Genomic DNA, 56,896 nt, shown 5'->3' on the forward strand with positions numbered 1-56,896 from the left:
CCGGAACGGCCGCCGGCCCTTGGGCAGCCCGACGACCTCGACGATGCGCCGCGCCACCTCGCCGGGGTCGGCGTCCGGCGGTGACTGCGCGGCCTGGCGCCGCAGCAGCTCGTCGACGGCGCCGTCGTGCGCGTCGGCGTACTCCCGGGCCACGCCCTCGTCCTCGGGGTGCCCGGCGTGCGCGTAGTGGTTGGTCCCGGTCGTGAACGAGCCGGGCACGACGATGGTGGTGTCGATGCCGAAGGGCGAGAGCTCGGCGGCGTAGCTCACGGCCAGCGAGTCCTCCGCCGCCTTCGCCGCGAAGTACGGCCCGAGGTAGGGCGGGGTGCCGCCGCGGGCGCTGCTGGAGCCCACCCAGACGAGGAGCCCGTCCCGCTGCCTGCGCAGGTGCGGCAGGACGGCCCGGTTGAGCCGCTGGGTGGTGAGGACGTTGCTGTCGTACACCGCGGCGAGCTGCTCGGGGGTGAACGCCTCCGCCGGCCCGAGGACCATGTGCCCCGCGTTGTGCACGACGACGTCGATCCGCCCCGCCTCGTCGAGGACGCGCTGCACGGCGGCGTCGACCGACCCCTGGTCGCCGACGTCCAGCTCGACGGCGCGGGCGCTGGGCCCGTACGCGTCGAAGTCGGCCGCCGCCGCGGCGTTGCGGCCGGCGGTGGCGCGCATGCCGCCGTAGACCAGGTGCCCCGCGTCGGCCAGGGCGCGCGCGGTCATCGCGCCGAAGCCGCTCGAGGCGCCGGTGACGACGACGGTCCTCCCCGTCCCGGCGGCGGGCCTCATGCCAGGCCCCCGTTGACGTAGAGGACCTGGCCGTTCACCCACCGGGCCGGTCCCGCGAGGAAGGAGACGACTTCCGCGACGTCCTCGGGCCTGCCCAGGCGCTCGAGCGGGGACTGCTCGGCCATCCGCTCGATGACCTCCTCCGGCTTGCCGTCGAGGAAGAGCGGCGTGGCGGTGGGGCCGGGGGCGACCGCGTTCACCGTGACGTCGCGCCCGCGCAGCTCGAGCGCGAGGATCCTCGTGATCGCGTCGACCGCCCCCTTGCTCGCCGCGTAGGCGGAGTACGTCGGCAGCGACAGCCGCACGACGGACGAGGAGAAGTTCACGATCGCCCCGCCGGGCCGCACGCGCCGGGCGGCGAGCTGGCTGACGACGAAGGTGCCGCGGACGTTGGTGCGGTGCAGCGCGTCGAGCTCCTCCAGGTCCAGCTCGACCAGGGGTGCTAGCCGCATGACGCCGGCGGTGTGCACGACGACGTCCACGCCGCCGAACGCGCGCTCCGCGGCGTCCAGGACGCCGGCGACCTGGTCGGGCTCGGCGACGTCCGCGCGGGCGGCGAGCGCGCGCGCCCCGGCGGCGGTGAGCCGCCCGACGAGGTCCTCCGCCCGGTCCGCCGACCCCGAGTACGCGACGACGACGGCCGTCCCGTCCTGCGCGAGGCGCTCGCAGACGGCGCGCCCGATGCCGCCCGAGCCTCCCGTGACGACGGCCACCCTGTCGACTCCTGCCGGCATGCCGGTCCTCCCTCCCGGAGCGGACCCGCGCCGCCCGTGCGCCGATCCTCGGCGGGCGGGGGGGCGCGCCGGGCGCCCGTGGTTGCGGCAGCTGCGCCCGGCGTTGCGGCGTCAGCGGCCGCGGCCCCGGTACGCCGTCGGGCTGCAGCCGTAGGCCCGCCGGAAGGCCGCGGCGAACCGCGCCGGGCTGCGGTAGCCGCAGGCGCCCGCGACCTGCTGCACCGTCAGGCGGGTCCCGCGCAGGAGGCCCTCCGCGGCCTGCAGCCTCACCCGGGCCAGGTAGCGGTGCGGGGTGAGACCCGTGGCCGCGCTGAAGCCGCGCAGGAAGTGGTACTTGCTCAGGCTGACCACCGCCGCCAGGTCGGCGAGCGGCACGTCCTCGGCCAGGTGGTCGTGCATGTACGCGACGACCCGCTCGACGTCGCGGCCCGCGAGCGGCGTCGGGGCCGGCGGGCGGCTCGGTGCGCTGCGGTGCGCCAGGTGCGCCACCAGGGCCTGCGCCAGGGAGTCCGCGTAGAGCGCCGGCCCCCGCTCGTCGAGCGCCTGCTCGAGGGCACGCGCCCCCGCGGCGGCGAACGGGTCGTCGACCGACAGCGCGTCGGGGAAGCGGTTGCTGTCCGGGACGAGCGAGGGGTCGAGGTGCAGGTGCAGCGACCTCAGCGGGGACCGCCCGTCCGAGCGCCAGCGCAGCGTGCTGTCCCGGCCCGGTGCGCTGACGCCCATCGACCCCGGGCGGTAGTCCGCCTGGCGCCAGGTGCCGTCGTGCCGGCTCTCGATGCGGTAGCGCCCGGCCGTGACGAGGACCAGGAGCAGGTCCTCGGACCGTACGGTGAACGCCTCGCTCGCCGCCGGGTCCTCGTAGACGCGCGCCGCGACCGCCGTCCAGCCCAGGCCGTCGCTGGAGCGCAGCAGCCGGGAGGGCAGGCCGACCGCCGCCATCAGGGGAGGACCGTGCGGTCGGCGGCCGGCAGTCCCCAGCTGGCGAGCGTGCGCAGCCCCTGCACGGACGCGCTGCCGGGCTCGGCGGTGTAGACGAAGAGGGTCTGGTCGGGGTCCCCGGGCAGCGTCAGGGTCTCGTAGCCCAGGACGAGGTCGCCGACGACCGGGTGGCGGAAGCGCTTGCTGCCGGACGTGCGCTGGTAGACGCGGTGCTCCTGCCACCAGGTGCGGAACTCCGGGCTGCCCGCGGCGAGCTCGGCGACGAGGTCCCGCGCCGCGCGGTCCCCCGGGTCGCGGCCGGTGTCGAGGCGCAGGGTCTCGACGACGGCGCGCGCCTGCACGTCCCAGTCGGCGAACAGGGCGCGGGCCTCGTCGGACAGCAGGACCCAGCGCGCGTAGTTGCGCTGGCGCGCCGGCATGCGGTCCCAGTCGACGAGCAGGGCCCGCGCGACCCGGTTGGCGGCGAGCACGTCGGTGCGGCGCCCCAGGACCATCGCCGGCTGCCCCTCCAGCGCGTCGAGCAGCTGGTGCAGGCCCGGTCGCACGCGCTGGACCTCCGGGGCCCGCGTGGGCCTCGTCGTGGTCCCCTCGCCGAGGAGGTCCGCGAGGTGCGCGCGCCCTGCCGCGTCGAGGTCGAGGGCGCGGGCCACCGCGTCGACGACGCCGGTCGACGGCCGGACCGGCCGGCCCTGCTCGAGCCGCGTGTAGTAGTCCGTCGAGACGCCGGCGAGCAGCGCGACCTCCTCGCGGCGCAGCCCGGGGACGCGGCGCACCCGCCCGTCCGCCGGCAGCCCGGCCCGCGCAGGGTCGACGCCGGCGCGCGCCCGGCGCAGGAAGTCCGCGAGCTCTCGTCGGGTGCCGTCCACCCGCCCATGCTCACACGCCGGAGCCCCCGCCGGCACGGTCCAGGGTGGGTCCGGCGGTCCTGGGCGGCGCGGTCCCGGGCAGCGCGGTCCCAGTCACGACCGGGCCCGTCGTGGACCCCTCGGCGGCCCCGCGCGCTCCCACGCTGGAGGGGCGCCGCCGGACCGCGGCGGCGCCCCCACCGAGGCGAGGAGCCACCATGACCACCACCACCCGCACCTGGTTCGTCACCGGCACGTCGCGCGGACTGGGGCTGCAGCTCGTACGGCAGCTCCTCGAGCGCGGCGAGGCCGTCGCGGCGACGACCCGCTCGACCGGGCGCCTGCTCGCCGGGCTCGACGGGGTCGGCACGGAGCGGCTGCTGCCGCTGGAGGTCGACCTCGCTGACGAGGCCGCGGTGCGTACGGCCGTCGCCGCCGCCGTCGAGCGCTTCGGCGGCCTCGACGTCGTGGTCAACAACGCCGGGTACGGCCACCTCGCCGCGGTCGAGGAGGTCAGCGACCGGGAGGCGCGCGCCATGTTCGACGTGCAGGTCTTCGGCGTCTGGAACGTCCTGCGCGCCGCCCTGCCGGTCCTGCGCGAGGCCGGCCGCGGGCACGTCGTCAACGTCTCGTCGGTCCTCGGCCTGACCTCGTTCCCCGGCTGGGGCCTCTACTGCGCCGGCAAGTACGCCCTCGAGGGCCTCACCGGGTCGCTGGCCGCGGAGGTCGCGCACCTCGGGGTGCGCGTGACGCTCGTCGAGCCGGGCTACCTGCGCACGGACTTCCTGACCCCTGCCTCGCTGGCCCTGCCGCAGCGCACCCTGCCCGGCTACGAGGCCGTGCGCGAGATGACGGCCGCCCACCAGGGCATGCCGGGCACGCAGCTGGGTGACCCCGCCCGCGCCGCGGAGGCTGTCGTGGCCGTCGTCGACGCGGGCGACGCGCCGCTGCACCAGCTCCTCGGGTCGGACTCGCTGGCCCTGGTGGGCGCCCGCCTGGAAGCGCTTGCCGCGGACGTGGAGGCCGGCGCGGCGCTGGCGCGCACCACGGACATCGTCGACGGCTGAGCGAGGGGCGGCTCAGGCCGGCAGCGGGTGCTCGCGGTCCGGCCCGGGGCCGGCCCCGGGCGCCTCGCCGCCGTCCGGGAACGCCACCCCCGCGAGCCGCTCCGAGAGCGTCCAGACGCGCTGGGCCTCGTCGGGGCTGCGCAGCGGCCGGTACGGCTCCTGCTCCGCCGGCGGCCCGCTGATGTGCCGGAAGCGGCGGGGGCCGTAGAGGCGCCCTCCGGCATCCGGCGCCGTGGCGGCGAGCAGGGCGGGCAGCGCGGCCGTCTCGGGGGTCCCGGCGATGCCGAGCGCCGACAGCCGCCGGATCAGCCGGACGTCGCGCGTCTCCTCCGGGCGGCCGATGCCGGGCTGCGCCGCGAGCAGGTTGGTCGGGGCGATCCCCGGGTGCGAGAGGGCGCTCGCGACCCCCCAGCCGCCCGCGGCGCTGCGCCGGTCCAGCTCGAGGCCGAAGAGCCCTACGGCGACCTTCGACTGCGCGTACGCGGCGAACGGCTCGTAGGAACGCTCCCACTGCAGGTCGTCCCAGTGCATCGCCCCGCGGTCCGCGGCGACGCTCACCTGCCACACCACGCGTGCACGGGCGGCCCGCAGCAGCGGCATCAGGCGCCCCGTGAGCGCGACGTGGCCGACGTGGTTGGTCCCGAGCTGCAGCTCGTACCCGTCGGCGGTCGTGCGCCGCTCGGGCGGCGTCATGACGCCGGCGTTGTTGACGAGGAGGTCGACGGGGCGGCCCTCCCCGAGCAGGGCGTCGGCGAACGCGCGCACCGACGCGAGCGAGGCCAGGTCCAGGGCGTGCAGGGTGACCCGCGCCCCGGGCACCTGCGTCCGCAGGTGCGCGGCGGCCGCGTCGCCCTTGGCGGAGCTGCGGACCGGCAGGACGAGGTCGGCGCCGGCCGCGGCGAGGCGGCGGGCGATGACCAGGCCGATGCCGTCGCTGCCCCCGGTGAGCACCGCCCGGCGTCCCGACAGGTCGGGGAGGGCGGTGCCGGTCGTCGTACGGGCCATGGTCGGGCTCCTGTGCTGGGTGGGTGCGCCGTGCGGCGCCGTGCGGCCACTCTCGCCCGACCCGCGGACCGGAGGCAGGGCCTGCCGATCCCCCCTTCCGGAGCCCCGCGGCGCGGGGCGAGGGGGGGATCGTCGGGCCGTGGCTGCGCCCCTCGCGCTCCGGTAGGAACGGCGGTGCCGCCCCGGCAGGGACGGTCCGACCCGCACCCCGAGGAGCACGTGGTGATCGATCGAGCCGGCTTGGCGGAGTTCCTCCGGCGGCGCCGCGAGGCGCTGCAGCCCGAGGACGTCGGGCTGCCGCGCGGCCCGCGCCGCCGCACGGCGGGGCTGCGGCGCGAGGAGGTCGCCGCGCTCTGCCACATGTCGACCGACTACTACTCGCGCCTGGAGCGCGAGCGGGGTCCCCAGCCGTCGGAGCAGATGGTCGCGTCGATCGCGCAGGGCCTGCACCTGACCCTCGACGAGCGCGACCACCTGCACCGCCTGGCCGGGCACCAGCCGCCGCCCCGCGGGGCGAGCAGCGAGCACATCAGCCCCGGCCTGCTGCGGATCTTCGACCGCCTCGCGGACACGCCCGCCGAGATCGTCACCGAGCTCGGCGAGACGCTGCGCCAGACGCCGCCCGGGGTCGCGCTCGTGGGTGACGCCACCCGCTACACCGGCCCGGCGCGCAGCAGGGGCTACCGGTGGTTCGCGGACCCCGCGGCGCGCGAGCTCTACGTCCCCGAGGACCGCGCCCTCATGAGCCGCATGTACGCCGCCGGGCTGCGCCAGCTGCTCGCGGTCCGGGGCCCCGGGTCGAGGGCGGCGCACCTGGCGGAGCTGCTGCTCGAGCGGAGCGAGGAGTTCCGCACCCTCTGGGCCGCGCACGAGGTCGGCGTCCACCGCGACGAGGTGAAGCGCTACCTGCACCCCGAGGTGGGTCGGCTCGACCTCGAGTGCCAGACGCTCGTCGACCCGCACCAGGCCCACCGCCTGCTCGTCTACACCGCCGTCCCCGGCTCCGAGAGCTACGAGAAGCTCCGGATGCTCACGGTGATCGGCGCCCAGTCCCTCGCCCTCAGCCCCCCAGGCGCCGCCGGCGCAGATCCCGGAGACCCCCGATGACCCGCTTCCTGCACCACCTCGGCCGCTCCTCGGCGGCGCACCCCTGGCGCACCGTCGGCGCGTGGGTGCTGGCCGCCGTGCTGGCCACCCTCGCCGGCGGTGCCCTCGGCGGCACGACGCGGGACGACTTCGACGTCGAGGGCGCACCCGCCCTCGCCGGCATCCAGTCGCTGCGCGAGCACTTCCCGGGCTCCGGCGCGGCCGGCAGCTCCGCCCAGGTCGTCGTCCACGACCCGGCGGGGACCCCGCTCGACGGGGCGTCCGTCGCCGACGTCGCGTCCCGTCTCGCGCAGGTCGAGCACGTCACCTCCGTGGGGGCGCCGCGCTGGTCCGGCGACCGCGACACCGCGCTGCTCGCCGTCAGCCTGGACGCCCCCGTCACCGACCCGGACCTCGCGGGGGGCCGCGGCGCCGAGGCCCTCGAGGCCGCGGTGCAGGGCGCCGCGCCGGGGCTGCAGGTCGAGCTCGGCGGCGAGCTGCCGAACGTCTCCACCGGGGAGGTGCGGGGCACGGGCGAGCTCGTCGGCGCGGCCGTCGCCCTGCTGCTCATGGTCGTCGTGCTGGGCACGGTCGTCGCCGCCGGCCTGCCCCTGCTCGTCGCCCTCACCGGGCTCGCCGTGTCCGCCGCCGGGGTCACGCTCCTGGCCGCCGTGACCGAGGTCAGCACCACCGCCCCGACCGTCGCGGTCATGGTGGGCCTCGGCGTCGGCATCGACTACGCGCTGCTGCTCGTCACCCGGCACCTGGAGCACCTGCGCGCCGGGCTCCCCGTCACCGAGGCCGCCGGCCGCGCCGCCGCGACGGCCGGGCGGTCGGTGGTCTTCGCCGCCGCCATCGTGCTCGTCTCCCTCATGGGCCTGCCGCTGGCCGGACTGCCGATGTACTCCTCGTTCGGCTTCGCCACGGGCATCGCCGTGGTGGCCGTCGCCGCCGCCGCCCTCACCCTCGTCCCCGCCCTGTGCGGGATCCTCGGGCGGCGCCTGCTGCCGCGCCGCGAGCGCCGCGAGCGCCGCGACGGCGCCCTGCGCCCGGCCGTCCCGGCCCAGCGCACGCGCCGGCCCGCGCCCTGGTCCGCGCGGTGGGCGGCCGCCGTCGCCCGCAGGCCGGTGCCGTGGGCCGTCGCCGCGTCGGCCCTCGTGCTCGCGCTCGCCGCGCCCGCCCTCGACATGCGCACGTTCCCGCGGGACGTGTCGAACAACCCGGCGGACAGCACCACGCGGCAGGCGTACGACATCGTCGCGGCCGAGTACGGCGCGGGCGCGAACGGCCCGCTCACGGTGGTCGTCGACCGCGCCGCCGTCGGCGACGCGGGCGTGGCCGCGGCCCGGGAGCGGCTGCTGGCCGAGGACGAGGTCGTCGCCGTCGGCGAGCCGGTCGTGTCGCCGGACGGGCAGGTCGCGGTGCTCGAGGCGCAGCCGGCCTCCGGCCCCGCCGACGAGCGCACCCACGCGCTGGTCGAGCGCCTGCGCGCGGAGCTCGACGGCGCCCAGGTCACCGGCAGCACGGCGATGCAGTCCGACATCGCGGTGCTCCTGTCGGAGCGGCTGTGGCTCGTCGTCGGCGTCGTCGTCGCGGTGTCGATGCTCCTGCTGGCGGCGATGTTCCGCTCGCTCGTCGTGCCGCTCAAGGCGGCGGTGCTCAACCTGCTCTCGATCGGCGCCGCGTACGGCGTCGTCACCGCGGTGTTCCAGTGGGGCTGGGGTGCCGGGCTGCTCGGGGTCGACCACCCGATGCCCGTCTCGAGCTTCCTGCCGATCCTGCTCTTCGCCATCCTCTTCGGCCTGTCCATGGACTACGAGGTGTTCCTGCTCTCGCGGATCCGTGAGCACTGGCTCCGCACCGGCGAGGCGCGCTCGGCCGTCGTGCAGGGCCTCGCGGCCACCGGCCGGGTCATCTCGACCGCCGCGGCCGTCATGGTGGTCGTCTTCCTCGGCTTCGCCACCGAGGCCGACGTCGTGGTGCGCCAGCTCGGGCTCGGCATGGCCGTCGCCGTCGCCCTCGACGCGACCGTCGTGCGCATGGTCCTCGTCCCCGCGTCGATGGCCCTGCTGGGGCGGGCGTCCTGGTGGCTGCCCGCGTGGATCGACCGGCTCCTGCCGCGCATCGAGGCCGAGGCCGCCGACCAGCAGCCCGGCCGGGACCACGAGGGCGAGCGCGCCGGCGCCCTCGGCTGAGCACGCGCGGGGCGGCCCGCAGGGGCGGGCCGCCCCGCCGACGCGCACCCGCCCCGCCGCCGCGCACCCGCCCTGCCCGTCCGACCCGAGGAGCACCGCCGTGCCCGTCCCGCCCGACGTCGCCGTCCCCGACCTCACCGGCCGTCGCGCCGTCGTCACGGGCGCCACCCGCGGGCTCGGCCTCGTCCTCGCCGCGCGGCTCGCGGCAGCCGGGGCCGAGGTGCTCCTGCCCGTGCGCGACCCGGGCAGGGGCCGCGCCGCCGTCGCCGCGGTCCGGCGCCGGGTGCCCGGTGCCGACGTCTCGCTGCGCGAGCTCGACCTCGCCGCGCTGCACTCGGTCGCTGCCCTGGGGCGCACCCTGTGCGCCGAGGGCCGGCCGGTGCACCTGCTCGTCAACAACGCCGGCGTGCTGCCCCCGCCGGAGCGCCGTACGACCGCCGCGGGCCTCGAGCTGCAGCTCGGGACCAACCACCTCGGGCACTTCGCGCTCGTCGCCCACCTGCTGCCCCTGCTGCGGGCGGGGCGCGCCCGGGTCACCTCGCAGGTGGGCCTGGCGGCCGCCCGCGGCTCCCTCGACTGGGACGACCTGGGCTGGGACGGGGGCTACGAGGGCCGGGCCGCGCACCGCCGCTCCAAGCTCGCGCTCGCGCTCTTCGGCTTGGAGCTCCAGCGGCGGAGCCGCGCGCTCGGCTGGGGCGTCACGAGCAACCTGTGCCACCCGGGGCTGGCGCCGACGGGCGCGCCGGGGCGGGGGGCCGGCCGCTCGCGCGCCGTCGAGGCCCTCGCGGGGTGCGGCCTCGTCGGCACGGTCGAGACCGCCGCGCTCCCCGCGCTCCTCGCCGCCACGGCACCCGCCGCGGGCGGTCGCCTGTACGGCCCGAGCGGCCCGGGGCACCTCGGCGGCCCGCCGGCCCAGCAGCGCCCCTGGCGCCCGCTGCGCAGCACCGGGGACGCCGAGCGGCTCTGGCGGGCGTCGGAGGTGCTGACCGGGGTGGCGTTCCCGGCGGGGGCCGTCAGCGGTCGTAGTGACCGGCCGCGATGTCCTCGAGCAGCGTAGGACCCGTGGGCTCCCAGCCCAGCAGCTCGCGGGTGAGGGCGCTCGAGGCGGGGACGTCGGCGGCGAGGAACGCCCCGACGAAGGGCAGGTCGTGCGCGAGCTGCTCCGCGGTGACGGACCGGGCCGACAGCCGCAGGCGGTCGGCGAGCGCGGCCGCGATGCGGCGCACCGGCACGCCCTCCTCGGCCGCCGCGTGGACGACGGTGCCCGCGGGTGCGCGCTCCAGCGCGAGGCGGACCAGGACAGCGGTGTCCGACCGGTGCACCGCCGACCAGCGGCCGCTCCCGTCGCCCGGGTAGGGGACGGCTCCGGCGCGCCGGGCGTGCTCGGCCAGGAGCGCGACGAAGCCGTGGTCGCCCTCGCCGTGCACGGTCGGCGCGAAGCGGGCGCTGACGACGCGCACACCGCGGTCCGCGTGGTCCAGGGCCAGCTCCTCGGCGCCGCCCCGGGGTGCGTCGACGCCCCGGGCCCCGGTCCGGTCGCGCTCGGTGGTGGGACGCCCGAGGCCGGGCACGGCGAGGCCGGCGGCGATCACCAGGGGGCGGCCGGTGCCCGTGAGCGCCCCGGCCAGGGTGCCGACGGCGGCGCGCTCCGCGCGGTTCGACGCGGCCGGGTCGGTCCAGTCGTGCTTGTTCGCCAGGTGGACCACGCCGTCGGCCGCGGCGGCGCCCCGCCGCAGCGACTCGAGGTCGTCGAGGTCGCCGCGCAGGACGTCGGCGCCCTGCGCGGCGACGGCGGCGGCGGAGGCGTCGGAGCGGGCGAGGCCGAGGACCTCGTGGCCGGCGGAGAGCAGCTCCGGGACGACGGCCGAGCCGATGAAGCCGGACGCTCCCGTGATGAAGACGCGCATGAGGACCCCTCGCGATGGCAGGAACTGTCATCACCACCGTAGCAGGTGATGTCAGGAACTGTCACCGGCTAGCCTCACGGGATGGGACGCTGGGAGCCGGGAGCGCCGCAGCGCCTGCAGCGGGCGGCGCTCGAGCTGTTCACCGAGCAGGGCTTCGACGCCACGACGGTCGCCGGCATCGCCGAGCGGGCCGGCGTCACCGAGCGCACGTTCTTCCGCCACTACGCCGACAAGCGCGAGGTGCTCTTCGCCGGAGAGGACGAGTTCCGGGAGCCGTTCCTGCGCGCGGTGACCGAGGGGCCGGCCGGTGCGCCGGCGCTCGACCTGGTGCGGGGCGCGCTGGCCGCCGCGTGCGCGGCGTTCGAGGCCGGGCGCAGCCGTGACCACGCCCGGGCACGGCAGCGCGTCGTCGACGCGCACCCGCCGCTGCGCGAGCGCGAGCTGCTCAAGCTGGCCGGGCTCGCGGCTGCCGTCGGCGACGCCCTCGTCGCCCGCGGGGTGCCCCCCCTGCGGGCCCGGCTCGGCGGGGAGCTCGCGGTGTCGGTCTTCGCCGCGGCCTTCGCCCTGTGGACGGCCCCCGGCGAGGAGCGGGACCTGGTGCGCCTCCAGGCCGAGGCGATGGCCGAGGTGCTCGCCCTCGTCGACCGCCCCGGCGAGCTGCCGGGCCAGGTGCCGGGCCAGGTGCCGGGCTAGGCGCCGCGGCGGGCCTCGAGCAGCTTGTCGAGCGTGATGGGCAGGTCGCGCACCCGCACGCCGGTCGCGTCGAAGACCGCGTTGGCGACCGCGGCGGCCGAGCCCACGTTCCCGATCTCGGCGACCCCCCGCGCCCCCAGGCTGCGCGTGCCGACCTCGCCCTCCGCGCCCAGGGGACCGGTGATCACGGGGTCGGGACGGTCGAGCCAGTGCACGTCGACCGGGGGCACGTCGGCGTTCACGGGCACCAGGTAGTCGGCGAGGTTGGCGCACGCCAGCCGGCCGGTGGCCGGCTCCACCGGGTCGTCCTCGAGCAGGGCGTGGCCGATGCCGAAGACCACGCCCCCGACGAGCTGGCTCCTCGCCGCCTGCGCGTTGAGGACCCGGCCGACGTCCAGGACCGAGGTGAAGCGGCTGACCCGGACCTCGTACGTGAAGCGGTTGACGCGGACCTCGCAGAAGTGGGCGCCGAAGCTGGCGAAGGCGTGCCCCGGCGGGACGCCGCGCTGGCCCGAGGCCGTGGCGTCGACGCCGCGGACCCCGAGCCGGGTGAGCAGGCCCCCGAAGCCCGCCGAGCGCCCCCGCCCCACCAGGCGGCCCCGCTCGTAGCGCAGCTCCGCGGGGTCCGCGCCGTGCCAGGGCGAGTGCGGGTCGGTGACCGCCAGGCGCTTGAGGGCGGCGACGGCGTCTCGCGCGGCCGCGACGACCAGCGCCACCGTGGTCGTCGTCGCCGAGGAGGCGATCGAGGGGGCGCCGGGGGGCAAGGCCGTGTCGCCAATCTCCGGGGTCACCCGCTCCAGCGCGATCCCGAGCGCGTCGGCGCCGGTGATCGCCACCATCGTCCACGCCCCGGTCCCCGGGTCGGCCGTCGCCGTCGACACGGTCGCGGTGCCGTCGTCGAGGAGCCGGAGCCGGACGCTCGCCGCGCCGCGGCTCGCCGGGTACGTGGCCGCCGCCGTCCCGGTCCCGACCAGCCAGTCGCCGTCGACCCGGGTGCCCGGGGCGTCGCGCCGGCGGGACCACCCGAAGCGCTCCACCCCGACGCGGAAGCAGTCGGCGAGGTGCCGGCTCGACCACGCCAGCCCCGAGCGGGGGTGGACGGGCGCGTCGTTGCGCAGCCGCAGCTCGACGGGGTCGACGCCGGTGGCGACGGCCAGCTCGTCCATCGCCGTCTCGAGGGCGAAGGCGCCGGGGGACTCGTTGGGAGCGCGCATCGCGCGGCAGGCCGGGAGGTCGAGCGCCACGGCGCGGTGCGCGATGTGCAGGTTCGGCGTCCGGTAGAGGGTGTCGGTGACGGCGTGCGCGGGGAGCAGGGGCGGGCCGCCGACGGCCGGGGCCTCGGCGTCGCACTCGTGGCTGACCGCGGTGAGCACGCCGTCGCGGGTCGCGCCCAGCCGGACGCGCTGGACGACGTGGCTGCGGTGACCGGTGAGGGTGAACATCTGCTCGCGGGTCAGCGTGAGCAGCACGGGCCGGCCCGTCTCGCGGGCGGCCGCGGCGGCGAGCGGCGCCTCGCTCCAGAGGACGACCCGTGCCCCGAAGGCGCCCCCGACGAACCGGGAGACGAGCCGGACGTCCTCGGGCAGGACCCCGAGGCGCGCCGCGAGCAGCATGGCCCACTCCGCGGGGAGCTGCGCGCCCGCGTGCACCGTGAGGCGGTCGCCGTCCCAGGCGGCCAGGACGCTGTGCGGCTCCATCGCCGCGTGGTGCTGGACCGGGTTGCGGGACTCCGCCTCCACGACGACCTCGCTGGCGGCGAGCGCCTCGTCGATGGAGCGGATGCCCGGAGCGAGGGCGGTGTGGCTGCTCGGCGAGCCGTCCGACGCGGGCGGCGACTCCACGCGCGGGCCGTCGGCCAGCGTGGTCCGCGCCGGCTCGGCGTCGTAGGCGGCGGTGACCAGGGCCGCGGCGTCGCGGGCCTGCTCGACGGTCTCCGCCACGACCATCGCGACGATCTGCCCGTGGAACCGGACGATCGGGTCCTGCAGGGGGGCGTAGCGCTCCGAGAACGCGGCCAGCTGGCCGGCCAGCGGGTAGAGCCGCAGCCGCGGGTCGGGTGCCGCGTAGACGCGGAGGACCCCGGGGGCGGCCAGGGCGGCGGCGGTGTCGATGCTGCGGACCGTGCCACGGGCGACGGTGCTCGTGACGACGTGGGCGTGCACCGTGCCAGGGGGCCGGTGGTCGGCGGAGTACCGGGCCGAGCCCGTCACCTTGAGGCGTCCCTCGATGCGGTCGACCTCGCGTCCGACGGGGGAGAGGCTCATGCGGGCTCCTTCAGGTGCTGCGGGTCCGTGGCGGTGGGAGACGGGGCGTCGGGCCGGTGGAGCGGGACTCCGGTGCTCAGGGGCGCGCCGGTGCCGCCGTGACGGGCCGCGACGAGCTCGGCGGCGATGGAGAGCGCTGTCTCGACGGGCGTGCGCCCACCGAGGTCGAGCCCGACGGGGGACCGCAGGCGGGCGAGCTCGCGGTCGCCCAGGCCGGCTGCGTTCAGGCGCAGCAGGCGCTCCTCGTGCGTGCGGCGCGAGCCCATGGCCCCGACGTACGCCAGGGGCAGCCGCAGCGCGACCTCGAGGGCCGGCACGTCGGCGCGCGGGTCGTGCGTGAGGACGCAGACCGCGGTGCGGCTGTCCAGCCGCTGCGAGCGCAGGTAGCGGTGGGGCCGGTCGACGACGACCTCGTGCGCGGCGGGGAACCGCTCGGGCGTCGCGAAGGCGGGGCGCGCGTCGCAGACGGTCACGCGGTAGCCGAGGCAGGACCCCAGGACGGCGAGCGGCGCAGCGTGGTCGACCGCCCCGACGACCACGAGGCGCGGTGCGGGGGTCGTGACCTCCACGAGCAGGGTCGACGGCTCCCGGCAGAGCCCGTCGGCCACTCCGACCTCGATCGTGCCCGTGCTGCCCGCGTGCAGCGCGGCCGCCGCGCGAGCGGCCGCCGCGAGGTCGAGCCGAGCGTCGCCGAGCGACCCGCGGTGCCCGTCGGGGCGGACGACGACGGACCGGCCGAGGTGCGGGTCGGGGCCCTGCACCACCGTGGCGACGGCCACGGGCACGCCCGACGCCGCATCGGCGAGCGCCGGGCCGAGGTCCGGCTCCCCGCGCGGGTCGTGGTGCCGCAGGAACAGCTCGATCGTCCCCCCGCAGGTGAGGCCGACGTCCAGCCCCTCGCCGTCGGAGTAGCCGAACCGCGCGGTCTGCGGCCGCCGGTCGCCGAGCAGCACCTGCCGGCAGCGCTCGACCACGTCCCCGTCGACGCACCCGCCGGAGACTCCGCCGAGGACGGCGCCGTCGGCGTCGACCACGAGCGAGGACCCGGGCGAGCGCGGGGCGCTGCCGTCCACGCGGGTGACGGTGGCGGTGACGAACGGGGTGCCGCTGCGCACGCGGTCGAGCAGCTCGGCGGCCAGCTCAAGCACGGTCGCCCCCCAGGGCGGTGAGCGCCCGCACCAGCGTGCGTCGCAGCAGCGCCGGCTTGAAGGCGTTGTGCTCCAGCGGGCGCGCGCCGTCGGCCGCGTGCACGACCGCGGCCTCGTACGTCTCCTCCGTCGCCGGCCGGCCGACGAGGGCCCGCTCGACGCCCCTGAGCCGCCAGGGGACGGTCCCGACCCCGCCGGCGGCCACCCGGGCGCCGCGGACCCTGCCCCGCTGCACGTCCAGCGCGACGGCCGCCGAGGCGAGGGCGAACTCGTACGACTGGCGGTCGCGGACCTTCACGTAGGTCGAGCGCGCCGCCCACGGCGAGCGCGGGACGGACACGGCCGTGACCAGCTCGCCGGGCCGCAGGGCGTTCTCGACGTGCGGCGTCGAGCCCGGCAGCCGGTAGAAGCGCTCGAGCGGCACCGTGCGCCCGCCGGCCGCGGAGGCCAGGTGCACGGCGGCGCCGAGCGCGACCAGTGCGACGGCCAGGTCGCTGGGATGCGTGGAGACGCAGTCCCCGCTGGTGCCGAGGACGGCGGCGCCGCGGTTCCAGCCGGTCAGCGCGGAGCAGCCGCTCCCCGGCTCGCGCTTGTTGCAGGGGGTGGAGACGTCGCGGAAGTAGCCGCACCGGCTGCGCTGCAGCAGGTTGCCGCCGATGCTGGCCATGGCGCGCAGCTGCGGCGACGCGCTCAGCTCGAGCGCCTCCGCGATGACCGGATAGCGCTTGCGCACCACGAAGTGCGCAGCGACGTCGCTCAACCGCTCAAGTGCCCCGACGTGCAGCCCGGCGCGGCTGGACGTGATGCCACGCAGCGGGAGCCACGTGATGTCCACGACCCGCTGGGGCGACACCACCTCGAGCTTCATCAGGTCGACGAGGGTCGTCCCGCCGGCGAGGTACGCGGTCCCCGCGCCGGTCTCCTCGAGGGCCTCGGCGACGGAGCGGGCGCGGGCGTAGGCGAACGGCCTCATCGGCCCACCGCCTCCTGCGCGGCCCGCACCGCGGCGACGATCGCCGGGTAGGCGCTGCAGCGGCAGATGTTGCCCGACATCCGCTCGCGGACCTCGTCGTCGGAGCGCGCCGGGCCCTCCTCGAGGAGGGCCACCGCGGACATGACCTGCCCCGGCGTGCAGAAGCCGCACTGGAACCCGTCCTGCTCGAGGAACGCCTGCTGCACCGGGTGCAGCAGGTCCCCGCGGGACAGCCCCTCCACGGTGGTGACCTCGGCGCCCGAGACGGTGGCGGCCAGCGTGAGGCAGGAGAGCACGCGCCTGCCGTCGACGTGCACGGTGCAGGCGCCGCACTGGCCGCGGTCGCAGCCCTTCTTCGTCCCGGTCAGGTCCAGCCGCTCGCGCAGGGTGTCGAGCAGCGTCGCCCGCGGGTCGACCTGCAGGCGCACCCGCTCGCCGTTGACCCTCGCGCGGACCTGGACGACCAGGTCGTCGGCCCCGCCGACGGCGGCCGGCCCGGGCGCGGCCTGCGCGGGTGCGGGCGCGCCGCCGGCCAGCAGCGGCGCAGCGGCCGCGGCGAGGCCGCCGCCGAGGAAGCCCCGCCGGGAGACCTCCGTCCCCGCGCCGTCCTCGTCCTGGGGTGGGTGCATGTCGGCTCCCCGCTCGTCCATGGGTCAGGTCCGCACCGGGTCCGGTCGGGCGAGCGGCCCCCGTGCTCCCAGCAGGCTCGCCCCTCGGCGGGACCGCATCCAGGACCTGCCGGTCCACGGATCCGCACCAGCCCCGACCCGGCGGCCGCACGCGGCACCCGTCTGCGGTACACGTGACCGGTGAGCCAGCCCTCCCTCCTGCTGCTCGGGCTCGACCTGCTCGGCACCTCCGCCTTCGCGCTCAACGGCGCGCTCACGGCCCTGCGCGCCGCGCGGCTCGACCTCGTGGGGGTGCTGACGCTGGGCGCGATCACGGCGCTCGGAGGGGGCATCGTCCGGGACGTCCTGCTCGGCGCCGTCCCGCCGGCGACGCTGCAGGACTGGCGGTACCTCGTCGTGGCCACGGTGGGCGGGCTGCTCGCCTTCGCCGCCGGCCACCGGCTGGCGCGGCTGGCGACCCCGATCCTCGTCCTGGACGCGCTGGGGCTCAGCCTCTTCGCGGTGACGGGGGCCGGGAAGGCGCTCGAGCTCGGCCTCGGGCCCGGGCAGGCGGTCCTGCTCGGCGGGATCACGGCGGTGGGTGGAGGGACGCTGCGCGACGTCCTGGTGGCGCAGGTCCCCACGGTCCTGCGCAGCGGCCTCTACGCGGTGCCTGCGCTCCTGGGGGCTGCCGTGGCTGTCGGGGCCGAGGTGGCGGGCGCCGGCGGCGCGGCCTCGGCGGTCCTCGCGGCCGGCACGTGCCTCGCGGTACGGCTGCTCGGGGTCCGCTACGGCGTCGACCTGCCGGGGCCGCGCGGGCTGCCGGGCGACTGACGGCCGCCGGTCCGCCGGCCGGCCCTCAGCGGGGGCGGTGCAGGTGCTCGCGCCCGGCGGCCAGGACGGCGGCGGCGACGCGGTCCAGGGCGGGCGAGCGCAGCTTCCACTGCTGCCAGTGCAGCGCCACGTCGACCGCGCCGCGCGGGTCGAGCACGACGAGCCCGCCGTCCGCGGCGCCGAGCTGCAGGTCGGGCAGCATCCCCCAGCCGTAGCCGAGCCGGACGGCCTCGAGGAAGTCCGCGCTCGCCGGCACCCGGTGCTGCGGCGGGCGCGGGACCTCGCGGCCGCGGGCGCGCCGGTGCAGGTAGTCGTGCTGCAGCCGGTCGTCGCGGTCGAACACCACGACGGGTGCGGCGGCGAGGGCCGCCGGCGTGGCGCCCTCGGGGAACCAGCGCTCGGCGAAGGAGCGCGCGGCGCGCGGCCGGTAGCGCATGGCGCCCAGCCGCTCGACGGAGCAGCCCGGCACCGGGGCGGCCTCGGACGTCACGGCCGCCATGACCGCGCCGCTGCGCAGCAGGTCGCCCGTGCGGGCCTGGTCCTCGCGGTGCAGCTCGAGGCACAGCTCGCCGGCGAGCGGGGCGAGGGCGGGCAGCACCCAGGTCGACAGGCTGTCCGCGTTGACCGCCACCGGGACGACCGGGGCGCGGCCCGGTCCGGTGCCCTCCAGGAGCGCGGCGGCGTCGGCGGTCAGCAGCTCCACCTGCCGGGCCAGCCGCAGCAGCGCCTCACCGCTCGCCGTGGGGCGCACCGGCCGGCTGCGCACGAGCAGGACGCGGCCCGCGGCCGTCTCCAGCGCCTTGAGCCGCTGGCTCACCGCGGACGGCGTCACGTGCAGCCGGCGCGCCGCGCCGTCGAGCGAGCCCTCGTCGACCGCCGCGGCGAGGGCGCGCAAGTGGGCGAGGTCGAGGTCCGGTCCGAGCGTCATGAAGCGACGCTAACGGTGCTGCAGCGACGTGAGCTGGAGTGCAGGGCGAGGGCGACCTAGCGTCGGGCGGGTGGACACCGGACAGACCTTGCTCAGCGCCGCCTCGGGCCTCGCCCTCGGCCTCTCGCTGATCGTCGCGATCGGGGCGCAGAACGCCTTCGTCCTGCGCCAGGGGCTGCGCGGGGAGCACGTGGCCGCCGTCGTCGCGGTGTGCGCGGTGTCGGACGCGGTCCTCATCGCCGCCGGGGTCGCGGGCACGGGGGCCCTGCTCGAGCGGCTGCCGTGGTTCGTGCCGGTCGTGCGCTGGGGCGGCGGCGCCTTCCTCCTCGGGTACGCGCTCCTCGCCGCCCGGCGCGCCCTGCGCCCGTCCGGCGCGCTCCGGGTGGAGGGCGCGTCGGCGCGCCAGGGCCTGCGGGCCGTGCTGGCGACCTGCCTGGCGCTGACGTGGCTCAACCCGCACGTCTACCTCGACACCGTGGTCCTGCTGGGCTCCGTCGCCGGCGGGCACGAGGAGCGGCGCTGGTGGTTCGGCGCCGGCGCGGTGCTCGGCAGCGTGGTGTGGTTCACCGCGCTCGGGGCCGGCGCCCGGCTCCTGCGCCCCCTCTTCGCCCGCCCACGGGCCTGGCAGGTGCTCGACGGCGGCATCGCGGTCGTCATGGTCCTCATCGCGGTGTCGCTGGTGCGGCACGCGTGAGCCGGTGCGGGTTAGCCACTAACCCCACCGGAGAACTAGGGTTGACGGTCGTACGTCCCGTCGTCCCCCGGAGGTCCCGGTGCCGCTGCCCGACGTCCTCATCATCGGCGCGCCCAAGGCGGGCTCCACCGCGCTGCACGCGGCGCTGGCCCAGCACCCGCTGCTCTTCGGCTCCGACCCCAAGGAGCCCAAGTACTTCCTCTGCGACGACCGCCCGCCGGAGCGCTCGGGGCAGCGCGGCCCGGGCGACGCGCACAGCGCGCGCGAGTGGGTGTGGCAGCGCGAGCGCTACGAGCGGCTCTTCGCCGGTGCCCCGGCGGGGGCGCTGACCTTCGAGAGCACGCCCTTCTACCTCTGGGACCGCCGGGCGCACGAGCGGATCGCCCGCACGCTCCCCGACGTCCGCCTCGTGGCCGTCGTCCGCGACCCGCTCGACCGCGCCTTCAGCAACTGGACGCACCTCTGGGTCGACGGGCTCGAGCCCGTCGCCGACTTCCGCGCGGCCTGCGAGCTCGAGCCGCAGCGCGTCGCCCGGGGGTGGGCGCCCTTCTGGCGCTACCTCGAGCTCGGCCGGTACGGCGAGCAGCTCGCCCACCTCTTCACCCTCGTCGACCCCGCGCGGGTGCACGTCGTGCGCTACCGCCGGCTCGTCGACGAGCCGGAGCGCACCCTGGCCGGGGTGCACGCGTTCCTCGGGGTGCCGCCCGGGCCCACCACGGTGCCCGGCTCCAACGTCAAGCGCTGGGCGCCGGACACCGCCCCGCGGCGCCTCCTGCGCCGCGGGGTCCGGCTCGGCGCGGCCGCCGGCGCGTACGCCCCGCCGCGCGTCTGGCGCGAGGTGGAGCGTCCGCTCCTGCGGCTGCTGCAGCGCGGGACGGCGCCCCGCGCGGTCCTCACCCGCGAGGACCGCGCTGCGCTGCTCGGGCGCTTCACCGAGGACGTGCACCGGCTCAGCGACCTGCTGCAGGAGGACTACACCGACTGGCTCTCGCCGTCGGGGCGTGGCACGTACACCGTCCGGAGGTCGTGAGCGCCGTCGGCGCGGGTGCGCTCGACGTACACCCGCAGCCCGCCCGGCACGGGGACGACGCTCGCGTAGCGCAGGGCGGGACCCGGCTCCTCCGGCACCGGGCCGGCGGTGGGTCGCAGCCGCCCGGGCGGCCCGGCGGCCGCGCCGGTGCGCTCGTACCAGTTCTCCGCGGCCGAGGCGCGCCCGTCGTACAGGGCCTCGTACGCGCCGCCGCCCGCGGGCCAGACCGCGCTGACCCGCGCCCCGCGCCGGTCCCACCCCTCGCCGGGCCCGAGCGCCTCGCCCCGCAGGTCCCACCGCAGGCCGTCGGCGCTCGTCGCGTACCAGCTGCTCATGCGGTCCGCCTCGTCGTCGCCGCCGTCCAGGGGGTGCCGGCAGGCCCACATCGCCCAGGCGCCGTCGTCGACGCGCACGACGACGTCCTTCCAGGCCTCGTCGCGCCCGCCCGGCAGCACGACCGTGCGCCGCCCGGAGGCCAGCGCCGCGGGGGAGCCCGCGTCGAGCGCCTCCACCCACCAGTGCTTGCTGCCGGCGGTGGAGCAGCTGACGTAGAGGCGCCACCCGCCGTCCGGGCGCACGACGAGGGCGGGGCGCTCGAGCGAGGCCGCCCCGAGGTCCTCGCTCGTCACGCGCGCCACCTCGATGAACCGCACCCCGTCGTCCGAGCGCGCGACGACGTTCGCGTAGCCCCGCCCGCGGTCCACCGGGCGGCGCAGCCGGTACGCCAGCCACCACGTCCCCTCGTGCAGGACGGCGCTCGGCCCGCCCGCCCAGTACCCCGGGCCGGGGCCCGGCGGGGCCGCGACCACCTCGCCCTCGGAGAGCAGGGCCCGCAGCAGCCCCCCCGCCCCCGCGCCCGGCGGCTCCGGGGTGCTGGCTGCGGTGCGCGCGGGGGCGCCGGTACCGGGTTCCGAGAAGCTCACCCACGGACCCTACAGAACCGCTAGGGTTCGTCGAAGTCAGTTCCAGACCCCACCCCTGAGCGTTCGGCGGTAGAGACATGCAGAAGCTCCTGCTCCTGGCCCTCGTGGGCCTCGGCGCCCAGCTGGTCGACGGCAGCCTGGGCATGGCGTACGGCGTCACCTCCACGACCCTGCTGCTGGCCATCGGCACCAACCCGGCGGCCGCCTCGGCCACCGTCCACCTGGCCGAGATCGGCACCACGCTCGTCTCGGGCGCGGCGCACTGGAAGTTCGGCAACGTCGACTGGAAGGTCGTCGCCAAGATCGGCATCCCGGGCGCCGTCGGCGCCTTCGCCGGCGCGACGTTCCTGTCGAGCCTGTCCACCGAGACGGCCGCGCCGCTCATGTCGGTGATCCTGCTGGCGCTCGGCGTCTACGTGCTCGTGCGCTTCACCCTCGCGGGCCTGCCGAAGGGCAACCTCGGCAAGCCGCTGCGCAAGCGGTTCCTCGCCCCGCTCGGCCTCGTCGCCGGCTTCGTCGACTCCACCGGCGGCGGTGGCTGGGGCCCGGTCGGCACCCCCGCGATCCTCGCCAGCGGCCGGCTCGAGCCGCGCAAGACGATCGGCTCGATCGACACCAGCGAGTTCCTCGTCGCCGTGGCCGCGAGCATCGGCTTCATCATCGGCATCGGCTCGGAGGGCGTGGACTACGCCTGGGTCCTGGCCCTGCTGCTCGGCGGCATGATCGCCGCGCCCGTGGCCGCCTGGCTCGTCCGGCACATCCCGCCGCGCGTCCTCGGCTCGCTCGTCGGCGGCCTCATCATCCTCACCAACACCCGCACGCTGCTGCGCAGCGACTGGATCGACGCCCCCGACGCCGTCCGCTACGCCTTCTACGCCGCCATCTACGCGGTGTGGGCCGCGGCCATCGCCTGGTCGGTCCGCCAGCACCGCGCGAACCGCGAGGAGGAGCAGCGCGTGATCGCCGAGGCCGAGGCCGCCGCCGCCCGCGGCGAGGAGCCCACGGGCGCCGGCACGCTCTGACCCGCAGCACCCGCAGCACCCGCAGCACCCGCAGCACCCGCTCGACCGGGGCCCCGTCCGCGCGCCGGGCGGGGCCCCTCCGCGTCCGCCTACTGCGCGTCGTCCGGCGGCACGAGGCCCCCGGCGTCGGGCTGGTCGCCGACGGCCCCGCGCTCCTGCCGGGTGGACTCCTCCGGGGTCTCGGCGGCCGTCCCCGCGAGGTCGGGCACCGGGGCCGCTGCGTGGTCGGGGCCGCGACCCCCCTCGGGCCCCCGTACGGGGCTCTCGGCGGGGCTCTGGTCGGGGCTCCGGTCGTGGCTCTGGTCGGGGCTCTGCCCGTTCTGCGCTGCCATGGCCCGCCCCTTCCCCCGCACCGCCGGACGGCACCCCCGTCGGGGTGAACGCCCCGGGGCCGCCCGGCGTCCGGCGCGCGACGGGCCGGTCCGCGCGATGCGCGTGCGCCGGCAGCCGCGGGCTGGCAGCCTGGCCCCGCCGCCCCCCACCCCGAGGACCGCCCGTGCCGACACCGCCCGCCGCCGCCGGGGAGCGCTCCCGGCCCGACGCCGCGGGGGTCGCGTGCGCGCACCCCTGACGCCCGGCGGGCCGCTGGCCCGCGCCGCGCTGCGGCACGGGCTGCGCCAGGGCCCGTGGACGGTGCTCGTGCTGCTCGCCCTCGCCGTGCTGGCCGGCGCGGCGGCGTCCGTGCCGCTGGTGCACGGGGCGGTGCGCGACGCGGAGCTGGCCGAGCGCCGGGCCGACCCGCCGGCCGCGCTGCTCGAGGACCCGGCGCTCGTGCGGGTCACCACCAGCGGCTCGCCCACCGGGAGCGGCGGGCTGGCCGCCGTGCGGGAGGACCTCGCCCGGGTCCCGTCCCTCACGCCGCCGTCCCTCGTCGGCGCGTCGGCCGGCCTGGAGCTCGTGCGCCCCGCCCGCTGGACGTCCACCGCGACCGGCCCCGGCGGCACCGCCCCCGCGCGCCTGCTCGCGGTCGAGGACCCGGCGGGCACCCTGCGGACCACGTCCGGCGGCGGGGAGGGGGTGTGGCTCCCCGACCCGCTCGCGCGGCGCCTCGGGCTGGGCGCCGGTGACGACCTCGTCCTGGAGGTGGCCACCGGCGGGGCGACCGGCGGGGCCCGGACGGCGGTGGCGGGCACGTACGCCGTCGCGCCGGACGGGCGCCGCCCGGCGGACCCGCCGGGGCGCACGACGTGGGCGCGCCAGCGCGGGGCGCTGCCCGCCGACCCCGACGACGACAGCCGCCAGGCGCACCTGCTCGTCGGCGACCCCGCCACCGTGGAGCGGCTGGCGGAGCGGGCCGGCGACATCGTCGTCTGGTCCCTGGACGCGCAGCTCGTGCCCGGGGCGACGTACGAGGAGGCCGCGGCCGCCGCCGACGGGGTGCGGTCGCTGCGGGGGGCGTACGTGCGGGGCAGCCGGGCCGACGACGAGGGGCCGGTCGACCGCCGGGTGTCCGACGGCGTCGAGGACCTCGTCGCCGCGACAGACGTCGTCGCGGACGCGGTCGAGCGCCGGCTGCTCCCCGGCGAGGCGGCCGCGGTCGGGCTGGCGCTCGCCTGCGTGCTCGGCGCGGGGCTGCTCGCCGTGCGCCGGCGGGCCGTCGAGCTGCGCCACGCGGCCGGGGCGGGGCTGCGGCCCGGCGCGGTCGGCCTGCTCTGGGCGCTGGAGCTCCTGCCCGCCGCGCTGCTGGGCGTCGCGGCCGGGACGGCCGGTGCCTGGCTGCTCGTCGTCCTCGCGGGCCCGGCCGACGCGGCGCCGGTGGCCGCGCTGCCGGTCGCGGCGCTGCTCGCGGCCGGCGCCTGCGCCACGGGCGTGCTGGGCGTCGCCGCCACCGCCGCGCTCGCCACCGCGCGCCGGGTGCGCCCGGCCCCGCCCGCCGCGCCGGCGCGGCGGGTGCCCTGGGGCGCGGTCCTGGTGGCCGCCGCGCTCGCCGGCGCCGCGGGCCTGGCGAGCGCGCCGGCGGGGGACGGCGGCGCCCGCGGGGCGGACCTGCTCGTCCCGCTGCTCGCCACGGCGGCCGCCGGGGCGCTCGGCGCGGCCGTCCTCGCCCGGCTCGTCGCGCCGCGCGGCGCGGCGCGCGGGGCCGCCGCGGGCACGGCCCCGCTGCGGCGTCCGGCCGCCTGGCTCGCGCGGCGGCGCCTCGCCCGGGGCGGCACGGAGCAGCGGGTGGTCGTGACCGTCGTCGCCGCGGGCCTCGGCATGCTCCTCTTCGCGCTGAGCGCGGCGTCGTCGACGGCGACGGCGGTGCAGGACCGGGTCGCGGTCAGGGCGGGGGCGCAGGCCGTCGCCGTGCTCGACGGCTCCTGGCAGCTCGACCCCGGCGCCCCCGTGCGGCCCGGCGAGCCGGCGGCCGGGGAGCCACCGGCCGGGGTCCCCGCCGGGCGGACGCCGCCGGTGCCGCCGGGGACCTCGGTCGTCTGGCGCGGCGACGCGACGACCCCGCTCGACGAGGTCCCCCGCGAGCTCCTGCTCGTCGACCCCGCCGGGCTGCGCGACGTCGTCCTGCCGGGCCGCGGCCCCGACCTCGCCCGCGCCCGGCAGGCCCTGGACGAGCTGACCGCCGCCGCCGCCACCGGTCCCGGCGGGGACGTGCCGGCGCTGGTGGTCGGCGACCCCGCCGCCGCGGGCGAGGACCTGCTCGACGTCGACGCCCTCGCGTGGCAGGGGCGGCTGCGCGTGCTGGACCGGCTGGACGCCTTCCCCGGGGCGAGCGGGCCGACGTACGTGCTGCCCGCGGACGCCGTGCTGGGCGAGCTCGGCCCGCTCGACCCGCGGCTGCGCCCGGCCAGCGGCCCGGGGTGGCCCTTCTTCGAGGACGTCGCGCTGTGGGCGTCCTCCGCCCGGCTGCTCGCCGACACCCTCGACGCCGCCGGGGCCCGGCCGGAGTCGGTGAGCACCGCCGCCGAGGTCCGCCGCCTGCCCGCCCTCGTCGCCGCGGAGCGGGCGCGGGGGCACCAGCTCGCGGTGGCGGCGTACCTCGGCCTGCTGGCCGCCCTGGCCCTCGCCGTGCACGCCGAGCGGGCGGCGTCCGCGGGGCGCGCCGCCGACCTCGTCCTCGGGCGGGTCGGGCTGCGGCGCCGGCAGGTGCTGGGCGCGCGCGTGCTCGAGCTGGCGGCGCTCGCGGCCGCCGGGGGCGCGTGCGGGGTGCTCGCCGTGCTGGCGGTCGTCCCGCTCGGCGGCCGGCTGCTCGACGACGCGCCGTACCTGCAGCCGGCCGTGGAGCTCGCCGTGGGTCCCGCGGCGGTGCTGCTCACCGCGGCGGCCGCCGCGGGAGCCGTGCTCGCCGGGGCGCTGGCCGCCGCAGCGCGGGCCGGCACCGGCGGGGAGGAGGGGGCCTACCGTGACGGCACCTGAGCCCGCGCTGCTCGACGCGCGCGACCTGCTGCAGCTGCACGCCTCCGGCACCGGACCCGTGCAGGCGCTGCGCGGCATCGACCTCGAGGTGCGGCGCGGCACGGTCACCGCGGTGACGGGCCCCTCCGGGAGCGGCAAGTCCACCCTGCTCGCGGTCCTCGCGCTGCGCGAGCGCCCGGCCGGCGGCGAGCTGCGGTACGACGGGCGGCTGCTGTCCGGGCTCGGCCGGCGCGAGCTGCAGCGGCTGCGGCGCCGCGTCGGCTGGGTGGCCCAGCGCCCGGCGCACTCGCTGTTCCCCCAGCTCGCCGCGCACGAGCAGGTGGCCGAGGTCGCGCGCCTGCGCGGCGCCGACGACGACCCGGGGCAAGCGCTTGCCGACGTCGGTCTGGAGGGCCGCGCCGGGGCCCGGCTGCACGAGCTCTCCGGCGGCGAGCAGCAGCGCCTCGCCGTCGCGGCCGCGACCACCGGGCCGCCGGACCTGCTCGTCGCGGACGAGCCGACGGCCGAGCTCGACGACGCCTCGGCCGGGCTCGTGCTGCGCCGGCTGCGCGCGTGCGCCCTGCGCGGCGCCGCCGTCGTGCTCACGACGCACGACGCCCGCGCGACGGCGTCGGCGGACCGGGTGCTGGCCCTGCGGCACGGGGTGCTGTCCGGGGAGCACCGGGCAGGGGGCCCGCGCACGGCGGCCGTGGACGGGCAGGGCCGCGTGCAGCTCCCGCCCGACGCCCTGGGCCTCTTCCCCGACGGCCGCGCGGTCCTCGAGGTGCACGGGGGCCGGGTCGTGCTCAGCCCGCCAGGGGAGGGGCGGTGAGCGCGCCGCTCGTGCACCTCGACGGGGTGCGGCTCGTGCGCGGCAGCGGCGCCGCGGCGACGGAGGTCCTGCGCGGCGTGGACCTCGCGCTGGGCCCGGGCCGGCTCGTCGCGCTGGCCGGGCGCTCGGGCTCCGGGAAGTCCAGCCTGTGCCACCTGGTCGCCGGCGTCGCGCGGCCGAGCGCCGGGACCGTGCGGGTCGCGGGGCACCCGGCCCACGCCGTGCGGGACTGGGGCACCGTCGCCCTGCTGCCGCAGCGGCTCGCGCTCGTCCCCGAGCTCAGCCTGGCGGAGAACGTGCTGCTGCCCCGGCGGCTGGGGCGCGCGGGGCCGTGCGCGCCGCAGGACGGGGCCGGGGACCTGCTCGACCGGCTCGGCGTCGCCCGGGTCGCGCACCGGCCGGCGCAGGAGGCGAGCCTCGGGGAGCAGCAGCGCGCCGCCCTCGCCCGCGCGCTGCACGCCGGCCCTGCCGTCGCCGTCCTCGACGAGCCCACGGGGCACCAGGACGACGACCACGTCGCGCTCGTCCTCGCCGCGGTCGTCGCGGCCGCGCGGCGGGGCACGCTCGTGCTCGTGGCGACGCACGACGAGCGGGTGAGCGGCGCCGCCGACGCGCGCGTGCGGCTGCACGACGGCGCCGTGGAGGCCGTCGAGGGGGACACGGGGGCGCCGCCGCCCGCCGCCCCCTGAGCGGCGGCCGACCTCCCACCCGTACGGCCGCTCAAGCCGCGCCGCCCCCCTGCCGATGCCGGGGGCGACCCCGGGGGCACGGGCCCCCGGGCGCGACGACGAGGAGCGCACGTGCAGGCACGGGGAGCCGGGACGACCGGCAGCAGGACGCGCAGGGCGCTGGGCGCCGGGGTGTCGGCGGTGCTGGGGCTCTGCCTCGCGCCCGCCGCGCTGGCCGCGCCGGCGCACGCCGCGCCGCCGCCCGGCGTCACGGGGACGCCGGAGTGCCCGGAGGCGTACCCGGCGGCGGACCTGACCGCCGGCCAGGTGCTCACCGGCCGGACGGTGTCGCGCGGCACCGCGCCGGAGGACTTCACCGCGACCGTCATCGGGGTCCTGCGGGACGGGATCGGCCCCGGCGTGGACATGGTCCTCGTCGACGTCGACGCGCCGGCGGTCACGAGGGCCGGCGGCATCTGGTCGGGCATGTCGGGCTCGCCGCTGTACGCCGACGACGGGCGCCTGGTCGGCGCGGTCTCGTACGGCCTCGCGGCCGGCCCGTCGCCGATCGCCGGCGTCACGCCGGCCGCCGCGATGCAGGCGCTGCTCGCGGCGCCCGCGGCGCGCTCGGCGGTGGGCGCGGTGCGCCTGCCGCAGGCCGTGCAGCAGCGGGTCGTCGCCTCCGGCGGCGCCACGCGCGGGCAGGCGGCGGGCGGGCTCCGCGCGCTCCCGGTGCCGCTCGCGGTGTCGGGCGTGAGCTCGGCCCGGCTCGCGGCGCAGCCCGACCGGCTGGCGGAGCGGGTCCCGGGGGCGCGGCCGTACCTCGCCGGCACCTCGGGCGCGACCGCCACCGGCGGCGCCGAGACCGTCGTGCCCGGCGGGAACGTCGCCTTCGCGCTGTCGAACGGCCAGTTCAGCGCCGCCGCCGTGGGCACGGTGACGGCGGTCTGCGGCGCCGAGGTCCTCGGCTTCGGCCACCCCTTCGGCTGGTCCGGCGCGACGACCCAGGCCATGCGCAGCGCCGAGGCGCTGTACGTGCAGCCGGACAGCCTCGGGGCGCCGTTCAAGGTGGCGAACCTGGGGCCGGTCGTCGGCACGGGGACGCAGGACCGCCTCGCGGGCGTGCGCGGCACGCTCGGCCCGCTCCCGGCCACCGTGCCGCTGCGCACGTCGCTGCGCCCGTCGGAGGGCGGGCCGGTGCGGACCGGCACGACCGAGGTCGTCAGCCCGTCCTTCCTGCCGACCGCGGCGTTCTACCACGTGGTGGGCGCGCTCGACGCGACCGCGGACCGGCTGGGCGGCGGCGTCGTCGAGACCACCACCACGGTGCGGGGCCACCGGCCCGACGGGCGGTCCTGGACGCTGCGGCGCTCCGACCTGCACGCCTCGACCGAGGGCAGCGCCGGCGAGGCGCCCGTCGAGACCGCCTTCGGCGTCGCGTCGAGCCTCGAGCAGCTGATCGGCAACGAGTTCGAGCGGGTCACGGTCGACGAGGTGTCCGTCGAGGGCACGACCTCCGAGGAGTACCGGGACCTCACCGTCGTCGGCGTGAAGGTGCGCGCCGCGTCCGGTCGCTGGGTCGCGGCGGGCGACGGCCCGGTGAGGCTCGTCGCCGGCACCCGGGCGCAGGTGCAGGTGCTCCTGCGGCCGTACCGCTCGACCGCGACCGTCACCGTGCCGCTGTCGGTCGTCGTGCCCGCGGGCAGCGCCGGCAGCGCCGGCGAGATGTGGGTCGGCGGGGGCGACGCGGGCTACGGCTTCGCCGGCAGCCTGCTCGTCGACGACCTCGGCTACTGGGCCGGCGACGAGCCCGAGGGCCCGGAGGGGTTCGACGAGGTCCTCGCCGCCGTGCAGGACGCCCCGAGCGGGGACAGCGTCGTCGCCGAGCTCGCGCTCCTGCCGGACGTCGAGTGCGACGACGAGGAGTGCTACGTCGACGACGAGGACGAGGTCGAGCCCGTGCTCACCTCCGGGACGGCGCGCACCGGCGCGGTGACCTGGGGCGGGCGCAGCATCGACGTCGAGGTCGTGGCGCCCCGCGCCGCGCGCGCCGCGGTCGTCAGCGGCGGCCTGTGGAGCCTGCGCTCCGGCCTGGCCTCCGGCCCCAGCACCGTCGTGGCCCTCGGGCGGGCGTCCGACCGGCCGCTGCTCGGCGACTGGGACGGCGACGGCACCCGCACGCCGGGGCTGTTCCGGGACGGCGCGTGGCACCTCCGGGACGCGGTCGGCGGCCGCCAGCGCGCCGCCTTCGGCTTCGGCGGCGCGGGCGACGTGCCCGTCGTCGGCGACTGGGACGGCGACGGCGCCGACGAGGTCGGCGTCTACCGCAGCGGCACGTGGCTGCTGCGCGACGAGGCGTCGGCCGGCCCGGCCACGGTGCGCCTCGCCTGGGGCGACGGCTCGATGCGCCCGGTCGTCGGCGACTGGGACGGCGACGGGCGCGACGAGCCCGGCCTGTTCCACGACGGCACCTGGCGCCTGCGCAGCGACGCCTCGCCGACCGGCACGACGACCCGGGTCCGGTACGGCGCCCGCGGCGACGCACCCGTCGCCGGCGACTGGGACCGCGACGGGGCCGACGGCGTCGGCGTCGTGCGCGCCGGCACCTGGCACCTGCGCGGGTCGGGGGGCCGGACCCTCCGGTTCGCGTACGGCCGCCCGGGCGCCCGGCCGCTCGTCGGCTGACCCCTCCGGCCGGCCGGGCCCACCCGTACGGGGGATGGCCCGGCCGGCCGCGGGGCCGATGGGCGGGGGTGACGACGACCGTGGTGCCGAGCGGCCTGCTCGACGGGCCGTACGACGGCCCCGCCTGGCGCGCCGCGGTGGACGCCGCCCTCGCCGACCCCGGGCGGCGGCTGCACCTGGTCTTCCAGCCGGTCGTCGACGTGCGGCGCGGCGTGGTGGCCGGGTACGAGGCCCTGACCCGCTTCGTCGACCCCGACGGCGCACGCAGCGCCGCCACCCCCGACCGCTGGTTCGCGGCGGCGGACGCGCAGGGCCGGGGCGCCGCCCTGGAGGCGGTGGTCGTGCACCGGTGCCTGCACCTGCGCCCGACGCTGCCGCCGAACTGCTTCCTCACCGTCAACGTCAGCCCGCACCTGCTCACCGAGCCGGAGCTCGCCGACCCGCTGCTCGCGGCCGGCGACCTCTCGCCGCTGGTGCTCGAGCTGACCGAGCACCGCGCCGTGCCCGACCTGCGCCCGCTCGTGGCGCTGCGCGACCGGCTCCAGGACCGCGGCGCGCTCATTGCGCTCGACGACGCCGGGTCGGGCTACTCCGGGCTCCAGCAGGTCGCGCGGGTGCGCCCGCAGCTCATCAAGCTGGACCGGGCGCTGGTCGCCGGCGCGGACCGGGACGAGGTCAAGATCGCCCTGGCGCAGCTCCTCGGGGAGTTCGGCGGCCGGATCGACGCCTGGCTGCTCGCCGAGGGCGTGGAGACGTGGGGCGAGATGGACGCCTTCCTGCGCCTCGGGGTGCCCCTCGCGCAGGGGTGGCTGCTGGGGCGCCCCGGCCCGCCCTGGGTCGCCCTCGACCCGGCGACGGGCGAGCGGCTGCGGCGCTCCGCCGCCCGGGCGGCGCTGGCCGAGCACGTGGCGAGCCTCGTCGAGCAGGTCCCGCTCGTCGGGCCGGACGACCCCGCGGGCGCGCACCCGGCGGCCCGCGGCCCGGCGCCGGCGGCGGACGGCGTCGTGCGGGTGCGCGTCGACGGCCGCGGCCGCCCCGTCGCGCTCCTGCTGCCGCACCGCCGCTCGGGCGACGCCCCGGGGCACCGGCTGGCCGCCGTCTCGCTGCGCGTCCCGGCCTCCGCCGGCGTCGTCGAGGTCGCCCAGCGGCTCGTCGCGCGGGAGGAGGACGTGCGCTTCGACCCCGTGGTCGTCGTGGACGACCTCGGCCGGGCCGCCGGCGTCGTGCGCGTGGAGCGCGTGCTCCAGCGCCTCGCCGAGCTCGCCCCCCGCTGACCCCGCACCACCCCGCACCACCCCGCCACCAGGAGGTACCCCGTGAAGCAGTTCGCCTGCGGCGACGTCGTCCCCGGCTGCGCCCGCACGTTCACCGCCCCGGACGACGACGGCGTGCTCGCGGCCGTCGCCGTGCACGCCCGCGACGACCACGGCCTGGCCGCGGTGCCCGCGCCGCTCGTCGCGCAGGTGCGCGCGAGCATCCGCACCGCCGCCTGAGGGGCGCGGGTCAGCCCCCGGCGCCGCCCTCGCGGTACGCCGGCGCGCGGGTGGTGCCGGTGCGCTCGCCGGCCTGCGCCCGCAGCAGCGGCAGCACGCGCGGCGCGACCACCTCGGAGAGCACGATGACGCTCGTCGAGCGGACCACCGACGGCGAGCGGTCCAGCTCCAGCAGCGCCGTCTGCAGGTCGCCGTGCGAGCGGGCGGCGAGCCGGCACACGACGTCGGCCGAGCCGGTCGTCGCGTGCGCCTCGAGGATCCACGGCAGCCGCTCGAGCTCCGCGCGCACCTCGGTGAGCGCGCCCTGCGCGATCTCGAGGGTGACGAAGGCGAGGACCGGGTTGCCCGCGGCCTCGAGGTCGACGTCCGGGCCGTACCCGGTGACGACGCCGGCCTCCTCGAGCCGGCGGAGCCTGGCCTGGACCGTGGCGCGCGCGACCCGGACGACGCGCGAGAGCTCGAGGGCGCCGGCCCGCGGGTGCTCGCGCAGGGCGGCCAGCAGCGCGACGTCGAGGGCGTCGAGGGCGTACGGCGCCACGGGCACCTCCTGGCGGTCGGCTGGTCGCGGAGCATAGCCGCGGGGGCACGCGGGCGGCGCTGCGAGGCGCTGCGACCGGCGCGGTCCGGTCCGGTTGCGCACCTGCGCGGCCCTGGGCTGCCATGGTCGCCCGCCGCACCCTCGACGAGGAGGACCCGTGAGCCTGCAGGACACGCTGACCGACCAGGAGCGCCTGGCCGAGCTGGGGCTCGACGAGCTGCGCCGGCTCGTCGGCCTCGTGGACCACGACCCCGCGACCGACCCGTTCCCCGTCACCGGCTGGGACGCCGTCGTCTGGGCGGTGGGCAACGCGACGCAGGCCGCGCACTTCTACGAGTCGGCCTTCGGGATGCGGGTCGTCGCCTACGCGGGCCCCGAGACGGGGCGGCGGGACCACAAGGCGTACGTGCTGGAGAGCGGCGCGGTGCGCTTCGTCCTGCTGGGGGCGGTCGACCCCGCGAGCCGGGTCGCCGACCACCACCGCCGGCACGGCGACGGCGTCGTCGACATCGCGCTCGAGGTGCCCGACGTGGACCGCTGCGTCGAGCACGCCCGGCGCGAGGGGGCGACGGTCCTCGAGGAGCCGCACGACGTCTCCGACGAGCACGGCACGGTGCGCCGGGCCGCCATCGCGACGTACGGGGAGACGCGGCACAGCCTCGTGGACCGCTCGCGCTACGACGGGCCGTACCTGCCCGGGTTCGTCGCGCGGGAGTCGACGCTGGTGCGGCCGCCGGGCGCGCCGAAGCGGCTGTTCCAGGCGCTCGACCACGTCGTCGGCAACGTGGAGCTCGGCCGGATGGACGAGTGGGTCGGCTTCTACCGCCGGGTCATGGGCTTCACGAACATGGCCGAGTTCATCGGCGACGACATCGCCACCGACTACTCGGCCCTCATGAGCAAGGTGGTGGCGAGCGGGAACCACCGGGTCAAGTTCCCGCTCAACGAGCCGGCGGTGGCGCGGAGGAAGTCGCAGATCGACGAGTACCTCGAGTTCTACGGCGGTCCCGGCGCGCAGCACCTGGCGCTCGCGACGAACGACATCGTGGGGACGGTCGACGCGATGGCGGCGGCGGGCATCGAGTTCCTGCCGACCCCGGCGTCCTACTACGAGGACCCGGCGCTGCGCGCGCGGATCGGCGAGGTGCGGGTGCCGGTCGAGGAGCTGCAGGCGCGCGGGATCCTCGTCGACCGCGACGAGGACGGCTACCTGCTGCAGATCTTCACCCGGCCGACGGGCGACCGGCCGACCGTGTTCTTCGAGCTCATCGAGCGGCACGGCTCCCTCGGCTTCGGCAAGGGCAACTTCCAGGCGCTCTTCGAGGCGATCGAGCGCGAGCAGGCCCGGCGCGGGAACTTCTGATGGCGTACTACCGCAGGGTGGGGGACGTGCCGCACAAGCGGCACACGCAGCACCGGGCGCCGTCCGGCGCGCTCTACGCCGAGGAGCTCATGGGCGAGGAGGGGTTCTCCTCGGACTCCTCCCTGCTCTACCACGCGGGACTGCCCTCGGCGCTGGTCGACGCCCGGCCGTGGGCGCTGCCGGACCAGGCGGTCGTGCCGAACGAGCCGCTGCTGCCCCGGCACCTGGCGCTGCCGCGGCTCTTCGAGGGCCTGGACCGGGGAGCGGTCGACGCGGTCACCGGCCGGCGGCTGGTCCTCGGCAACGCGGACGTGCGCATCTCGTACGTCGTCTGCGGCGCGCCGTCCCCGCTCTACCGCAACGCCGTCGGCGACGAGTGCGTCTACGTCGAGTCCGGGCGGGCCCGGGTGGAGACGGTGTTCGGCGACCTCGTCGTGCACGGCGGCGACTTCGTGGTGCTGCCGCGCGCGACCACCCACCGGTGGGTGCCGGACGGCGAGCTGCGGCTCTACTGCGTCGAGGCCGCCGGGCACGTGGCCCCGCCGAAGCGCTACCTCTCGCGCTACGGCCAGTTCCTGGAGCACGCCCCGTACTGCGAGCGCGACCTGCGCGGGCCCTCCGGGCCGCGGGTGGTCGAGGGCGAGGACGTGGAGGTGCTCGTCAAGCACCGGGGCTCGGGCCCCTCCGGGCTCGCCGGCACGGTGCACGTCCTGCCCACCCACCCGTTCGACGTCGTCGGCTGGGACGGCTGCCTCTACCCGTACGCCTTCGACGTCGCGGACTTCGAGCCGATCACCGGGCGCGTGCACCAGCCGCCGCCGGTGCACCAGGTCTTCGAGGGCAGCGGCTTCGTCGTGTGCGCCTTCGTGCCCCGCAAGGTGGACTACCACCCGCTGGCCGTGCCGGTGCCGTACTACCACTCCAACGTCGACAGCGACGAGGTGATGTTCTACTGCGGCGGCGACTACGAGGCCCGCAAGGGCTCGGGGATCGCGCAGGGTTCGGTGTCGCTGCACCCGGGCGGGCACTCGCACGGCCCCCAGCCGGGCGCGGTGGAGCGCTCGCTCGGCAAGGAGGCGTTCGACGAGCTCGCCGTCATGGTCGACACGTTCCGCCCCCTCGGTCTCGGCGAGGGCGGCGCGGCGTGCGACGACGGGGCGTACGCCTGGACGTGGGCCGGCGGGCGGCGTGGCTGACCCGTACGGCGTCCACAACCTCCCGTACGGCTCGTTCAGCACCGGCGGGGGAGCCCCGCGGCTCGGGGTGCGGTACGGCGACGCCGTCCTCGACGTCGCCGCCGCCCTGCCCCCGAGCGGCGCGCGCGCTGAGGCCCTGCGCAGCCTGGACGCGCTGCTCGCCGCCGGGCCGGCGGTGTGGCGGGAGGTCCGGGCGGCGCTGCAGGACCTGCTGACGGGAAGCGCTGTCCCGGCGGAGCACCTGCACCCCCTCGAGGGTGTGCGCCTGCACCTGCCCTTCACCGTCGCGGACTACGTCGACTTCTACGCCTCCGAGCAGCACGCGAGCAACGTCGGGCGCATCCTGCGGCCCGGCCAGGACCCGCTGCCGGCGGCGTGGCGGCACCTGCCCATCGGCTACCACGGCCGCAGCGGGACCGTCGTGGTGTCCGGGACGGACGTCGTGCGGCCGTGCGGGCAGCGGCGGGAGGACGACGGCACGGTGGCGTTCGGCCCGACCCGCCGGCTCGACCTGGAGGCCGAGCTCGGCTTCGTCGTCGGCGTGCCGACCGCGCTGGGCGAGCCGGTGCCGCTGGAGCGCTTCGCCGAGCACGTCCTCGGCGTCTGCCTGGTCGACGACTGGTCGGCCCGCGACGTGCAGGCGTTCGAGTACGTCCCCCTCGGCCCCTTCCTCGGCAAGTCGTTCGCGACCTCGGTGTCGCCCTGGGTCGTGCCGCTCGCGGCGCTGGAGCACGCCCGCGTCCCGCCGCCGCCGCGCGACCCGCGGCCGCTGCCGCACCTGGACGACGCGGGGACCGGGCCCTGGGGGCTCGACGTGCGCCTGGAGGTGCTCGTCCAGGGCACGGTCGTGTCCCGGCCCCCCGCGGCCGGCCTCTACTGGACCGGCGCGCAGCAGCTCGCGCACCTGACCTCGGGCGGCGCGTCGCTGCGCACCGGGGACCTCTACGCCTCGGGGACCGTCAGCGGCCCCGCCCGCGAGGAGCGGGGCTCGCTGCTGGAGCTGTCCTGGGGCGGGACCGAGCCGGTGGCGCTCGCCGACGGGACGACGCGGACGTACCTCGAGGACGGCGACGAGGTCGTCGTCCGCGGCACCGCCCCCGGGCCCGGCGACCGCGTCGTCGGGCTGGGGGAGGTGCGGGGGCGGGTGCTCCCGGCGCGCGGTCAGCCCACGTAGACCTCGACGCGGCGGTTGGCCGCCTTGCCCGCGCGGGTCGCGTTGGTGGCCGCGGGGCGGTCCTCGCCGAAGCCCGCCGTGCCGCTGACCTCGAGCCCTTCGGCCCTGGGCAGCAGCCAGTCGCGCACCTGGCGGGCCCGCTGGCGCGACAGCACGTCGTTGGAGGCGCTGCTGCCGTCCGCGTCCGTGTGCCCCTCCATGCGGACCGCCGTGAAGCCCGCGCCGGCCGCCTGCTCCACCACCCCGCGCAGCGTCGCCCGCGCGTGCTCGTCGAGGTAGAACTCGCCGGTCGGGAAGTAGACGACGGCGACCAGACGGCGGGAGGCCGCGGCCGGGCGGACCGGCACGTCCACCGGCGCGGCGACCGTGCCGTCGACGCCGACGGCGCGCACCTGGACGCGCTGCGCGGGCAGCAGGGCCCGCCCGCGCACGGTGCAGCCGGTGCGCTCGCCCGGTGCGCCGGCGGGCACGCGGCAGACCTGGCGGCCGTCGACGTGCACGAGGTGCTCGGAGACCGACGCGGTCGCCGAGGAGCGCCACACGACCTCGGAGTCGGTCCGCGCGGACAGCAGGCGCGAGACCGGCACGCCGTCCTCGTAGACCGGCCGGCGCAGCGCCTCCTCCGCGCCGGGGTCGCGCAGGACGCCGGCGCCCACCGCGGCCGCCGGGCGGGGCAGCACCGTCAGGCGGAGCTCGCGGGTCGCCGTGCCGCCGTGGCGGTCGTCGACGACGACCGTGGTCGTGAGGCGGCCGCTGGTGCCGGTCGCGGCGGCCACCACGAGGCGCCCGTCCTCGACCGCGGCGACCGTGCCGGGGGCCGGCCGCGGCCGCACGGCGAGGGCGTCCCGGTCGGCGTCCTGCGTGCGCAGCGCGAGCGTGGTGCGGGTGCCCGCCACGACGGTGGTCGGCGGCAGGGGGTCGAGCGTCGGCGCCGTGTTCGCGACGTGCACGACGACGCGGGCCGACGCCGTGCGCCCGAGCGCGTCGCGGACGGTGTACGTGAACGCGTCGTCGCCCACCGCGTCGGGGTGCGGCAGGTAGCGCAGCGCGCCGCCGGCCACGACGACCCGGCCCCGGGCGGGACCGGCGGCCGCGACCTCGAGGCCGGCGCCCGTGTCGTTCCCCAGCACGTCGAGCTGCAGGGCGCCGCGGGCGCGCGTCGTGGTGGCCGCGTCGTCGCGCGCGGCCAGCTCCGGCGGCGCCACGGTCACGACCACCTCGGCCACCGCGTCCGAGCCCTCGAGCCGGTACGTGAACCGGTCGGTCCCCGCCCAGCCGTCCTCCGGGACGTAGCGGACACCCCCGTCGACCACGACGGCGGTGCCGTGCGCCGGCGCGGTGACGACGCCGGCGAGCACGCTGCCCTCGGGGTCGTTCGCCGTGACGGGCACCAGGACAGCGCTTCCCCACGACGTGCCGGCGACGTCGTCCACCGGCAGCCGCACCGGGACCGACGGGTCGGGGGTCGGGTCGGGGGTGGGCTCGGGGTCGGGGGTCGGCTCGGGGTCGGGCTGCGGGTCCGGGGTGGGCTCGGGCTGCGGGTCCGGGGTGGTGGGCTCGGGGTCGGGGTCGGGGTCGGGGGTCGGCTCCGGCGACGGGGCACCGCCCTCGGCGACGGTCACGACGAGCCGGCCCGTGGCGTCGCCGCCGCGGCCGTCGGTGACCCCGTACGCCAGGACGTCCTCGCCGGGCTCGGCACCCGCGGTGTAGACGACGGTGGCGCCGTCGGTGCTCGCCCCGCCCAGCGCGCCGGGGTCGACCCGGGTGACGGCGAGCGGGTCGCCGTCGGCGTCCGCGTCGCCCTCGAGGACGGGCACCTCGAGGGTGCCGCCGGGGGCGACCCGCACCGCCTCGTCGTCGGGCACGGGAGCGCGGTTCACGACGACGGTCGCCGAGGCGGGGGCGTCGTCGCCGAGGCCGGGCGTCGCGTCGAGCACGGCGGTCCCGACGCGACCGCGCACGTCCTGGCGCTGCGGGCCGGGGGTGCCCGGCAGGCGCACGTCCAGCTCGAGGACGCTGCCGCCGGTGGCCAGCTCGAACGGCCCCTGCAGGACGTACCGCCCGGGCAGCGCCACCGGGTCCGCGACGGGCACGCCGTCCCAGCGCGCCGTCCCGGGCACGGGCTCGGCGCCGGCGGGCAGCGCGTCCTCGACCGCGTCGAGGACGGCGCCCGGGGTGCCGCTCACGGCGACGCGCAGGCGCACGGTGCCGCCGCCGGTCGGCAGGCGGTCGGGCGCCGCGGTCGCGGCGAGGCTGATGTCGTTGGTGGCCGGCGGGATCGCGGCGAGGGAGGACGCCGTGCCGGAGACGTCGGTGTGCTTGATCTGCGTGCCCGAGGTGACCTGCTGCACGGGCAGCACCGGCGTGGCGGCGCTCGTGAAGCCGACGGCGCGGAAGGTGTACGTGGCGGTGTAGTCGCGGTCCGCGGACGGCTGGTCGGCGACGCGCAGGACCCCGTCGTACGAACTGCCGTCGCTGAACGCCAGCCGGGTGCCGACGAGCCGGTACGCCTCCGCCGGCCAGTCGCCGCGCGCCGCGGGGCTCATCCAGACGCTGCGGTAGTCCCCGGCGGGACCCTCGCCGATGGTGCCCGTGCTGCCCTTCACCGTGACCTCGAAGGTCGAGCCGAGGCGCGGGGCGGTGCCGCCCGAGACGGTGACGGAGGTGAGCTTGTTCGCGGCCGCCTTGATGGTGCCGTCGACGCGGGAGAAGCCGCCCGGCTGCTCGCACAGCGGCGCGGCCCCCGGCAGGCCCGGCTGGCCCTGCCACACCCGCACGACGTGCCCCTGCGGCGTGGTGGTGGGGGCGTGCGCGACGAGGTACGTGTACCGCGCCGCGCCGGCCCCCGCGGCGAGCGCCGGGACCTGCTGCGCCGCCGGCTGCCCTGCACCGAGGCGGACCTCGCCGCCGGTGAACCCGTCGAGCTGCACCCAGAGGTCGCGGCGCGCCTGCCCGGCCGCCTCCTGCAGCCGGTAGCCCGCGTACGCCCCCTGCAGGGCGGGGGTGGTGCCGGGGTCGATGTAGAAGACCGGCCCGTGCAGGGCCGTGAGAGTCAGCCCCGCGGCGCTGCACGCGGGGGCGGCGGCCAGGGCCGGGGCGGCGGGGACGGCCAGCACGGGCAGCACGGCCAGGGCGCACGCGGCGGCGGTGCCGGCCGTGGTACGGGGCTTCGTCATGCCCCTGGCATCGACGGGTCCCGGGAGGTCCTGCACCCCCCGACCGGGTGAGGGGACGGCTCAGCGCACCGCGACGCCCAGGGCCGCCGCGAGGACGGGCGCCAGGCGCGGCAGCTGCTCCGCCGCGACGACGGCCCCGCGCAGGTGCTCCGGCCCGTCCACCGCGTCGAGCTCCGCCCCACGCAGGTCCAGGCGCTCCAGCGAGGCGCCGTGCAGCGACAGCCGCCCGACGCGGCAGCCCTCGAGCGCCGCGTGCCGCACGGTCGCCCCGGCCAGGTCCAGCTCCTCCACCACGCAGCCGCGCAGCACGAGGTCGGTCGCGCGGGCGGTGCGCAGGCCGAGGTAGCCGAGCCGGCAGTCCTCGACGAGCACCGCCTCCCAGGTGGCGCCGTGGGCCTCGAGCGCTCCCACGCGGCTCGCCGCGAGCCGCACGTCGCGCCACTCGCCGCGCCCGGCCCGCAGCAGGGCCACGTCGGCGCCGTGCACGGCGGTGCGCCGCAGCCGGGCGCCGCCGAGGTCGGCCTCCTCGCCCGTCGGGCCGTCGACGAGGCAGTCGAGCAGCGCCGCGCCGGCGAGGGCGGCGGCACCGGGGACCCGTACGCCGTCGAGCGACGCCCCCGGCCGCAGCGCCGCCGGGGCGGCGAGCGGCGGGTCGACGACGTCGGGCGCCTCCGGCGCCCGCGGGGCGCGGTCGCGGCGCGCGGCCACGCGACCACCTCCTGCGCACGGGGCGGGCGCCCGGCGCGCCCGCGCCACCATGGTGCCCGGGCGGGCGGTGCGTTCGCGCCCGGGCGCCGCGGGACGGGGGATAGCGTCGGCGCGTGAACGGACCACCGCGACCGCCGGCGCCCGCCGCGCGGCCGACCATGCTCGACGTCGCGCGCGAGGCGGGCGTCTCGCTCAAGACCGTCTCCCGCGTCGTCAACGGCGAGCCCGCGGTGCGCCCCGAGACCTCGCAGCGGGTCGAGCGCGCCATGGCCGCCCTGGGGTTCCGTCGCAACGACAGCGCCCGCCAGCTGCGCACCGGTCGCACGGCGAGCGTCGGCCTCGTCGTGGAGGACCTCGCCGACCCGTTCTACTCCCTGCTCACCAAGGCCGTCGCGCGCGTCTGCGAGGAGCGCGGGCACCTGCTGCTCAGCGGCTCCGCCGAGGGCTCGCCCGAGCGCGAGCGCTCGCTCGTCTCCGCGTTCCTCGCGCGCCGCGTCGACGGCCTCGTCGTGGTCCCCGCGCTCGCCGACGACCACGGGTGGCTGGCCGGCGAGGGGGTGCCGTTCGTCCTCGTCGACCGCCCGGCCGGCGGGACGCCCTGCGACAGCGTCCTCAGCGACAACGCCGGCGGGGTGCGGGCGGCGGTGGAGCACCTCGCGGGGCGGGGGCACCGGCGCATCGGCTTCCTCGGCGACGACGCCGCCTTCTGGACCGCGCAGCAGCGGCGGCGGGGCTTCCTCGAGGCCGTGGACGCCCTGGGGCTGCCCGCCGCCGACCTGGTGGGGATGGGCCCGCACACCGTCGCCTCCGCGGCGGCCCTGCTCGAGGGCTGGGGGGCGGGCGCGGACCCGCTGACCGCGGTCGTCACCGGCAACAACCGGGTCACCGTGACGGCGCTGCGGGCCCTGCGGGACGCGGGGCGGCGGCTCGAGGTCGTCGGCTTCGACGACGTCGAGCTCGCCGACCTGCTCGACCCGCCGCTCACCGTCGTCGCGCAGGACCCCGAGCGGCTGGGCGACACGGCCGCCCGCCTGCTGTTCCGGCGGATGGGCGGCGACCTCGAGGGCATGGGCCCGGTCGTGGTGCCGACGCGGCTCGTCGTCCGCGGCTGAGGCCTAGCGGCGCGCTGCGGGGCTCCGGCCCGGGCGCTGCTCCTCGGCCGGCCGCGGCCGCCGGCCCGCCGCCACGACGAGCGCGACGACCCCTGCCACGACCCCGCCGAGCACGAGCCAGGTCGTGACCCCCGTCGCCGGGCCGGGCTCCCCGTCCTGCGCCGCGTCGACGCCGGCGGGCGCCACGGTGCCCGGCTCCGCCGCGAGCGCGCCCTCGAGCGGCACGCCCTGCGCGGTGAGCTCGTCCGCGAGCTGGCGGTCGGGACCCTCCGTCGGTGCCGTCCAGGCCTCGGGGGCGGGCGTCGGCTCGCCGTCGTAGGTGAAGGCGTACGAGTCCACGACGGGCTCGCCGTCGGAGGCGATGCTGGCCCAGCTGACGACGTACTCGCCCCGGGCCGGCCAGTGCGCGACGGCGACCTCGGCGGTGTAGCCGGTGTAGTAGGAGCGCGGCTCCCACCTGCCGTCGACCTCGTAGAACTCCTGCACCGGCTCGCGCAGGCGCACCTGGGTGCCGTGGGCCCAGCCGTCGTCGACGCGCGTCCCGTCGGGGGCGGTCACCGCGAAGAAGGCGTGGGAGGCCGGGGCCTCGGTGAACACGAGGTCGAGCGAGCGCAGCGGGTCGCCGACGCGCGACCCCTCGACCGGCTCGGTCTCCTCCGCCACGATCTGCCCGTGCGCCGCGGCGGCCCCGGCGCCGGCGAGGGCCAGCGCGAGGGCGAGGGCCGTGGCGGCGCCGGCACGGCGGGCTCCTGCTGTCAGCACCGCGGCAGCATGCCATGGCGACCCCGGTCCCGCCGAGCCTCGAGGGTCGCCCGCGACCCCGCGGGGTGCTGCCGCGTGCTCGTCCGCGGTCGGGTGGTCAGCCGGCGGCGGTGCCCGTGCGCACCACGACGACGGGGCCCTGCGCGCCCGCGGCGGCACCGGCCCGGCCCGGCGGCGCGAGCAGCACGGCGAGGGCGGTGACCGGCCGGGCCCCCCCCGCGGCCACGGGGGCCAGGGCGGGACCGGCCACCTCCGCCCCGGCGCCGACGTGGACCAGGTCGAAGGCGTCCGTCACGAGCGCGCAGGCCCCGCCCGCGGGCAGGACCGCCAGCTGGCCGTGCGCCCCGCCCCCGAGGGGCAGCCCCGCCGGCCCCGCCAGTCCCGCCGCAGCGTCCGCTGAACCGGCGCCGACGGCGTGCAGCACCGGCGGCGCCCCGAGGCGCAGGGCGAGCACGGGGCCCGCCGGGGGCACGTCGAGCAGGACCGCCGAGAGCCGGGCGCTGGGCGCGAGGCCGCCGACCAGCAGGTCCAGCGCCACGGCGAGGTCGTCGAGGCCCGCCGGCCCCCCGGCGAGGCGCCGGAACGCCGGCGGCACCCGCCGCGCGAGGAGGCCGGGCGCGCCCGAGCCGGCCAGCGCCGCCGCGACGAGGACCCGCACGGTGCCGTCGGCGCGCACCGCGACGGCCACGAGGTCCCCGGGCCGGTCGGGGCCGGCGACCGCGACCTCGTTGCGCAGCGGGGCCGGGACGCGCTCCGGCACGGCGCGCACCGCGCGCCGTCCGGCGACCGCCGCGCCGGAGACCCGTACGCCGTCCCGGGCCGGCCCCTCCGCCGCGCGCCACAGCGCGCCGAGCGCCGGCAGCGCGAGCAGCGCGGCGGCGGACACGGCCAGGGCCAGCTCGTCGGTCCGGTGCCCGGGCACGAGGGGCACGGCGATCCCGGCGGCGATGAGCGCGCCCGCCCAGGCGCAGACGGCCAGCGCGAGCCGGTGCCGGACCAGCAGGGCGAGGGTCCCCGGCACCAGCACCCAGCCGACCGGGGAGGTGACGCCGGCGACGCCGGCGAGTACCCCGTTGGCCGTGGTCAGGAGGAGCGCGTGCGTCGGCCGCACCTGCAGCGGGGGTCCCTCGTCCGTGCGCACGGGACCAGGGTCGCAGGTCCCGCTGGTAGTTTCGAGGGCATGCGCGGAGCCCGCAGTGCCCCGCGCCGGGGCGCGCCCACCACCCTCCTGCCCCTGCTGGGGCTCCTCGCGCTGGTCGGCGTCCTGCTCCCCGCACCCGCCCGCGCCGCGCTCGCGGAGGCGCTGCCGTCGGGCTCGGCGCGCACCGCCACCGCGCCCGCGCACGGCTCCGGCCTCGACCGGCGCGGCCCCGAGCCCCGGGCCCAGCGCGACGGCCGCGCGCTGCGCACGAGCGCCGGGGGCCGGCGCGACGCGCTCGTCACCGGCACGGCACCGCGGGTGCGGCAGCACCCCGTGGCCGCCGACGGGCAGGGCCCCGGTGCGCAGGACCGGGCGCACGCGCACGCGCACGACCACGCCGACGACCTCCCCGCGGCCGCCGTCCTCGGCAGCGGCCCGCCCGTGCCGCCGGCCCTGCTGCGCGCCCCCGCGCCCCGCCCGGACGACGGCGCGGCCCCGTCCCACGGCCCGCCCGCCCCCGCCGCCCCCCGCGCGCCTCCGACGGGCCCCCCGCCCGTGCCGCCCGCCCCGACCGCCTGAGCCGTGCTCCGGCGGCACCCCGTCGGAGGACCCCTTGTCCCGTGCACCCCTCGTGCGTGCGCTGCTCGCGCTCGCCGTGCTCGCCGGATCGCTGTACGCCGCCCTGTCCACCCCCGCGCGCCTGGGCCTGGACCTGCGCGGCGGCACCCAGATCGTCCTCGAGGCCCGCTCGACCGACCGCGTCAGCGCCGACGCGGAGAGCACCGACCGCGCCCTCGAGGTGCTGCGCGGGCGGGTCGACGCCCTCGGCGTCGCCGAGCCGACCCTCGCCCGCTCGGGCGAGACGCGCATCGTCGTCGAGCTGCCCGGCCTGCAGGACCCGCGCGAGGCCGCCGAGGTCGTCGGCCGCACCGCGCAGCTGACCTTCCACCCGGTCCTCGGCGCGGACCCGCAGGAGCCGGCGGCGGAGCCCACCCCGGGCGCTACCCCCGGCGCCACCCCCGGCGCCACCCCGGGCCCCGCCCCGGCCGCGACGCCCGCGCCCGAGGAGGGGGCCGGCGAGGGCGCCGCCGGGGACGCGCCCCCCGAGGAGCGCGAGGACCTCGTCGACGAGTCCGGACTGCCGCTGCGCGTCGGGCCCGCCGCGCTCACGGGGGAGGACGTCGACGGCGCCGACGCCCGTACCGACCCGCAGCGCGGGCGCGGCTGGTTCGTCGTGCTCGACTTCCGCGGCGGCGGCGAGGCCTGGCGCGGGCTCACCGGGCAGGCCGCGTGCGCGCCCGCCGGCGACCCGCAGCGCCGCGTCGCGATCGTCCTCGACGACCAGGTCATCAGCTCGCCGCAGGTCGACCCGTCGGTCGGCTGCGGCGCCGGCATCGGCGGTGGCACCACCGAGATCACCGGCACCTTCACGGCCGAGGAGGCCCGCGAGCTGGCGGCCCTCGTCGAGGGCGGGGCGCTGCCCGTGCCCGTCGAGGTCGTCGAGCAGCGCACGGTCGGCCCGACGCTCGGCGCCGACGCCATCGACGCGTCCTTCCGCGCCGGCATCATCGGCGTGGTCCTCACCGGGCTCTTCATCACCGTCGTCTACCGCCTCGTCGGGCTCCTCGCCAGCGTCGCGCTCGCCTGCTACGCGCTCATCGCGTACGCCGTCCTCGTCACCCTGGGCGCGACCCTCACGCTGCCCGGCCTCGCAGGCTTCGTGCTGGCGATCGGCATGGCGATCGACGCGAACGTCCTGGTGTTCGAGCGCGCGCGGGAGGAGTACGCCGCCGGCCCCGGCGGCGGCCTGCGCACCGCCCTGGACACCGGCTTCCGCAAGGCGTGGAGCGCCATCCTCGACACGAACGTCACGACGCTCATCGCCGCCGGTCTGCTGTTCCTGCTGGCGTCGGGCCCCGTGCGGGGGTTCGGCGTCACGCTGGGCATCGGCGTGCTGGCCTCGATGGTGTCCGCGCTCGTCGTGGCGCGGGTCCTCGCCGAGCAGGCCGTGCGCCGCTCGGCGGTGGTGCGCCGGCCCCGCGCCTCCGGCCTCGTCGGCCCCGGCCGGGTGCGCGCCTGGCTCGAGCGCAGCGGGCCGGACCTCATGGGGCGAGGGCGGGTCTGGCTCGCGTTGTCGGGAGCGGTGGTCGTCGTCGCGCTCGCGGGCCTCGGCGCCCGTGGCCTCGAGCTCGGGGTCGAGTTCACCGGCGGGCGGCTCCTCGAGTACTCCACGGGCACGCCGGTCAGCGCCGAGCGGGCGCGCGAGGCCGTGGCGGACGGGGGCTTCCCCCGCGCCGTGGTGCAGACGTCCGGCAGCGGCGACGGCGAGGACATCACCGTGCGGACCGAGCGCCTGAGCAACGAGGAGGCGTACGCCGTCGAGCAGGCCCTGGCCGGGGTCGGCGGGGAGGTGACCAAGGTCCGCGACGAGCTCATCGGGCCGAGCCTGGGGGACGAGCTGCGCCGCGGTGCGCTCGTGGCCCTCGGGGTCGCGCTGGGCGCCCAGCTGCTCTACCTCGCCCTGCGCTTCCGCTGGACCATCGGCGTGGCCGCGGTCGTGGCGATGCTGCACGACGTCCTCGCGGTCGTGGGCCTGTTCGCCTGGCTCGGCAAGCCCGTCGACGGCGTGTTCCTCGCGGCGGCGCTGACGATCATCGGGCTCTCGGTCAACGACTCGGTGGTGGTCTTCGACCGGGTGCGCGAGCTGGTGAGGGCGCGCCCGCGCGAGCCGCTCGGCGCCGTCGTGGACGCCGCGGTCCTGCAGACGGTCCCGCGCACGGTGAACACCGGGCTCGGCGCGATGCTCATCCTGGCCGCGCTGTTCGTCCTCGGCGGCGACACGCTCACCGACTTCGCCCTCGCGATGCTGGCCGGCCTGGTCGTCGGCACGCTGTCGTCGGTCTTCCTCGCCTCGCCGCTCTACGTGCTGCTCGAGCGGCGCTGGCCGGCGCCCGGTCCCGCGGTCCCCGCCACCGGCCCGGGCGGCCGGCGCGCGGCGGTGGCGGACCCCGCGGACCCGTACGGTTTCGTGGACGCGGCGGCGCGGCAGGGTGAGGACGGGGGAGCGTCGCGGTGACCCCCGCGCGCACCGCCCTCGCCCCGCCCACCCCGGAGCGCCCGTGCTGCTGACCCTGCTCGCCGCCCACGCCGTCGCTGCCCTCGTCGCCCCGCTGCTCGTCCGGGCCGCGGGGCGCAGGGCCTTCCTCGCGCTGGCCCTCGTCCCGGCCGCCTCGTGCGCCGCGCTGCTCGCCCGTGCCGGCGGGGAGGTGCGGGAGGCGTACTCCTGGATCCCCTCGCTCGACGTCGCGGTCGCGCTGCGCACCGGGCCGCTGCCCACGCTGCTCGCCGCCCTCGTCACCGGGGTCGGCGCGCTCGTCCTCGTCTACTGCTCCCGCTACTTCGGCGCGGCGTCACCGGGGCTCGCCCGCTTCGCCGGCGTCCTCGTCGCGTTCGCCGGGGCGATGCTCGGGCTCGTCCTCGCCGACGACGTCCTGCTCCTGTACGTCTGCTGGGAGCTCACGACCGTCTTCTCGTACCTGCTCATCGGGCACAGCGCGCGCCTGAAGGCGGCGCGCCGCGCGGCGATGCAGGCGCTCGTGGTGACGACGTCCGGCGGCCTGGCGATGCTCGTCGGGCTCATCGCGCTCGCGGTGGCCGGCGGCACCACGTCGCTGTCCGGGCTGGTGGCGGACCCGCCGCGGGGGACGGTGGTGACCGTCGCGGTCGTGCTCGTGCTCCTGGGCGCCCTCACGAAGTCGGCCCTGCTGCCGTTCCACTTCTGGCTCCCCGCGGCGATGGCGGCACCGACGCCGGTGAGCGCTTACCTGCACGCCGCGGCGATGGTGAAGGGCGGGGTGTTCCTCGTCGGCGTGCTGGCCCCCGGCTTCGCCGACGTGCCGGGCTGGCGCCCGCTCGTCGTGGGCCTGGGCCTGGCGACGATGCTCGTCGGGGCCTGGACCGCGCTGCGCCAGACGGACCTCAAGCTCCTCCTCGCCCATGGCACGGTGAGCCAGCTCGGCTTCCTCATGGTGCTGCTCGGCGCGGGCACCCGCGACGCCGCGCTCGCCGGCGCCGCGATGCTCCTGGCCCACGCGCTCTTCAAGTCCTCGCTCTTCCTCGTGGTGGGCGTGGTCGACCGCTGCACCGGGACCCGGGACCTGCGACGCCTGGACGGGTTGGGGCGGCGCCTGCCGGTCCTGGCCGTGACCGGGGCGCTCGCGGCCGCCTCGATGGCCGGCGTCCCGCCGCTCGTCGGGTTCGTCGGCAAGGAGGCGGCGTACGAGGCGTACCTGCACGACGCGCTGCCGTCCGGCGCCGGGAGCGCGGTGGTCCTCGCCGGCCTGGTCACCGGGTCGGCCCTGACGGCCGCGTACAGCCTGCGCTTCGTGTGGGGCGCCTTCGCCCGCAAGCCCGGCGCGGGGGCCGTGGAGCTGCACGCGCCGGCGGCGGTCGCCCAGGCCGTCCCCGCCCTGCTCGCGCTCGCGGGCCTGGCCGCGGGCCTGGCGGCGACCGCGCTCGACCGCCCCCTCGCCGCGTACGCCCGGGCGCTCCCGGCCGCCGCGGCCGAGGACTACCACCTCGCGCTCTGGCACGGGCCCAGCCCGGCGCTCGGGCTCTCCCTGGTGTCCCTCGGCGGTGGCGCGCTGCTCTTCGCCGGGCGCGGCGCGGTCCAGCGGGTCCAGGTGTCCCTGCGGACGGGGCTCGACGCCGACCGGTCGTACCGGAGCCTCATGCGCTGGGTCGACCGGGCCTCCACCACGGTCACGGCCGCCACGCAGCGGGGTTCGCTGCCCGTCTACCTCGGCACGATCGTCGCGGTGCTCGTGGTGCTCACCGGCTACCGCTGGGCGGGTGCGGTCGCCGGGGGCGGGTGGCCCGACCGCTGGCGCGCGTGGGACAACCCCCTGCAGGTCGTGGTCGCGGTGCTCGTGCTCGCGGCCGCCCTCGCCGCGGCCCGCTCGGCCCAGCGCCTCACCGCCGTGCTGCTCGTGGGGGTCACCGGCTACGGCACCGGCGTCCTCTTCGCGCTGCACGGCGCCCCCGACCTGGCGCTGACCCAGTTCCTCGTCGAGACCGTCACGCTCGTGGTGTTCGTCCTCGTGCTGCGCACGCTGCCGAAGCAGATCGTCGACCGGCACACCCGGGCCCAGCGGCGGGGGCGGCTGCTCGTCGCCGTGCCCGCCGGCCTGCTCATGGCCGGCACGGGCGCGCTGGCGCTCGGTGCGCGCGAGGCGCCGGCCGTCTCGCTCGCGTTCCCGTCCTGGGCGTACGAGTACGGCGGTGGCCGCAACGTCGTCAACGTGACGCTCGTCGACATCCGCGCCTGGGACACGCTCGGCGAGATCTCGGTGCTCGTCGTCGCGGCGACGGGCGTGGCGAGCCTGGTGTTCCTGCGCGGTCGCACCGGCGGCCCGCCGCGGCTGCGCGACGAGGAGTCGCCGCCGCTGCCGGCGCCGGCGGTGACCGAGCGCTCGTCCCGCCTGGCCGACACCGGGGCCCACGTGGCGGGGGCGCCCTGGCTGCGCGGCGGCGGGCTGCTGCCCTCGGCGCGCCGGTCGATCGTCCTCGAGATCGTCACCCGCGCGGTGTTCCACACGGTCGTCGTGCTCTCCGTGTACCTGCTCTTCGCCGGCCACAACGCCCCCGGCGGCGGCTTCGCCGGCGGTCTCGTCGCGGGGCTGGCGCTCGTCGTGCGCTACCTCGCCGGCGGCCGGTACGAGCTCGGCGAGGCCGCCCCCGTCGACGCCGGCCTGCTCCTCGGCGCCGGCCTGCTGCTCGCCGGGGGCACCGGCGCCGCAGGGCTCCTCCTGGGCGCGGACGTGCTGCAGACGACCATCGTCGAGGGGGCCCTGCCGGTCTTCGGCGACGTGAAGCTCGTGACCTCCCTCTTCTTCGACGTCGGCGTCTACCTCGTGGTCGTGGGGCTCGTGCTCGACGTGCTGCGCAGCCTCGGCGCCGAGGTCGACCGCCGCGAGCACCAGGAGACGACCGCATGAGCCCGAACCTGACCCTGCTCGCCCTCGTCGCCGGCCTCTACGTCGCGGGCACGTACCTGCTGCTCGAACGGAGCCTCACCCGGGTGCTGCTCGGGGTGCTGCTGCTCGGCAACGGCACCAACGTCCTGCTCGTCAGCGCGGGGGGCCCGGCCGGCGAGGCACCCTTCCACGGCGGCGCGGAGCCGGAGGAGATGAGCGACCCGCTCGTGCAGGCCCTCGTCCTCACCGCCATCGTCATCACCTTCGGCATGGCCGCCTTCCTGCTCTCGCTCATCCGCCGGGGCTACGAGCTCGGCCGGGAGTCGGGCCCGGCGGGCGAGGGGGAGTCCGCCCTCGTGGACGACGTCGTGGACGACGCCGAGGACCGTCGGGTGGCCGCCGCCCGGCGCGGCGGCTCCGGCGCCGACCCCGACGACACCGACGACACCGACGACACCGACGACACCGACGGGGCGGGCGACGACGGTACGGGGGGCGACGCCGACGGCGACGCCACGGACGGCCTGCTGCCGCGGGCCCGGGGGGGTCGCCGGTGATCCGCGTCCTCGCCCCGCTGCCCGTCCTGCTCCCGCTGCTCGGCGCGGGCCTGGCGCTGGCCGTCGGCCGCCACCCCCGGCTGCAGCGCACCGTGAGCGTCGTCGTGCTCGCGACGGTCCTCGCCGTCGCCGTCGCGCTGCTGCTGCTCGCGGACGACCGGGGCGCCACGTCCCTCGACGTCGGCGGCTGGCCGGCCCCGCTCGGCATCACCCTCGTCGTGGACCGGCTGTCCGCGCTGTTCCTCGTCGTGTCGACCACCGTGACGCTGGCCGTCCTCGTCTACGCGGTGGGGCAGGGCGCGTCGGACCGCGACGACGCCAGGACGCCGCTGTCGATCTTCCACCCGACGTACCTCGTCCTCACCGCGGGCGTGGCGAACGCGTTCCTGTCCGGCGACCTGTTCAACCTGTACGTCGGCTTCGAGGTCCTCCTCGCCGCCAGCTACGTCCTGCTGACCCTCGGCGGGAGCCAGGAGCGGGTGCGCGCCGGCGTGACGTACGTCGTGGTCAGCCTGCTGTCGTCCCTGGTGTTCCTGGCCGGCATCGCGTTCACGTACGCCGCCACCGGCACCCTCAACATGGCGCAGCTGTCGCTGCGGCTGGCCGAGCTGGACGACGGCACGCGCGCCGCGCTCAACGCCGTGCTGCTCGTGGCGTTCGGCATCAAGGCGGCGGTCTTCCCGCTGTCGTCGTGGCTGCCGGACAGCTACCCGACCGCGCTGGCCCCGGTCACCGCGGTGTTCGCCGGGCTGCTCACGAAGGTCGGCGTCTACGCCATCATCCGGGTGCAGACGCTGCTCTTCCCCGACGGCGCGTTCGAGGACGTGCTCATGCTCGCCGCGGGGCTGACGCTCGTCGTGGGGATCCTCGGCGCGGTCGCGCAGACCGACGTCAAGCGGATGCTGTCCTTCACGCTGGTGAGCCACATCGGCTACATGGTCTTCGGCGTCGCCCTCGGGTCGGCGGCCGGGCTCGCGGGCGCGATCTTCTACGTGGCGCACCACATCCTCATCCAGACCGTGCTCTTCCTCGCCGTCGGGCTCGTCGAGCGGCACGCGGGCACGACGTCGCTCACCCGCCTCGGCGGCCTGGCCGCGGCGTCCCCGCTGCTCGCGGTGCTCTTCTTCGTGCCCGCGATGAACCTCGCCGGCATCCCGCCGCTGTCCGGCTTCATCGGCAAGGCGGGCCTGCTGCGCGCGGGCGTCGAGGACGGCGGCCCGGCGGCGTGGGCGCTCGTCGGCGCCGGGACGCTGACCAGCCTGCTCACCCTGTACGCCGTGGCCAAGGTCTGGTCCAAGGCCTTCTGGCGCCCGCGCGAGGAGGCGCCGCAGGTCGCCGCCGCCGCGGCGGCGGACACCGGCGCGACCTCGTACGCCGTCGTCGCGGCCACCGGGCGCCCGGGGAGCCCGGAGACCGCGCCGGCCCTCGACGCGGTCGGCGGGGACGAGGTGGCCGCCCCCGCGCCGCGGTCGCGCACCATGGTCGCCTCGACCGTCGTGCTCCTCGCGGTCAGCCTGTCCCTGACCGTCCTGGCGGGCCCCCTGTACGGGCTCGCCGACCGCGCCGCGGACGACCTGCTGGAGCGCTCGCCGTACCTGCGCGCCGCGACGACGGCGGGTGCGCCGTGACCGCGCACCTGCGCGGGGCCCGGGGGCTGGTGCGCCACCTGCCGCCGCTGCTCTGGCTCGCCCTGGTCTGGACGATGCTCTGGGGCACCTTCAGCGTCGGCAACCTCGTCGCCGGGCTGCTCGTGGGCCTCGTCGTGACGGCGGTGCTGCCGCTGCCGGTCGTCGTGCTGGGCGGGCGGCTGGACCCCCTGGCGCTGCTGGGGCTCCTCGCGCACATGCTGCGCCAGCTCGTCGTGTCGAGCGCGCACCTGGCGTGGCTGTCGCTGCGCCCGGGGCCGCCGCCGCTCGCGGCGGTCGTCGCGGTGCCGCTGCGCAGCCGCTCCGACCTGCTGGTCACGCTCACCGCGGAAGCGGTGTCCCTCACCCCGGGCAGCCTCGTCCTCGAGGTCAGCCGGCGCACGCTCTACTGCCACGTGCTCGACGTGAGCAGCGCGCAGGAGGCCCAGCGCTTCCGCACCGAGGTGCTCGACCTCGAGCGCCGCATCGTGCGGGCCGTCGGCGGGCCGTCGGCCATCGCCCGGCTCGCCGGCGCCCCGCCCGTCCCCGACCCGCCCGCCACCGCCCCGCCGCCCCCCACCCACGAGGAGGCCCCGTGACCGTCGTCGGCGTCGTCGTCGCCGTCCTGCTGTCCGCCGCCGCGGCGCTGTGCGTGCTGCGCATGCTCCGCGGCCCCGCCACCCTCGACCGCGTGGTCGCCACCGACATGCTGCTGGCCGTGGTGGTGTGCGGCCTCGCCGCGTACGCGGCCGTCACCCGCGCGTCGTACGTCGTGCCGGTGGCGGTGGTCGTCGCCCTGCTCGGCTTCACCGGCTCGACGAGCATCGCCCGCTCGGTCGGCCGGCAGGTGCCGCCGCCCCCGGCACCCCGGGACCCGGCGTGAGCACCGCCCTCGACGTCCTCGCGGCCGTCCTGCTGATCAGCGGGGCCGCGCTCGCGCTCGCCGCGTCGGTCGGCGTGCTGCGCTTCCCCGACGTCCTGTCGCGGATGCACGCCGCGACCAAGCCGCAGGTCCTGGGCATGCTCCTCGTCCTCGCCGGGGCCGCCGTGCGGCTGCGGACCAGCGTCGACGTCTGGATGCTCGTGCTGACCGGCGCCTTCCAGCTGATGACGGCGCCGGTCGCGGCCCACCTCGTCGGCCGCCTGGCCTACCGCACCCGGCACGTGCGCACCGACCTGCTCGTCTGCGACGAGCTGGCCGACGCGCCCGACCGGCCCTGACGGGGCCGCCCGGCAGCGCGGCAGCGGCACCGATGAGTACGGCCGCCGGCGCCGGTCCACCCCGGAGGACGACCGCAGGCCGGTGGAGGGAGCGGGCATGGCACGCGTACGGGTGCTGGTGGGCACGCGCAAGGGGGCCTTCGTGCTGAGCGCGGACGGCACGCGGCGGGACTGGCGGGTGGAGGGCCCGCACTTCGCGGGCTGGGAGGTCTACCACGTCGCGGGGAGCCGGGCCGAGCCCGACCGGCTCTTCGCCTCGCAAAGCAGCGGCTGGTTCGGGCAGGTGGTGCAGCGCTCCGACGACGGCGGCGCGTCCTGGTCGCCGGTCGGCAGCGACTTCCGCTACGACGGCGAGCCGGGCACGCACCAGTGGTACGACGGCACCCAGCGGCCCTGGGCGTTCACGAGGGTGTGGCACCTCGAGCCCTCGGCCACCGACCCCGACCTGGTGCACGCCGGCGCCGAGGACGCCGCGCTCTTCCGCTCCACCGACGGCGGCGCGACGTGGTCGGAGCTGACGGGCCTGCGCACCCACCCCTCCGGCCCGTCCTGGCAGCCCGGCGCGGGCGGCATGTGCCTGCACACCGTCGCCCCGCACCCCACCGACCCGCTGAGCATGCTCGTGGCCATCTCGGCGGCCGGCGTCTTCCGCACGGACGACGGCGGGGAGACCTGGCACCCCTCGAACACCGGCCTGTCCTCCGGGTCCATCCCCGACCCCGAGGCGGACGTCGGCCACTGCGTGCACCGCCTCTCGCGCCACCCCTCCCGCCCGGACACCGTCTACATGCAGAAGCACTGGGACGTCATGCGCAGCGACGACGGCGGGCGCTCCTGGCGGGAGGTGTCCGGCGACCTGCCGTGCGACTTCGGCTTCCCGGTGCAGGTGCACGCCCACGAACCCGAGACCGTGTACGTCGTCCCCATCACCTCCGACGAGCTGCACGTCCCGCCGGAGGGGCGCCTGCGCGTCTACCGCTCGCGCACCGGCGGCGAGGAGTGGGAGCCCCTGACGCGGGGCCTGCCGCAGGAGCACTGCTACGTCAACGTGCTGCGCGACGCCATGGCCGTCGACGAGCTCGACGGGTGTGGGGTCTACTTCGGCACCACGGGCGGGCAGGTCTACTGCTCGCCCGACGGCGGCGACACCTGGGACGCGGTCGTCCGCGACCTGCCGCCGGTCCTGTCGGTGGAGGTGCAGACGCTGCCATGAGCGACGGGACCACCGTGGTGACCGTCGTGCTGCCCGGGCACCTGCGCGCCCTCGCCCGGGTGGACGGCGACGTGCCGGTACGGGTCGAGGGCCCGGTCACCCAGGCGTCCGTGCTCGACGCCCTCGAGGCCCTGCACCCGGTGCTGCGCGGCCGGGTGCGCGACCAGGCGACGGGCCGCCGCCGCGCCTTCGTCCGCTTCTTCGCCTGTCAGGAGGACCTCTCGCACGAGCCCCCCGACGCCCCGCTGCCCGCCGACGTCGCCGAGGGGAAGCAGCCCTTCGTCGTCGTCGGCGCCATGGCCGGCGGGTAGCGCCCTCCGCGCACGACCACGGCGGTGCTGACCCCGCCGCGATCATGCACGACCTCGGCCGTGATCATGCACGACCTCGGCCGTGATCATGCACGACCTCGGCCGTGATCACGCACGGGGTGGCGCTCCTCAGAGGTCGCCGAGGGCGGTGAGGGGGGACTCGACGCAGTCGGCGACGTAGCGCAGGAAGCCGCCGGCCGTGCCGCCGTCGCAGACGCGGTGGTCGAACGCCAGCGTCAGCTGGGTGACCGTGCGGACGGCGAGCTGCCCGTCCACGACCCAGGGCCGCTCGACGACGCGCCCCATGCCGAGGATCGCCACCTCGGGGTGGTTGATGATCGCGGCGGAGCCGTCGATGCCGAAGACGCCGTAGTTGTTGACGGTGAACGTGCCGCCGGTCAGGTCGGAGGGTGCGAGCGCGCCGGCGCGGGCCGCACGGGTGCGCTCGGCGAGGGCGGCGGCCAGCTCGCGCGTCGTGAGGCGGTGCGCGTCGCGGACGACCGGGACGACGAGGCCGCGGTCGGTCTGCGCGGCGAAGCCGAGGTGCACGTGGTGCGGGACGACGATCTCGTCCTCGGTGACCCGCCCGCCCAGCTCCGGGTAGCGCTTCAGCCCGAGCAGCGCGAACCGGGCGAGGAGCGTCAGCAGCCCGACCGGCTGCTCCGGCGCGCGGGCGGTGAGCGCCGCCTTGGCTGCGACCAGGTCGGTCGCGTCGACGTCCACCCACACCGTCGCCTCGGGGATCTCCCGGCGCGAGCGGCTGAGCTTCTCGGCGATCGCGCGCCGGGCGCCGCGCAGCGGCACGCGGGTGACGTCCTCGTCCGGGGTGGGCGCTGCGGGTACGGGCGCCGGCGCCGGCGTCGCGGCCGCAGCCCGCTCGGCCAGCGCCTTCTCGACGTCGGCGCGCCGGACGATGCCGTCGGGCCCGGTGCCGCGCAGCGACGCCAGGTCGAGGCCGGCGTCGCGGGCGATCCGACGCACCAGCGGCGACACGACCTGCACCCGCTCGGGCCAGCTCTCGACGGGCGCGGCCGGGGCGAGGGCGACCGGCTCCGGGCGCCGCCGGGACCTGCGCGCACGGCGCGGGGACGTCGCGGTGCCGTACCCGACGAGGACCGCCCCGCTCTCCACGCCCGGCTCCTGCACGCCCTGCCGCTCCGGCCGCTGCTCGCCGACGCTGACGAGCGGCGACCCGACGCCCAGGACAGCGCCTTCCTCCGCGTGCAGCGCGGTGACGACGCCGGCCCAGGGGACGGGCACCTCGACGACGGCCTTGGCGGTCTCGACCTCGGCGACGACCTGGTCGACCTCGACGGCGTCGCCGACGGCGACCCGCCAGCGCACCACCTCGGCGTCCTCGAGGCCCTCGCCGAGGTCGGGGAGGAGGAAGTCAGGCACGGCGGGCTCCGTACGGGGCGGGGCACGGCTCGGGCTGGTCGTCCCACTGGAGGCGGGCGACGGTGTCGAGGATGCGGTCCACGCTCGGCAGGTGGTGCTGCTCGAGCTTCGGCGGCGGGTAGGGGATGTCGAAGCCGGTGACGCGCAGCACCGGCGCCTCGAGGTGGTGGAAGCACCGCTCGGTGATCCGCTGCGCGACCTCGGCGCCGAGCCCGCCCGACCCCGGCGCCTCGTGGACGACGACGGCGCGGCCGGTCCGGCGTACGGACGCGGTGAGGGTGGCGTCGTCGATCGGCGAGAGGCTGCGCAGGTCGACGACCTCGACGTCCCAGCCCTCCTCGACGGCGGCGTCGGCCGCCTCGAGCGCGGTGGCGACCGTGCCGCCGTACGTGACGAGGGTGACGTCGCGCCCGGGCCGGCGGACGACCGCCTCGTCGAGCGCGGGCCCGTCGGCGGTGAGCTCGGCGGCCTCCTTGCTCCAGTAGCGGCGCTTGGGCTCGAGCAGCACGACGGGGTCGGGGCAGGCGATGGCCTGGCGCATCATCCGGTAGGCGTCGGCCGGCGTCGCCGGCGTGACGACGCGCAGGCCCGGGGTGTGGGCGTAGTACGCCTCGGAGGAGTCGCAGTGGTGCTCGACGCCGCCGATGCCACCGCCGTAGGGCACGCGGACCACGACGGGCAGCGCGACCGCGCCGCGGGTGCGGTTGCGCAGCTTGGCGAGGTGGCTGGTCACCTGCTCGAAGGCGGGGTACGCGAAGGCGTCGAACTGCATCTCGACGACCGGCACGAGCCCGCCCATCGCCATGCCGATCGCGGTGCCGACGATGCCGGACTCGGCGAGCGGTGTGTCGACGACGCGGCGGTCGCCGAAGCGCGCGGCGAGCCCGTCGGTGACCCGGAAGACGCCGCCGAGCGTGCCGACGTCCTCGCCGAGGACGACGACGCGCGGGTCCTGCTCGAGGGCGTCGGCGAGCGCCGCGTTGAGCGCGCCGGCCATCGTGACGGTGGCGGGGGCGGCGGCGGGGCCGGCGGGCCGCTCCAGGGTCTCGGTCACGCCGGCTCCTCCTCCAGCTCGGCGAGCAGCAGGTCGCGCTGCTCGAGGAGCGCAGCGGTCGGCTGCGCGTAGACGTGCTCGAAGAGCTCGCGCGGGTCGGGCGCCACGTCGTGCTCCAGGGCGGCGCGCACGCCCGCGGCCAGCTCCTCGCCCTCGCGGGCGAACCGCTCGGCGAGGGCGTCGTCGAGCAGTCCGCGCGAGCGCAGGTGGGCCTCGGACCGGCTCACCGGGTCCTTCGCCAGCCACGCCTCGACCTCGGCGGGGTCGCGGTAGCGGCCCGCGTCGTCGGCGTTGGTGTGGGCCTCGACGCGGTACGTCAGCGCCTCGACGAGCGTGGGCCCGTCGCCCCCGGCAGCGCCCGCGACCGCCTCGGTGAGGACCGCGTGCACGGCGGCGGCGTCGTTGCCGTCGACGAGGCGCGAGCGCATGCCGTACCCCACGCCCTTGTGGGCCAGGCTCGGCGCCGCGGTCTGCTTCGCCAGGGGGACGCTGATCGCGTACCCGTTGTTCTGCACGAGGAAGACGACCGGGGCGCCCCACACGGCGGCGAAGTTCAGCGCCTCGTGGGTGTCGCCCTCGCTCGTGGCGCCGTCGCCGAGCAGGACGAGCGCGACGCGGTCCTCGCCCTGCAGGCGCGCGGCGTGCGCGAGCCCGACGGCGTGCAGGGTGTTGGTGGCGAGCGGGGTGCACTGCGGGGCGACCCGGTGCTCGTACGGGTCGTAGCCGCAGTGCCAGTCGCCGCGCAGGAGCGTGAGGACCTCGACCGGCGGGACGCCGCGGGTGACGATCGCGACGGAGTCGCGGTACGTCGGGAAGAGCCAGTCCTGCGGGCGCAGCGCGAGCGCGGCGGCGACCTGGCACGCCTCCTGGCCGCGGGACGACGGGTAGACCGCGAGCCGACCCTGCCGGGTGAGCGCGCTCGCCTGGGTGTCGAAGCGGCGCCCGACGACCATCGCGCGGTGCAGGGCGAGCAGGTCGTCGTCGGCGGGCATCGCCAGCGGCGAGGGGAGCGGGGAGCCGGTCGGGTCGACGAGGGCCTGCGGCCCGTCACCGGGCGGCAGGAAGGCCGCGGCGCGCTCCTGCACGGAGCCGTCCAGCGCGGGTGACGACGGTGTCACGGGCTCGTCCCTCCTTCGGGCCGGGTGGCAGGAGTGTGGGTGCTGCGGTGGCCGCTGGTCCAGGCGCGGCGACGAGGACGAGACGAGTGGCCGTACGAGGGGTTCGGCGGTGGCAGGATGGCCCTGCGCGGCTCGTCGCGGGCCGGGGGAGGTGGACGGATGGACCTCGACGACGTCGACCGCGGGATCGTCGACGCCCTGCGTGCCGACGCGCGGCTGTCGATGCGCGCGCTCGCGGCGCGGCTGCACGTGTCGCGGGCGACGGTGTACGCCCGGCTGCAGCGGCTCGAGGCCGAGGGCGTCATCACCGGCTACCACGCCGCGGTGGACCCGCAGCAGTACGGGCACGGGCTGACGGCGTACGTCTACCTCAAGGTCAGCCAGCACTCGTGGAAGGACCTGCGCGAGCGGGTGCTCGCCGTGCCCGAGGTGCACCACGGAGCGCTGCTGTCGGGCGAGCACGACATGGTGCTGCTCGTGCGGACGCGGGACGCGGCGTCCCTGCGGGACCTGGTGCTCGGGCGGCTGCAGGAGATGCCGGAGGTGGAGTCGACGCAGACGGTGCTGGTGT

51 protein-coding genes (2 of these 51 only partly in view) are annotated in these 56,896 nt (G+C 78.1%); 30 read left to right on the forward strand and 21 right to left on the reverse strand.

Annotation, left to right across the window (positions count from 1 at the left end):
• The 4 genes from D5H78_RS10145 to D5H78_RS10160 form a co-directional block, all read right to left on the reverse strand.
• Positions 1-780: the 5' portion of an SDR family oxidoreductase gene (locus D5H78_RS10145; protein ID WP_119950370.1), read on the reverse strand. The gene continues 114 nt to the left of window position 1, outside the view; only the first 780 of its 894 coding nucleotides appear in the window; its start codon is at positions 778-780; its stop codon lies off the left edge, out of view.
• Entirely contained in the window at positions 777-1,514 is a 738-nt protein-coding gene (locus D5H78_RS10150) for an SDR family oxidoreductase (RefSeq protein WP_119950371.1), read from the reverse strand. The genes D5H78_RS10145 and D5H78_RS10150 overlap by 4 nt, the downstream gene beginning before the upstream one ends.
• Positions 1,515-1,625: 111 nt before the next feature.
• Positions 1,626-2,453: a helix-turn-helix domain-containing protein gene (locus D5H78_RS10155; RefSeq protein ID WP_119950372.1), complete on the reverse strand. Its 828-nt coding sequence runs from the start codon at positions 2,451-2,453 to the stop codon at positions 1,626-1,628.
• Positions 2,453-3,319, reverse strand: a complete 867-nt coding sequence (locus D5H78_RS10160; protein WP_119950373.1) for a helix-turn-helix domain-containing protein — start codon at positions 3,317-3,319, stop codon at positions 2,453-2,455. The genes D5H78_RS10155 and D5H78_RS10160 overlap by 1 nt, the downstream gene beginning before the upstream one ends.
• Before the next feature lie 197 nt (positions 3,320-3,516).
• On the opposite strand from D5H78_RS10160, the gene D5H78_RS10165 reads away from it, so the two are divergent.
• A complete protein-coding gene (locus tag D5H78_RS10165) occupies positions 3,517-4,365 on the forward strand; it encodes an SDR family NAD(P)-dependent oxidoreductase (protein WP_119950374.1) in 849 nt (282 codons plus the stop codon).
• A 12-nt stretch (positions 4,366-4,377) separates the two neighbouring features.
• Here the strand turns inward: D5H78_RS10165 and D5H78_RS10170 are convergent, their stop codons facing one another.
• A complete protein-coding gene (locus tag D5H78_RS10170; protein ID WP_119950375.1) occupies positions 4,378-5,370 on the reverse strand; it encodes an SDR family oxidoreductase in 993 nt (330 codons plus the stop codon).
• Between the two features lie 222 nt (positions 5,371-5,592).
• Here D5H78_RS10170 and D5H78_RS10175 point away from each other — a divergent pair, with 222 nt between their 5' ends.
• The 3 genes from D5H78_RS10175 (at position 5,593) to D5H78_RS10185 (ending at position 9,708) form a co-directional block, all read left to right on the forward strand.
• Complete coding sequence (locus tag D5H78_RS10175; protein ID WP_119950550.1) at positions 5,593-6,477, forward strand: helix-turn-helix transcriptional regulator; 885 nt, start codon at positions 5,593-5,595, stop codon at positions 6,475-6,477.
• Complete coding sequence (locus D5H78_RS10180; protein ID WP_119950376.1) at positions 6,474-8,651, forward strand: MMPL family transporter; 2,178 nt, start codon at positions 6,474-6,476, stop codon at positions 8,649-8,651. Before D5H78_RS10175 ends, D5H78_RS10180 begins: the two co-directional genes overlap by 4 nt.
• Positions 8,652-8,751: 100 nt before the next feature.
• Entirely contained in the window at positions 8,752-9,708 is a 957-nt protein-coding gene (locus D5H78_RS10185) for an SDR family oxidoreductase (protein WP_119950377.1), read from the forward strand.
• Here the strand turns inward: D5H78_RS10185 and D5H78_RS10190 are convergent.
• On the reverse strand, positions 9,665-10,558 hold the full coding sequence (locus tag D5H78_RS10190) for an NAD-dependent epimerase/dehydratase family protein (RefSeq protein WP_119950378.1): 894 nt from the start codon (positions 10,556-10,558) through the stop codon (positions 9,665-9,667). The genes D5H78_RS10185 and D5H78_RS10190 overlap by 44 nt on opposite strands.
• Positions 10,559-10,639: 81 nt before the next feature.
• Here D5H78_RS10190 and D5H78_RS10195 point away from each other — a divergent pair, with 81 nt between their 5' ends.
• A complete protein-coding gene (locus D5H78_RS10195; RefSeq protein WP_119950379.1) occupies positions 10,640-11,251 on the forward strand; it encodes a TetR/AcrR family transcriptional regulator in 612 nt (203 codons plus the stop codon).
• Here D5H78_RS10195 and D5H78_RS10200 read toward each other — a convergent pair.
• The 4 genes from D5H78_RS10200 to D5H78_RS10215 are packed head-to-tail and all read right to left on the reverse strand — an operon-like array spanning position 11,248 to position 16,265.
• Positions 11,248-13,515, reverse strand: coding sequence for a xanthine dehydrogenase family protein molybdopterin-binding subunit (locus D5H78_RS10200; RefSeq protein ID WP_119950380.1), 2,268 nt, complete (start codon positions 13,513-13,515; stop codon positions 11,248-11,250). The two genes, D5H78_RS10195 and D5H78_RS10200, sit on opposite strands and share 4 nt — an antisense overlap.
• Positions 13,512-14,663 (reverse strand): XdhC family protein, encoded by a 1,152-nt coding sequence (locus tag D5H78_RS10205; protein ID WP_119950381.1) that lies wholly within the window; start codon positions 14,661-14,663, stop codon positions 13,512-13,514. The genes D5H78_RS10200 and D5H78_RS10205 overlap by 4 nt, the downstream gene beginning before the upstream one ends.
• Complete coding sequence (locus tag D5H78_RS10210) at positions 14,656-15,636, reverse strand: FAD binding domain-containing protein (RefSeq protein ID WP_119950382.1); 981 nt, start codon at positions 15,634-15,636, stop codon at positions 14,656-14,658. Before D5H78_RS10210 ends, D5H78_RS10205 begins: the two co-directional genes overlap by 8 nt.
• Positions 15,633-16,265 (reverse strand): (2Fe-2S)-binding protein, encoded by a 633-nt coding sequence (locus D5H78_RS10215; protein ID WP_119950551.1) that lies wholly within the window; start codon positions 16,263-16,265, stop codon positions 15,633-15,635. The genes D5H78_RS10210 and D5H78_RS10215 overlap by 4 nt, the downstream gene beginning before the upstream one ends.
• Positions 16,266-16,445: 180 nt before the next feature.
• On the opposite strand from D5H78_RS10215, the gene D5H78_RS10220 reads away from it, so the two are divergent.
• A complete protein-coding gene (locus D5H78_RS10220; RefSeq protein WP_119950383.1) occupies positions 16,446-17,078 on the forward strand; it encodes a trimeric intracellular cation channel family protein in 633 nt (210 codons plus the stop codon).
• 25 nt (positions 17,079-17,103) lie between these two features.
• Here the strand turns inward: D5H78_RS10220 and D5H78_RS10225 are convergent, their stop codons facing one another.
• Complete coding sequence (locus tag D5H78_RS10225) at positions 17,104-18,006, reverse strand: LysR family transcriptional regulator ArgP (RefSeq protein WP_119950384.1); 903 nt, start codon at positions 18,004-18,006, stop codon at positions 17,104-17,106.
• A 70-nt stretch (positions 18,007-18,076) separates the two neighbouring features.
• Between D5H78_RS10225 and D5H78_RS10230 the strand changes: the two genes are divergently transcribed.
• Complete coding sequence (locus tag D5H78_RS10230) at positions 18,077-18,700, forward strand: LysE/ArgO family amino acid transporter (protein WP_245941639.1); 624 nt, start codon at positions 18,077-18,079, stop codon at positions 18,698-18,700.
• A 79-nt stretch (positions 18,701-18,779) separates the two neighbouring features.
• Positions 18,780-19,730 (forward strand): sulfotransferase family protein, encoded by a 951-nt coding sequence (locus tag D5H78_RS10235; RefSeq protein WP_119950385.1) that lies wholly within the window; start codon positions 18,780-18,782, stop codon positions 19,728-19,730.
• Here the strand turns inward: D5H78_RS10235 and D5H78_RS10240 are convergent.
• Positions 19,673-20,653 (reverse strand): glycoside hydrolase family protein, encoded by a 981-nt coding sequence (locus D5H78_RS10240; RefSeq protein ID WP_218566465.1) that lies wholly within the window; start codon positions 20,651-20,653, stop codon positions 19,673-19,675. The genes D5H78_RS10235 and D5H78_RS10240 overlap by 58 nt on opposite strands.
• 77 nt (positions 20,654-20,730) lie before the next feature.
• Between D5H78_RS10240 and D5H78_RS10245 the strand changes: the two genes are divergently transcribed.
• Positions 20,731-21,675, forward strand: coding sequence for a sulfite exporter TauE/SafE family protein (locus D5H78_RS10245; RefSeq protein WP_119950386.1), 945 nt, complete (start codon positions 20,731-20,733; stop codon positions 21,673-21,675).
• 89 nt (positions 21,676-21,764) lie between these two features.
• Here D5H78_RS10245 and D5H78_RS10250 read toward each other — a convergent pair whose 3' ends face one another.
• Complete coding sequence (locus D5H78_RS10250) at positions 21,765-22,007, reverse strand: hypothetical protein (RefSeq protein ID WP_119950387.1); 243 nt, start codon at positions 22,005-22,007, stop codon at positions 21,765-21,767.
• 223 nt (positions 22,008-22,230) lie between these two features.
• On the opposite strand from D5H78_RS10250, the gene D5H78_RS10255 reads away from it, so the two are divergent.
• The 6 genes from D5H78_RS10255 (at position 22,231) to D5H78_RS10280 (ending at position 30,683) form a co-directional block, all read left to right on the forward strand.
• Positions 22,231-25,026, forward strand: coding sequence for a hypothetical protein (locus D5H78_RS10255; protein WP_119950388.1), 2,796 nt, complete (start codon positions 22,231-22,233; stop codon positions 25,024-25,026).
• Positions 25,013-25,837, forward strand: coding sequence for an ABC transporter ATP-binding protein (locus tag D5H78_RS10260; RefSeq protein WP_119950389.1), 825 nt, complete (start codon positions 25,013-25,015; stop codon positions 25,835-25,837). The genes D5H78_RS10255 and D5H78_RS10260 overlap by 14 nt, the downstream gene beginning before the upstream one ends.
• Complete coding sequence (locus D5H78_RS10265; RefSeq protein ID WP_218566466.1) at positions 25,834-26,526, forward strand: ATP-binding cassette domain-containing protein; 693 nt, start codon at positions 25,834-25,836, stop codon at positions 26,524-26,526. Before D5H78_RS10260 ends, D5H78_RS10265 begins: the two co-directional genes overlap by 4 nt.
• 111 nt (positions 26,527-26,637) lie before the next feature.
• Complete coding sequence (locus D5H78_RS10270) at positions 26,638-29,190, forward strand: VCBS repeat-containing protein (protein WP_119950390.1); 2,553 nt, start codon at positions 26,638-26,640, stop codon at positions 29,188-29,190.
• Positions 29,191-29,258: 68 nt separating this feature from the next.
• Positions 29,259-30,464, forward strand: a complete 1,206-nt coding sequence (locus tag D5H78_RS10275; RefSeq protein ID WP_218566467.1) for an EAL domain-containing protein — start codon at positions 29,259-29,261, stop codon at positions 30,462-30,464.
• A gap of 42 nt (positions 30,465-30,506) precedes the next feature.
• On the forward strand, positions 30,507-30,683 hold the full coding sequence (locus D5H78_RS10280; RefSeq protein WP_119950391.1) for a DUF1059 domain-containing protein: 177 nt from the start codon (positions 30,507-30,509) through the stop codon (positions 30,681-30,683).
• A 10-nt stretch (positions 30,684-30,693) separates the two neighbouring features.
• On the opposite strand, the gene D5H78_RS10285 is transcribed toward D5H78_RS10280, so the two are convergent.
• A complete protein-coding gene (locus D5H78_RS10285; RefSeq protein ID WP_425472936.1) occupies positions 30,694-31,227 on the reverse strand; it encodes an Lrp/AsnC family transcriptional regulator in 534 nt (177 codons plus the stop codon).
• 151 nt (positions 31,228-31,378) lie between these two features.
• On the opposite strand from D5H78_RS10285, the gene hppD reads away from it, so the two are divergent.
• From hppD to fahA, 3 genes are read left to right on the forward strand one after another with little or no spacing between them, the layout of a single operon-like run.
• Positions 31,379-32,584 (forward strand): 4-hydroxyphenylpyruvate dioxygenase, encoded by a 1,206-nt coding sequence (hppD, locus tag D5H78_RS10290; protein ID WP_119950393.1) that lies wholly within the window; start codon positions 31,379-31,381, stop codon positions 32,582-32,584.
• Entirely contained in the window at positions 32,584-33,780 is a 1,197-nt protein-coding gene (locus D5H78_RS10295; RefSeq protein WP_119950394.1) for a homogentisate 1,2-dioxygenase, read from the forward strand. Before hppD ends, D5H78_RS10295 begins: the two co-directional genes overlap by 1 nt.
• The gene (gene fahA, locus D5H78_RS10300; protein ID WP_119950395.1) at positions 33,773-34,954 is read left to right on the forward strand and encodes a fumarylacetoacetase; all 1,182 of its coding nucleotides are present in this window, start codon (positions 33,773-33,775) and stop codon (positions 34,952-34,954) included. Before D5H78_RS10295 ends, fahA begins: the two co-directional genes overlap by 8 nt.
• Here the strand turns inward: fahA and D5H78_RS19320 are convergent.
• Both D5H78_RS19320 and D5H78_RS10320 read right to left on the reverse strand, forming a co-directional pair.
• Positions 34,942-38,130 (reverse strand): Ig-like domain-containing protein, encoded by a 3,189-nt coding sequence (locus D5H78_RS19320; protein WP_165865695.1) that lies wholly within the window; start codon positions 38,128-38,130, stop codon positions 34,942-34,944. The two genes, fahA and D5H78_RS19320, sit on opposite strands and share 13 nt — an antisense overlap.
• 60 nt (positions 38,131-38,190) lie before the next feature.
• On the reverse strand, positions 38,191-38,838 hold the full coding sequence (locus D5H78_RS10320; protein ID WP_119950396.1) for a pentapeptide repeat-containing protein: 648 nt from the start codon (positions 38,836-38,838) through the stop codon (positions 38,191-38,193).
• A gap of 158 nt (positions 38,839-38,996) precedes the next feature.
• Here D5H78_RS10320 and D5H78_RS10325 point away from each other — a divergent pair, with 158 nt between their 5' ends.
• Positions 38,997-39,950, forward strand: a complete 954-nt coding sequence (locus D5H78_RS10325; protein ID WP_119950557.1) for a LacI family DNA-binding transcriptional regulator — start codon at positions 38,997-38,999, stop codon at positions 39,948-39,950.
• A 3-nt stretch (positions 39,951-39,953) separates the two neighbouring features.
• Here D5H78_RS10325 and D5H78_RS10330 read toward each other — a convergent pair whose 3' ends face one another.
• Both D5H78_RS10330 and D5H78_RS10335 read right to left on the reverse strand, forming a co-directional pair.
• The gene (locus tag D5H78_RS10330; protein WP_165865696.1) at positions 39,954-40,712 is read right to left on the reverse strand and encodes a copper resistance protein CopC; all 759 of its coding nucleotides are present in this window, start codon (positions 40,710-40,712) and stop codon (positions 39,954-39,956) included.
• Between the two features lie 97 nt (positions 40,713-40,809).
• The gene (locus tag D5H78_RS10335) at positions 40,810-41,853 is read right to left on the reverse strand and encodes a hypothetical protein (RefSeq protein WP_119950398.1); all 1,044 of its coding nucleotides are present in this window, start codon (positions 41,851-41,853) and stop codon (positions 40,810-40,812) included.
• 39 nt (positions 41,854-41,892) lie between these two features.
• Between D5H78_RS10335 and D5H78_RS10340 the strand changes: the two genes are divergently transcribed.
• From D5H78_RS10340 to D5H78_RS10385, 10 genes are all read left to right on the forward strand, one after another.
• Entirely contained in the window at positions 41,893-42,432 is a 540-nt protein-coding gene (locus tag D5H78_RS10340; protein WP_119950399.1) for a hypothetical protein, read from the forward strand.
• Positions 42,433-42,466: 34 nt separating this feature from the next.
• Positions 42,467-44,929, forward strand: a complete 2,463-nt coding sequence (gene secD, locus D5H78_RS10345; protein WP_119950400.1) for a protein translocase subunit SecD — start codon at positions 42,467-42,469, stop codon at positions 44,927-44,929.
• A gap of 46 nt (positions 44,930-44,975) precedes the next feature.
• Positions 44,976-47,849 (forward strand): Na+/H+ antiporter subunit A, encoded by a 2,874-nt coding sequence (locus D5H78_RS10350; RefSeq protein ID WP_119950558.1) that lies wholly within the window; start codon positions 44,976-44,978, stop codon positions 47,847-47,849.
• Positions 47,846-48,385 carry an NADH-quinone oxidoreductase subunit K gene (locus D5H78_RS10355; RefSeq protein ID WP_119950401.1) on the forward strand — a complete coding sequence of 180 codons (540 nt, stop codon included), beginning with the start codon at positions 47,846-47,848 and terminating at the stop codon, positions 48,383-48,385. The genes D5H78_RS10350 and D5H78_RS10355 overlap by 4 nt, the downstream gene beginning before the upstream one ends.
• Positions 48,382-50,013, forward strand: coding sequence for a Na+/H+ antiporter subunit D (locus D5H78_RS10360; protein ID WP_119950402.1), 1,632 nt, complete (start codon positions 48,382-48,384; stop codon positions 50,011-50,013). The genes D5H78_RS10355 and D5H78_RS10360 overlap by 4 nt, the downstream gene beginning before the upstream one ends.
• Complete coding sequence (locus D5H78_RS10365) at positions 50,010-50,609, forward strand: Na+/H+ antiporter subunit E (RefSeq protein WP_119950403.1); 600 nt, start codon at positions 50,010-50,012, stop codon at positions 50,607-50,609. The genes D5H78_RS10360 and D5H78_RS10365 overlap by 4 nt, the downstream gene beginning before the upstream one ends.
• The gene (locus tag D5H78_RS10370) at positions 50,606-50,893 is read left to right on the forward strand and encodes a monovalent cation/H+ antiporter complex subunit F (protein ID WP_119950404.1); all 288 of its coding nucleotides are present in this window, start codon (positions 50,606-50,608) and stop codon (positions 50,891-50,893) included. Before D5H78_RS10365 ends, D5H78_RS10370 begins: the two co-directional genes overlap by 4 nt.
• Complete coding sequence (mnhG, locus tag D5H78_RS10375) at positions 50,890-51,231, forward strand: monovalent cation/H(+) antiporter subunit G (RefSeq protein WP_119950405.1); 342 nt, start codon at positions 50,890-50,892, stop codon at positions 51,229-51,231. The genes D5H78_RS10370 and mnhG overlap by 4 nt, the downstream gene beginning before the upstream one ends.
• A gap of 97 nt (positions 51,232-51,328) precedes the next feature.
• A complete protein-coding gene (locus D5H78_RS10380; RefSeq protein ID WP_119950406.1) occupies positions 51,329-52,444 on the forward strand; it encodes a WD40/YVTN/BNR-like repeat-containing protein in 1,116 nt (371 codons plus the stop codon).
• Positions 52,445-52,458: 14 nt separating this feature from the next.
• Positions 52,459-52,755: a MoaD/ThiS family protein gene (locus tag D5H78_RS10385; RefSeq protein ID WP_119950559.1), complete on the forward strand. Its 297-nt coding sequence runs from the start codon at positions 52,459-52,461 to the stop codon at positions 52,753-52,755.
• Positions 52,756-52,884: 129 nt separating this feature from the next.
• Here D5H78_RS10385 and D5H78_RS10390 read toward each other — a convergent pair whose 3' ends face one another.
• Genes D5H78_RS10390 through D5H78_RS10400 form a run of 3 tightly spaced genes read right to left on the reverse strand, consistent with a single transcriptional unit; the run spans position 52,885 to position 56,325 of the window.
• Positions 52,885-54,153 (reverse strand): dihydrolipoamide acetyltransferase family protein, encoded by a 1,269-nt coding sequence (locus D5H78_RS10390; RefSeq protein WP_119950407.1) that lies wholly within the window; start codon positions 54,151-54,153, stop codon positions 52,885-52,887.
• Positions 54,146-55,150 carry an alpha-ketoacid dehydrogenase subunit beta gene (locus D5H78_RS10395; protein ID WP_119950560.1) on the reverse strand — a complete coding sequence of 335 codons (1,005 nt, stop codon included), beginning with the start codon at positions 55,148-55,150 and terminating at the stop codon, positions 54,146-54,148. Before D5H78_RS10395 ends, D5H78_RS10390 begins: the two co-directional genes overlap by 8 nt.
• A gap of 53 nt (positions 55,151-55,203) precedes the next feature.
• The gene (locus D5H78_RS10400; protein ID WP_245941641.1) at positions 55,204-56,325 is read right to left on the reverse strand and encodes a thiamine pyrophosphate-dependent dehydrogenase E1 component subunit alpha; all 1,122 of its coding nucleotides are present in this window, start codon (positions 56,323-56,325) and stop codon (positions 55,204-55,206) included.
• Positions 56,326-56,484: 159 nt separating this feature from the next.
• Here D5H78_RS10400 and D5H78_RS10405 point away from each other — a divergent pair, with 159 nt between their 5' ends.
• Positions 56,485-56,896: the 5' portion of an Lrp/AsnC family transcriptional regulator gene (locus tag D5H78_RS10405; protein WP_119950408.1), read on the forward strand. The gene runs 38 nt beyond the window's last position; 412 of the gene's 450 nt are visible here — the first part of the coding sequence; its start codon is at positions 56,485-56,487; its stop codon lies off the right edge, out of view.

This window comes from Vallicoccus soli (assembly GCF_003594885.1).
In the GTDB taxonomy this organism is placed as follows: domain Bacteria; phylum Actinomycetota; class Actinomycetes; order Motilibacterales; family Motilibacteraceae; genus Vallicoccus; species Vallicoccus soli.

Bases quoted from the DNA above. Each gene is read 5' to 3' on its own strand.
- D5H78_RS10150 (WP_119950371.1), bottom strand. From the start codon at position 1,514: ATGCCGGCAGGAGTCGACAGGGTGGCCGTCGTCACGGGAGGCTCGGGC.
- D5H78_RS10155 (WP_119950372.1), bottom strand. From the start codon at position 2,453: ATGGCGGCGGTCGGCCTGCCCTCCCGGCTGCTGCGCTCCAGCGACGGC.
- D5H78_RS10165 (WP_119950374.1), top strand. From the start codon at position 3,517: ATGACCACCACCACCCGCACCTGGTTCGTCACCGGCACGTCGCGCGGA.
- D5H78_RS10170 (WP_119950375.1), bottom strand. From the start codon at position 5,370: ATGGCCCGTACGACGACCGGCACCGCCCTCCCCGACCTGTCGGGACGC.
- D5H78_RS10180 (WP_119950376.1), top strand. From the start codon at position 6,474: ATGACCCGCTTCCTGCACCACCTCGGCCGCTCCTCGGCGGCGCACCCC.
- D5H78_RS10190 (WP_119950378.1), bottom strand. From the start codon at position 10,558: ATGCGCGTCTTCATCACGGGAGCGTCCGGCTTCATCGGCTCGGCCGTC.
- D5H78_RS10195 (WP_119950379.1), top strand. From the start codon at position 10,640: ATGGGACGCTGGGAGCCGGGAGCGCCGCAGCGCCTGCAGCGGGCGGCG.
- D5H78_RS10200 (WP_119950380.1), bottom strand. From the start codon at position 13,515: ATGAGCCTCTCCCCCGTCGGACGCGAGGTCGACCGCATCGAGGGACGC.
- D5H78_RS10210 (WP_119950382.1), bottom strand. From the start codon at position 15,636: ATGAGGCCGTTCGCCTACGCCCGCGCCCGCTCCGTCGCCGAGGCCCTC.
- D5H78_RS10215 (WP_119950551.1), bottom strand. From the start codon at position 16,265: ATGCACCCACCCCAGGACGAGGACGGCGCGGGGACGGAGGTCTCCCGG.
- D5H78_RS10225 (WP_119950384.1), bottom strand. From the start codon at position 18,006: ATGACGCTCGGACCGGACCTCGACCTCGCCCACTTGCGCGCCCTCGCC.
- D5H78_RS10245 (WP_119950386.1), top strand. From the start codon at position 20,731: ATGCAGAAGCTCCTGCTCCTGGCCCTCGTGGGCCTCGGCGCCCAGCTG.
- D5H78_RS10250 (WP_119950387.1), bottom strand. From the start codon at position 22,007: ATGGCAGCGCAGAACGGGCAGAGCCCCGACCAGAGCCACGACCGGAGC.
- D5H78_RS10295 (WP_119950394.1), top strand. From the start codon at position 32,584: ATGGCGTACTACCGCAGGGTGGGGGACGTGCCGCACAAGCGGCACACG.
- D5H78_RS19320 (WP_165865695.1), bottom strand. From the start codon at position 38,130: ATGACGAAGCCCCGTACCACGGCCGGCACCGCCGCCGCGTGCGCCCTG.
- D5H78_RS10325 (WP_119950557.1), top strand. From the start codon at position 38,997: ATGCTCGACGTCGCGCGCGAGGCGGGCGTCTCGCTCAAGACCGTCTCC.
- D5H78_RS10340 (WP_119950399.1), top strand. From the start codon at position 41,893: ATGCGCGGAGCCCGCAGTGCCCCGCGCCGGGGCGCGCCCACCACCCTC.
- D5H78_RS10355 (WP_119950401.1), top strand. From the start codon at position 47,846: ATGAGCCCGAACCTGACCCTGCTCGCCCTCGTCGCCGGCCTCTACGTC.
- D5H78_RS10380 (WP_119950406.1), top strand. From the start codon at position 51,329: ATGGCACGCGTACGGGTGCTGGTGGGCACGCGCAAGGGGGCCTTCGTG.
- D5H78_RS10395 (WP_119950560.1), bottom strand. From the start codon at position 55,150: ATGGCCGGCGCGCTCAACGCGGCGCTCGCCGACGCCCTCGAGCAGGAC.